At 70.8% G+C, this 57,671-nt stretch carries 45 protein-coding genes (2 of these 45 running past the window's edge); 26 read left to right on the plus strand and 19 right to left on the minus strand.

All coding sequences use genetic code 11. The annotated features are described in order from the left end of the window. Positions 1-441, plus strand: the 3' portion of a protein-coding gene (locus ACFYYJ_RS32070) for an MFS transporter (RefSeq protein WP_385359076.1). Its footprint begins 1,035 nt before the window's first position; the window shows 441 of its 1,476 coding nt (coding positions 1,036-1,476); its start codon lies beyond the left edge, outside the window; its stop codon occupies positions 439-441. A gap of 3 nt (positions 442-444) precedes the next feature. On the opposite strand, the gene ACFYYJ_RS32075 is transcribed toward ACFYYJ_RS32070, so the two are convergent. From ACFYYJ_RS32075 to ACFYYJ_RS32090, 4 genes are all read right to left on the minus strand, one after another. After that, positions 445-969 carry a hypothetical protein gene (locus tag ACFYYJ_RS32075; protein ID WP_389137588.1) on the minus strand — a complete coding sequence of 175 codons (525 nt, stop codon included), beginning with the start codon at positions 967-969 and terminating at the stop codon, positions 445-447. 48 nt (positions 970-1,017) lie between these two features. Then, entirely contained in the window at positions 1,018-2,409 is a 1,392-nt protein-coding gene (locus tag ACFYYJ_RS32080; protein WP_389137590.1) for a cytochrome P450, read from the minus strand. A gap of 98 nt (positions 2,410-2,507) precedes the next feature. Continuing rightward, complete coding sequence (locus ACFYYJ_RS32085) at positions 2,508-2,903, minus strand: hypothetical protein (RefSeq protein ID WP_385359045.1); 396 nt, start codon at positions 2,901-2,903, stop codon at positions 2,508-2,510. Between the two features lie 141 nt (positions 2,904-3,044). Next, complete coding sequence (locus ACFYYJ_RS32090) at positions 3,045-3,536, minus strand: hypothetical protein (RefSeq protein WP_389137592.1); 492 nt, start codon at positions 3,534-3,536, stop codon at positions 3,045-3,047. 331 nt (positions 3,537-3,867) lie between these two features. Between ACFYYJ_RS32090 and ACFYYJ_RS32095 the strand changes: the two genes are divergently transcribed. Further along, complete coding sequence (locus tag ACFYYJ_RS32095) at positions 3,868-4,788, plus strand: tyrosine-protein phosphatase (RefSeq protein ID WP_389137594.1); 921 nt, start codon at positions 3,868-3,870, stop codon at positions 4,786-4,788. Between the two features lie 89 nt (positions 4,789-4,877). Here ACFYYJ_RS32095 and ACFYYJ_RS32100 read toward each other — a convergent pair whose 3' ends face one another. From ACFYYJ_RS32100 to ACFYYJ_RS32110, 3 genes are all read right to left on the minus strand, one after another. Then, entirely contained in the window at positions 4,878-5,126 is a 249-nt protein-coding gene (locus ACFYYJ_RS32100) for a hypothetical protein (protein ID WP_385359054.1), read from the minus strand. 204 nt (positions 5,127-5,330) lie between these two features. Then, entirely contained in the window at positions 5,331-6,860 is a 1,530-nt protein-coding gene (locus ACFYYJ_RS32105) for a helix-turn-helix domain-containing protein (RefSeq protein ID WP_385359056.1), read from the minus strand. 57 nt (positions 6,861-6,917) lie between these two features. Beyond that, positions 6,918-7,400 (minus strand): MarR family winged helix-turn-helix transcriptional regulator, encoded by a 483-nt coding sequence (locus tag ACFYYJ_RS32110; protein WP_389137597.1) that lies wholly within the window; start codon positions 7,398-7,400, stop codon positions 6,918-6,920. 97 nt (positions 7,401-7,497) lie between these two features. On the opposite strand from ACFYYJ_RS32110, the gene ACFYYJ_RS32115 reads away from it, so the two are divergent. The 7 genes from ACFYYJ_RS32115 to ACFYYJ_RS32145 all read left to right on the plus strand — a co-directional run bounded on the left by ACFYYJ_RS32115 (position 7,498) and on the right by ACFYYJ_RS32145 (position 15,402). Next, positions 7,498-8,367 (plus strand): haloalkane dehalogenase, encoded by an 870-nt coding sequence (locus tag ACFYYJ_RS32115; protein WP_389137599.1) that lies wholly within the window; start codon positions 7,498-7,500, stop codon positions 8,365-8,367. A gap of 154 nt (positions 8,368-8,521) precedes the next feature. After that, the gene (locus ACFYYJ_RS32120; RefSeq protein WP_389137601.1) at positions 8,522-8,722 is read left to right on the plus strand and encodes a hypothetical protein; all 201 of its coding nucleotides are present in this window, start codon (positions 8,522-8,524) and stop codon (positions 8,720-8,722) included. 18 nt (positions 8,723-8,740) lie between these two features. After that, complete coding sequence (locus tag ACFYYJ_RS32125; RefSeq protein WP_389137603.1) at positions 8,741-8,899, plus strand: hypothetical protein; 159 nt, start codon at positions 8,741-8,743, stop codon at positions 8,897-8,899. A 140-nt stretch (positions 8,900-9,039) separates the two neighbouring features. Continuing rightward, positions 9,040-11,769, plus strand: coding sequence for an aconitate hydratase AcnA (gene acnA, locus ACFYYJ_RS32130; RefSeq protein ID WP_389137605.1), 2,730 nt, complete (start codon positions 9,040-9,042; stop codon positions 11,767-11,769). A gap of 303 nt (positions 11,770-12,072) precedes the next feature. Beyond that, positions 12,073-13,497 (plus strand): N-acetylglucosamine/diacetylchitobiose ABC transporter substrate-binding protein, encoded by a 1,425-nt coding sequence (gene ngcE, locus ACFYYJ_RS32135; protein WP_385125578.1) that lies wholly within the window; start codon positions 12,073-12,075, stop codon positions 13,495-13,497. Between the two features lie 20 nt (positions 13,498-13,517). Continuing rightward, on the plus strand, positions 13,518-14,462 hold the full coding sequence (locus tag ACFYYJ_RS32140; RefSeq protein ID WP_385125471.1) for a carbohydrate ABC transporter permease: 945 nt from the start codon (positions 13,518-13,520) through the stop codon (positions 14,460-14,462). A gap of 13 nt (positions 14,463-14,475) precedes the next feature. Continuing rightward, positions 14,476-15,402, plus strand: coding sequence for a carbohydrate ABC transporter permease (locus tag ACFYYJ_RS32145; RefSeq protein ID WP_385359069.1), 927 nt, complete (start codon positions 14,476-14,478; stop codon positions 15,400-15,402). A 59-nt stretch (positions 15,403-15,461) separates the two neighbouring features. Here the strand turns inward: ACFYYJ_RS32145 and mgtA are convergent, their stop codons facing one another. Further along, a complete protein-coding gene (gene mgtA / locus ACFYYJ_RS32150) occupies positions 15,462-18,182 on the minus strand; it encodes a magnesium-translocating P-type ATPase (protein ID WP_389137607.1) in 2,721 nt (906 codons plus the stop codon). 563 nt (positions 18,183-18,745) lie between these two features. Between mgtA and ACFYYJ_RS32155 the strand changes: the two genes are divergently transcribed. The 6 genes from ACFYYJ_RS32155 (at position 18,746) to ACFYYJ_RS32180 (ending at position 27,224) form a co-directional block, all read left to right on the plus strand. Further along, positions 18,746-19,960, plus strand: coding sequence for an ROK family protein (locus ACFYYJ_RS32155; protein ID WP_385125463.1), 1,215 nt, complete (start codon positions 18,746-18,748; stop codon positions 19,958-19,960). 129 nt (positions 19,961-20,089) lie between these two features. Then, positions 20,090-21,190 (plus strand): sugar ABC transporter substrate-binding protein, encoded by a 1,101-nt coding sequence (locus ACFYYJ_RS32160; protein WP_385125461.1) that lies wholly within the window; start codon positions 20,090-20,092, stop codon positions 21,188-21,190. A 160-nt stretch (positions 21,191-21,350) separates the two neighbouring features. Beyond that, a complete protein-coding gene (locus ACFYYJ_RS32165; RefSeq protein WP_385125459.1) occupies positions 21,351-22,139 on the plus strand; it encodes an ATP-binding cassette domain-containing protein in 789 nt (262 codons plus the stop codon). Between the two features lie 26 nt (positions 22,140-22,165). Then, on the plus strand, positions 22,166-23,452 hold the full coding sequence (locus ACFYYJ_RS32170) for a sugar ABC transporter permease (RefSeq protein WP_385365788.1): 1,287 nt from the start codon (positions 22,166-22,168) through the stop codon (positions 23,450-23,452). A gap of 240 nt (positions 23,453-23,692) precedes the next feature. After that, positions 23,693-25,609 carry a 1-deoxy-D-xylulose-5-phosphate synthase gene (gene dxs, locus ACFYYJ_RS32175; RefSeq protein WP_389137610.1) on the plus strand — a complete coding sequence of 639 codons (1,917 nt, stop codon included), beginning with the start codon at positions 23,693-23,695 and terminating at the stop codon, positions 25,607-25,609. A 130-nt stretch (positions 25,610-25,739) separates the two neighbouring features. Next, positions 25,740-27,224, plus strand: coding sequence for an amino acid permease (locus tag ACFYYJ_RS32180; RefSeq protein WP_385365789.1), 1,485 nt, complete (start codon positions 25,740-25,742; stop codon positions 27,222-27,224). 91 nt (positions 27,225-27,315) lie between these two features. Here ACFYYJ_RS32180 and ACFYYJ_RS32185 read toward each other — a convergent pair whose 3' ends face one another. Continuing rightward, the gene (locus ACFYYJ_RS32185) at positions 27,316-28,398 is read right to left on the minus strand and encodes an LCP family protein (protein ID WP_385125981.1); all 1,083 of its coding nucleotides are present in this window, start codon (positions 28,396-28,398) and stop codon (positions 27,316-27,318) included. Between the two features lie 240 nt (positions 28,399-28,638). Between ACFYYJ_RS32185 and ACFYYJ_RS32190 the strand changes: the two genes are divergently transcribed. From ACFYYJ_RS32190 to ACFYYJ_RS32220, 7 genes are all read left to right on the plus strand, one after another. Continuing rightward, the gene (locus ACFYYJ_RS32190) at positions 28,639-30,345 is read left to right on the plus strand and encodes a hypothetical protein (RefSeq protein ID WP_385364522.1); all 1,707 of its coding nucleotides are present in this window, start codon (positions 28,639-28,641) and stop codon (positions 30,343-30,345) included. 155 nt (positions 30,346-30,500) lie between these two features. Further along, positions 30,501-32,132 carry a stealth family protein gene (locus ACFYYJ_RS32195; RefSeq protein WP_385364526.1) on the plus strand — a complete coding sequence of 544 codons (1,632 nt, stop codon included), beginning with the start codon at positions 30,501-30,503 and terminating at the stop codon, positions 32,130-32,132. Further along, complete coding sequence (locus ACFYYJ_RS32200) at positions 32,125-33,771, plus strand: sugar phosphotransferase (RefSeq protein ID WP_389137613.1); 1,647 nt, start codon at positions 32,125-32,127, stop codon at positions 33,769-33,771. The genes ACFYYJ_RS32195 and ACFYYJ_RS32200 overlap by 8 nt, the downstream gene beginning before the upstream one ends. Next, positions 33,762-35,522, plus strand: a complete 1,761-nt coding sequence (locus ACFYYJ_RS32205; protein WP_385364519.1) for a stealth family protein — start codon at positions 33,762-33,764, stop codon at positions 35,520-35,522. The genes ACFYYJ_RS32200 and ACFYYJ_RS32205 overlap by 10 nt, the downstream gene beginning before the upstream one ends. After that, positions 35,519-37,615: a glycosyltransferase gene (locus ACFYYJ_RS32210; protein ID WP_389137615.1), complete on the plus strand. Its 2,097-nt coding sequence runs from the start codon at positions 35,519-35,521 to the stop codon at positions 37,613-37,615. Before ACFYYJ_RS32205 ends, ACFYYJ_RS32210 begins: the two co-directional genes overlap by 4 nt. Positions 37,616-37,653: 38 nt before the next feature. Continuing rightward, positions 37,654-39,051, plus strand: coding sequence for a GDSL-type esterase/lipase family protein (locus ACFYYJ_RS32215; protein ID WP_389137617.1), 1,398 nt, complete (start codon positions 37,654-37,656; stop codon positions 39,049-39,051). After that, on the plus strand, positions 39,048-40,049 hold the full coding sequence (locus ACFYYJ_RS32220; protein WP_385364513.1) for an endonuclease/exonuclease/phosphatase family protein: 1,002 nt from the start codon (positions 39,048-39,050) through the stop codon (positions 40,047-40,049). Before ACFYYJ_RS32215 ends, ACFYYJ_RS32220 begins: the two co-directional genes overlap by 4 nt. 84 nt (positions 40,050-40,133) lie before the next feature. Here the strand turns inward: ACFYYJ_RS32220 and ACFYYJ_RS32225 are convergent, their stop codons facing one another. Together ACFYYJ_RS32225 and ACFYYJ_RS32230 are read right to left on the minus strand one after the other, a co-directional pair. Next, positions 40,134-42,272, minus strand: coding sequence for a 3-hydroxyacyl-CoA dehydrogenase NAD-binding domain-containing protein (locus ACFYYJ_RS32225; protein WP_385125970.1), 2,139 nt, complete (start codon positions 42,270-42,272; stop codon positions 40,134-40,136). Next, on the minus strand, positions 42,269-43,495 hold the full coding sequence (locus tag ACFYYJ_RS32230; protein WP_030234769.1) for an acetyl-CoA C-acyltransferase: 1,227 nt from the start codon (positions 43,493-43,495) through the stop codon (positions 42,269-42,271). The genes ACFYYJ_RS32225 and ACFYYJ_RS32230 overlap by 4 nt, the downstream gene beginning before the upstream one ends. Before the next feature lie 334 nt (positions 43,496-43,829). On the opposite strand from ACFYYJ_RS32230, the gene ACFYYJ_RS32235 reads away from it, so the two are divergent. Beyond that, positions 43,830-45,020, plus strand: coding sequence for an alpha/beta fold hydrolase (locus ACFYYJ_RS32235; RefSeq protein ID WP_389137620.1), 1,191 nt, complete (start codon positions 43,830-43,832; stop codon positions 45,018-45,020). 49 nt (positions 45,021-45,069) lie between these two features. On the opposite strand, the gene ACFYYJ_RS32240 is transcribed toward ACFYYJ_RS32235, so the two are convergent. The 3 genes from ACFYYJ_RS32240 to ACFYYJ_RS32250 form a co-directional block, all read right to left on the minus strand. Next, positions 45,070-46,353, minus strand: a complete 1,284-nt coding sequence (locus tag ACFYYJ_RS32240) for an HRDC domain-containing protein (protein ID WP_389137622.1) — start codon at positions 46,351-46,353, stop codon at positions 45,070-45,072. 149 nt (positions 46,354-46,502) lie between these two features. Beyond that, positions 46,503-47,165 (minus strand): response regulator transcription factor, encoded by a 663-nt coding sequence (locus tag ACFYYJ_RS32245; protein ID WP_007267191.1) that lies wholly within the window; start codon positions 47,163-47,165, stop codon positions 46,503-46,505. Between the two features lie 288 nt (positions 47,166-47,453). Continuing rightward, the gene (locus ACFYYJ_RS32250; RefSeq protein ID WP_389137624.1) at positions 47,454-48,110 is read right to left on the minus strand and encodes a DUF3000 domain-containing protein; all 657 of its coding nucleotides are present in this window, start codon (positions 48,108-48,110) and stop codon (positions 47,454-47,456) included. A 91-nt stretch (positions 48,111-48,201) separates the two neighbouring features. On the opposite strand from ACFYYJ_RS32250, the gene hemE reads away from it, so the two are divergent. Continuing rightward, positions 48,202-49,266 carry a uroporphyrinogen decarboxylase gene (hemE, locus tag ACFYYJ_RS32255; protein WP_385125962.1) on the plus strand — a complete coding sequence of 355 codons (1,065 nt, stop codon included), beginning with the start codon at positions 48,202-48,204 and terminating at the stop codon, positions 49,264-49,266. Between the two features lie 141 nt (positions 49,267-49,407). Here hemE and ACFYYJ_RS32260 read toward each other — a convergent pair whose 3' ends face one another. Beyond that, a complete protein-coding gene (locus ACFYYJ_RS32260) occupies positions 49,408-50,790 on the minus strand; it encodes an FAD-dependent oxidoreductase (RefSeq protein ID WP_389137626.1) in 1,383 nt (460 codons plus the stop codon). A gap of 63 nt (positions 50,791-50,853) precedes the next feature. After that, positions 50,854-51,849 carry a DUF4349 domain-containing protein gene (locus ACFYYJ_RS32265; protein WP_389137628.1) on the minus strand — a complete coding sequence of 332 codons (996 nt, stop codon included), beginning with the start codon at positions 51,847-51,849 and terminating at the stop codon, positions 50,854-50,856. A gap of 138 nt (positions 51,850-51,987) precedes the next feature. Here ACFYYJ_RS32265 and hemG point away from each other — a divergent pair, with 138 nt between their 5' ends. Continuing rightward, the gene (gene hemG, locus ACFYYJ_RS32270) at positions 51,988-53,496 is read left to right on the plus strand and encodes a protoporphyrinogen oxidase (RefSeq protein WP_389137630.1); all 1,509 of its coding nucleotides are present in this window, start codon (positions 51,988-51,990) and stop codon (positions 53,494-53,496) included. A gap of 4 nt (positions 53,497-53,500) precedes the next feature. Beyond that, positions 53,501-54,214: a hydrogen peroxide-dependent heme synthase gene (gene hemQ, locus ACFYYJ_RS32275; protein ID WP_384578331.1), complete on the plus strand. Its 714-nt coding sequence runs from the start codon at positions 53,501-53,503 to the stop codon at positions 54,212-54,214. Positions 54,215-54,327: 113 nt separating this feature from the next. On the opposite strand, the gene ACFYYJ_RS32280 is transcribed toward hemQ, so the two are convergent. The 3 genes from ACFYYJ_RS32280 to ACFYYJ_RS32290 form a co-directional block, all read right to left on the minus strand. Then, positions 54,328-56,175 (minus strand): alpha/beta fold hydrolase, encoded by a 1,848-nt coding sequence (locus tag ACFYYJ_RS32280; RefSeq protein ID WP_389137632.1) that lies wholly within the window; start codon positions 56,173-56,175, stop codon positions 54,328-54,330. An 85-nt stretch (positions 56,176-56,260) separates the two neighbouring features. Next, complete coding sequence (locus ACFYYJ_RS32285; RefSeq protein ID WP_385125953.1) at positions 56,261-57,046, minus strand: TIGR04222 domain-containing membrane protein; 786 nt, start codon at positions 57,044-57,046, stop codon at positions 56,261-56,263. A 74-nt stretch (positions 57,047-57,120) separates the two neighbouring features. Beyond that, positions 57,121-57,671 carry the 3' portion of a TIGR04222 domain-containing membrane protein gene (locus tag ACFYYJ_RS32290; protein ID WP_389137634.1) on the minus strand. Its footprint extends 532 nt past the window's final position, so 551 of the gene's 1,083 nt are visible here — the last part of the coding sequence; its start codon lies beyond the right edge, outside the window — the gene reads right to left on this strand; the stop codon is at positions 57,121-57,123.

A 57,671-nucleotide genomic window follows, 5' to 3' on the forward strand; every position in this document is an offset into this window, starting at 1 on the left:
AGCATCCTCGGGCCGTTGCTCATCTTCGGTCTCGGCATGGGCCTGCAGTTCGTCTCGCTGACCCTCATGGCCCTGTCCAACGTCCCCGAACGGGAGTCGGGCGCGGCGTCCGGCCTGCTCAACTCGATGCAGCAGATCGGCGGTTCGCTCGGCCTGTCGATCCTGGTCACGGTCTTCGGTACGGCCAGTCGCAACGAGGCGCGGGAGCAGGCGCCGGCCTTCCTGCGCAGCGCCACCCCCGGACAGCTGCTCCAGTTCAAGCGCACGGGGCAGTACCCGAAACCGTGGAGCGACCAGGTGCTCACCTCGGGCATCGGCACGGCCTTCGTGGTGGCGGCCGTGTTCACCCTGGTCGGCGCACTGATCGCGCTGCTCGTCATCCAGGTCCGCCCCTCGGACCTGGCGCGGCTCCAGGGCAACCACACGCCGACGAGCGCATAAGCCCTAGGGTTGCAGGAGCGCCCGGAGTCGGACCGCGTCCGCCCGGGTGTTCATCCGCAGCGACAGCCAGGACCCGTCCGCGAAGAGCAGGTCCACCCGGGCCGGACGGCGCAGCAGCGGGGGCAGCGGACGCAGGGCGCAGGCGGCGGACCGGCTCTCCCGGGCCGGGTCGCCGCGACCCCAGGGCGGCCGGACGGTGATCTTGCCCGGGGTCGCGGTGAACGTGCCGCGCGGGCCCCGGGTCTCGGCATGCCAGCGCGTCCAGTGGAAGCAGTGCAGGGCCAGCGCGAGCCGGCCGGCCTCGCTGCCCCAGCCGCCGTGCAGGGCCGGACCGTGGAAGAGCCGCCCGATCAACCGGGCGGCCCGTTCGAAGGGATCGAGGAGGGCGGCCACCGCGTCGGCGAGGTCGTCGGGCAGCGCCTTCAGGAACCGGATGAGGAAGAAGTCGCCGATCCGGCGCGGCAGCGGTGCCGGGGCCGGCGACCCGGGCAGCAGTGCACACGCGGGCCGCCGTACATAAGTGGACAAACGCCCTGGAATCTCCTCGTCCATCCGGCCATGATGGCCGGGCGCCCCTCAGCCTTCCAAGCTCCTGACCCGGCAGCGCGTCGGGCCCTGCGTGATCAGGGTGATGCCCGCGCTGACCGGGACGTCGGTGTCCACGGCCTCGAACTCGTACGCCCGCAGGATCATGGCCAGCGCGATCACCGACTCCAGCATCGAGAAGTGCTGCCCGATGCAGGCGCGCGGACCGCCCCCGAAGGGGAACCAGGCGTAGCGCGGACGCTCCGCCTCCGCCTCCGGGGTGAAGCGCTCGGGGTCGAAACGCTCCGGATCCGGCCAGTAGTCGGGGTGGCGGTGCGTCACCCACGGCGCGAGGATCACGTTCGCGCCGGCGGGGATGGTGTGCTCCCCGATCTCGGTGGCGGCGACGGCGTTGCGGCCGATGACCGGAGCGGCCGGATAGAGCCGCATGGCCTCCTTGAGCACCTGGGTGAGGTACGGGAGCCGGTCCAGGTCGGCCGCCTCCGGCGTACGGTCGCCGAGGACCCGGGTGATCTCCTCGCGGGCCCGCCGCTGCTGCTCGGGGTGCCGGGCCAGCAGGTGGAGGGTGAAGGCGAGGGAGGTCGCGGTGGTCTCGTGCCCGGCCAGCAGGAAGATCAGCACCTGGTCGCGCAGCTCGGAGGCGTCGAACTCCCCGTCGTCCGAACTCTTGGCGGCGGCGAGCAGACTCAGCAGGTCCTTGGCCCCGCCCTCCTCCGCGTCCGCGCCGCCCCGCCGTCCGGAGATGATCTCGTCGCAGACCCCGTACAACTCGTCCATCGCCGCGGCCGCCCGCCGGTTGCCCGGGCTGGGCCAGGCGCGCGGGATGTTGACGGGGGAGTAGCCGCGGCGCAGCACGTAGTCGGTGATGACCGGAAAACACCGGTCGACGACGTCGACGGTGGCCTCGACGTCGGTGCCGAAGAGGATCCTCGCGACCGCGCGCAGGGCGAGGTGCATCATCTCCTCCGACACGTCGACGACCCCGTCGGCGACTTCCTTCCACGCGTCGATCACCGACGCGGTCTCGGCGGCGACGGCGCCGGCGTAACCGTCCACCCGCCGCTTGGTGAAGAGCGGTTGGACCAGTCGGCGCTGGCGCAGGTAGTCCTCGTCCTGGCTGGTCAGCAGCCCGTTGCCGAAGGACTCGCGGATCTCCTGGTAGAAGGGGTTGTCCTTGCGGAAGTTGGCCGACTGCGCGGCGAGCACCTGCTGGGCGCCCTCCGCCGAGAACACGCAGTGCAACTCGGCGCGCAGCCCGGGTGGGCCGACGCTGACCCGTACGACGTCACCGTGCTCGCGCTGCGCCCGCAGGTAGGTGCCCAACGCATCCGTCTTCAGATCGAAGAGCGACCCGACCACGGGCACCCCCGCGAGCAGCGGGATCTCCCGCCCCGCCGCCGCCTCCGTCGTACTCACTGCCATGGCCGCCCCCTCGTCCTTGATGACGCCCCGATTCTGCCGTTCCCCCACCGCGCATGGCGAGTGCCGCCTTCCGTGTGGCCGAATACCGGCCAAGGCCCTTACTTCCCACCAAGCGCACCGCGCGCGATCTCCCCGATCTCGGCCTCCACGGCGGTGAGTTCGTCCTCCCGCCCCATGAGCTCCAACTGCTCCCGGTAGCGCCGCAGCGCGCCGACGAGCACGTCCTCCCAGCCCGCCTCCAGCCCGCACATCCGCCGCGCGGCGGCGACGCCTTCGGCCCGCAGGGCCAGCGCCGTCTCCGGCTGGTGGGCGAACTCCAAACGGCTGTACTCGTACAGGGCCGGCGCCAGCAGGGGCAGGTACGCGAGCGGACTGACCTCGGCGAGGGTTCGGTAGGCGGCGATCTGGTGCCGGATCGGCAGCGTCCCGGACCCGAGGAGGGCGACGCGGGCTCGAAGGACCTCGTGGTGGTTGATGTTCCCCGTGTGATTCATGACGCCGATTCTGAAAGCCGCAAGGGGGGTCGCACCAGGGCAAACGACTATGCCGTTCGTCCTACGAAAAACCCCTCTGACCTGTCATGATTGATACGTCATCACCCCTCGGCCCGGCAGAGGTTCACCCGGCCACGCGGATCAGTAGCCCCAGCGCTGGCCCACGCTGCTGTCGTGACGGCAGTAGATCGTGCGGCCGTTGGCATCGCGGCCGGACGTACCGACATCGGCCTTCCGGCATATCTGGCCCGCCTTGTAGCAGTTCCCGGCGTTGGAACGGGGATAGCAGTCGGAGGACGCCTGGGTGGGCTCGGGCGGGGGCGCCTGGGTACGGGTTCGGGTGGGGGCCGCGGGCGCGGGGGCCGGGGCGGCCTTGGTGGCGGCCGGGGCCTCGGTGGTGGGCGGCGGGGGCGGCGGCGTCGTGGTGGGAGCGGCGCTCGGGGTGGCGCTCGGACTCGGACTCGGACTCGACGTCGGGGTGGGGCTGCTGTTCGCGGTAGCGGTGGCGCTGGTGCTCGGGGTGCTCGCGGGGGTGGCCGGGTCGCAGGCGGTGAGCGACAGGACGGCGGCGAGGACGGTGAGGGCGCCGATGCAACGCTTCTTCACGGTCGTCATCTGACGGGTACTGGTCAATGAAGGTCCCTGGGTGTGACGGTGCCACGGAGCTGAACCTGGTGGGGGAGGCCGTGCTAGGCGCCGGGAAATGACGCCCTTCGTGCACATTCTGAGACGTCAACGGCATTTAGTCATAAGAATGTTGAAACTCCGTCAATCTTTTGAGGGCCCCCGTTGCGTGCGGGGCGACTCGGGCGAGCCTCGGCAGCCGGCGCCGCAAGCCGGTGTGGCATGGATTGCCATATCCGATATGCTGACTGTTCGTCAGTTGATCACCGGAGCAACATCTTCAGATCTGAGGATCCACGGGCTACCGTCCCCGCCCTCAGCTCCAGGAAGGAACATCCGAGTGAGATCCATTTCCCGTGCCGTCGGCGCGTCCGCCGTCGCCCTGGCCCTCGCCGCCACCGTCGCGCCGGTGGCCGCCCACGCCGCGATCACCGCACCCGCGCGGGCCGTGTCGGGCGCCGGTGTCGGCGCCCCCGGCCGCGTCCTGTCCGTCCCCGGGCTCGTCAACGCCCGTGACCTCGGCGGCTACACCACGTACGACGGCAAGACCACCAAGTGGGGCACCGTCTACCGCACCGAGACCCTTTCCAAGCTCACCTCCGACGGGGTCAACGCCGTCGGCGCGCTCGGTCTCGGGAAGGTCGTCGACCTGCGCACCGCCACGGAGATCTCCGTCGACGGTACCGACAGGCTCCCGGCCGGCGCGACCTCGGTGGCCCGCCCCGTCGACGACACCTCGCTCTTCGCCTTCATCGGCGGTGTGGTCCGCTCCAAGGACCCCGCCTACCAGCAGGCGCAGCTCGGCAACGGAGCCGCGGAGGAGCGGATGCGCACCCTCTACAAGGGCTTCGTCACCAACCCCGCCAACCGGGCCGCGCTCGGCGCCGCGATCAAGGACGTCGCCGACTCGACGAAGCCGATCGCGTTCCACTGCTCGGCGGGCAAGGACCGCACCGGCGTCCTCGCGGACACGATCCTGCGCGCCGTCGGCGTCCCCGCGTCCACCTCGGAACAGGACTACCTCCTCTCCAACAGCCTGCGGGCCGCGTCCGACAAGGCCCTGCGCGACCAGGTGAAGGCGGCCGGGTACATGCAGAACCCGGACCTGCTGATCCCGCTCCAGGAGGTCCGCGGCGACTACCTCGCCGCGTTCCGGGACCAGGCCGTGGCCGACTACGGCAGCTTCGGCGCCTTCCTGACCGACGGCCTCGGCCTGAGCGCGTCGGACCTCCTCAAGCTGCGCTCGCGCACCGTCTCCTGACCCGCGCGACGACGAAGCCCCCGCCCCGGCTGCGCGCCGGGGCGGGGGCCTCGCTCTCTTCTACCCGTACCCCTCGTGCCGGAGGCCGGTCAGTTGCCGCCGGCGCCCGAGTGGTCGATGACGTTGCCGTTGGAGCAGTTGTTCTTGTGGTTCCCGGTCCAGTCGCTCAGGGCGGGGACCACGGCGAGTTCCTGGATGCAGACGTCGGCGGCCGTGAAGTTCCAGTTGTTGGCGGCGTTGACCCCACTGCCGAAGTTGGAGTCGTTGTCCGCGTGGGCGGGGGCCGCGAGGCCGACGCCGGCGAGGGTGAGCGCGGTGATGGCGATGATCTTCTTCATGGTCTGAGGAACGATCCTGCCGGTTCCCGGACACGCGGGACCGGTCGCGAGGCGACCCGGCCCGGCAGCGGGCGCCGGCTCCCGAGCCATCGTGCCGGGACACCGCGGTCGTCGAGCACGCCGAAGGACCCGCCCCCGTTGTGGTGGGGTGGCGGGTCCTCGAACGAGCCTGTGCCCCGGTCGGGTTCCGGGGCGTCGGGCTTCCTAGATGTCGCGGAAGATCTCGATCTGGGCGCCCACCGAGTTGAGGCGTTCCGCCAGTTCCTCGTAGCCGCGGTTGATCACGTAGACGTTGCGGAGCACCGAGGTGCCCTCGGCCGCCATCATCGCCAGGAGGACGACCACCGCCGGGCGCAGGGCCGGGGGGCACATCATCTCGGCCGCGCGCCAGCGGGTCGGGCCCTCGACCAGGACGCGGTGGGGGTCCAGGAGTTGGAGGCGGCCGCCCAGGCGGTTCAGGTCCGTGAGGTAGATGGCGCGGTTGTCGTACACCCAGTCGTGGATGAGGGTCTGGCCCTGCGCCACGGCGGCGATGGCCGCGAAGAACGGGACGTTGTCGATGTTCAGCCCGGGGAACGGCATCGGGTGGATCTTGTCGATCGGGGCTTCGAGCTTCGACGGGCGGACCGTGAGGTCGACCAGGCGGGTGCGGCCGTTGTCCGCCGTGTACTCCGCCGAGCGGTCGTGGTCCAGGCCCATCTCCTCCAGGACCGCGAGCTCGATCTCCATGAACTCGATCGGGACCCGGCGGATGGTGAGTTCGGACTCGGTGACGACGGCCGCGGCCAGCAGGCTCATCGCCTCGACCGGGTCCTCGGAGGGGGAGTAGTCCACGTCCACGTCGATGTTCGGGACGCCGTGGACCGTGAGGGTGGTCGTGCCGATGCCCTCGACCTCGACGCCCAGCGCCTCCAGGAAGAAGCACAGGTCCTGGACCATGTAGTTGGACGAGGCGTTGCGGATGACGGTGACGCCGTCGTGGCGGGCCGCGGCCAGCAGCGCGTTCTCGGTGACCGTGTCCCCGCGCTCGGTCAGGACGATCGGGCGGTCGGGGCTGACGCCGGGCTCGACCTTGGCGTGGTAGATGCCCTCGGTCGCGGTGATGTCCAGGCCGAAGCGGCGCAGGGCGATCATGTGGGGCTCGATGGTGCGGGTGCCGAGGTCGCAGCCGCCGGCGTACGGCAGGCGGAAGCTGTCCAGCCGGTGGAGCAGGGGGCCGAGGAACATGATGATGCTGCGGGTGCGGACGGCCGCGTCGGCGTCGATGGCGTCCATGTCGAGGCGGACCGGCGGGACGATCTCCAGGTCCACGCCGTCGTTGATCCAGCGGGTGCGGACTCCGATGGAGTTCAGGACCTCCAGGAGGCGGTAGACCTCCTCGATGCGGGCCACGCGACGCAGCACCGTACGGCCCTTGTTGAGCAGCGAGGCGCACAGCAGGGCGACGCACGCGTTCTTGCTCGTCTTGACGTCGATGGCGCCGGACAGGCGGCGCCCGCCGACGACCCTCAGGTGCATCGGGCCGGCGTAACCGAGGGACACGATCTCGCTGTCGAGGGCCTCGCCGATCCGGGCGATCATCTCAAGGCTGATGTTCTGGTTGCCGCGCTCGATCCGGTTCACGGCGCTCTGGCTGGTGCCCAGGGCGTCTGCGAGTTGACTCTGCGTCCAGCCACGGTGTTGCCGGGCGTCACGGATGAGCTTGCCGATGCGTACGAGGTAATCGTCTGCCATGGGTGCACCGTATCTCAGATATGAGATGTTGATCGCGACGGGTGTGGCATTTGGGTGTTATTGACTGTCAGGTCCCATAGTGGGGCCGCTCGTGGCGTGATGCTCGACGAGGCGGCCGAGCAGTCGGACGAGCTGTTCCCGGTCGTGGGCGGACAGGGGGGAGAGGAACTCCTCCTGGGTGGCGTCGAGCACGTGCTCCAGCTTGCGGAGCCGGCGCCGGCCGAGCGGCGTGAGGGTGATGACGTTGCGCCGCCGGTCCGCCGGGTCGGGGGTCCGTTCCACCAGTTCGCGCCCGGCCAGCTCGTTGAGGACGCCGACGAGGTCGCTGGTGTGGATGCCGGTGCGGGCGCTCAGCGCCGCCTGGCTCACCGGCCCGGAATCCTCCAGTGCGACCAGTGCCGCGTAATGCCATTTGTGCGCGTCCGCCTTGCCGAGGCCTTCCGTCACCAGGCGCTGCGCGTGGGTCGAGGCCTGGGCGAGCAGTCGACTGGGGAGCTCCCGCAGGCGTGCCGGGACGGCCTCGTTCTCGTGCGTGGTCATGGGGCGATGGTAGCCCTTGCGTTGGTGGCACCAACGGTTTACATTCGTTCGTGTCACCAACGTTAGTCGCCCGAACGAATAGTGGAAGGGGCCTCCCATGCCCACGATCGACGTGCTCGACTCGACGATGTACTACGAGGAAGCGGGCCACACCGAAGGCGTTCCGTTCGTCTTCCTGCACGGCAACCCCACCTCCTCCCACCTGTGGCGCGGCGTGCTGCCCCGGATCGAGGGGCCGGTCCGCGTCCTCGCTCCGGACCTCATCGGCATGGGCCGCTCCGGCAAGCCCGGCGGGGAGTACCGCTTCGAGGACCACGCCCGTTACCTGGACGCCTGGTTCGAGGCCCTCGGACTGGACCGGGTCGTCCTGATCGGCCAGGACTGGGGCGGGGCGCTCGCCTTCGATTGGGCCACCCGGCATCCCGACCGGGTCCTCGGGGTCGCCTTCATGGAGACGATCCTGCGGCCGATGGGCTGGGACGAGTACTCGCCCGAGGGGCGCGCCCGGTTCGAGGCGATACGTACCCCGGGCGTGGGGGAGGAGATGGTGCTGGAGCGCAACCTCTTCATCGAGGACAGCATCGGCAGGACGATGATGCACGCCCTGAGCGAGGCCGACCACGCCGTCTACGCCGCCCCCTACCCGACCCCCGAGAGCCGGATCCCGATGCTCCGCTGGGCCCGCTCCCTGCCGATCGACGGCGATCCGGCGGACGTGGTCGCCGTGGTCGAGCGGTACGACGCCTGGCTGGCCGCCAGTCCGGAGGTGCCCAAGCTGCTCCTCACCTTCGACGGCGGGCCCGTGCTGATGGTCGGCCCCGAACACATCGCGTGGTGCGAGGAGAACATCTCGGCGCTGGAGACCGAGTACTGCGGGCGGGCCGCCCACCTCTGCCCGGAGGACCGGCCCGAGGAGATCGCCGCCGCGGTCAACTCCTGGGCGAAGCGGCACGACCTCCTCGGCTGAGGGGTACACGGGGCCGACGGGGCCCGCTACCGGGCCGGGCCCCGCGCCACGCCCCCGCCCCACCGGCGCCCGGCAGAGCTCCCGTTCGTGCCGCCCGGCCGGGGCGTCCGCCATGGCCGTGACCCCGGACGACGAAATCCGTACGATGACCCGCGTGCCAGGACCCACCATCGCCGACATCGCTCGCGCCGCGGAGGTCTCCCCGCGGGGCGGCCCGGCGCTGCGGTCCCTGCGGGATGCCGTCTGTGCCCCGTGCGATCCGGGCGGCGGCCAGGTGCGGGCCGCCGTCGCGCGCCACGGGATCCGCATACCCGCGGACCTCCTGCCGGTCCGCGCGAGCGAGGATCCGGCGTAGGCGGAGGGCGATCCGCCCGTGATCGCCGTCACCCTCGACCCGGACCGGACCGGCGCACTCGCGATGTCGGCGCTGGTCGCACTGGTGGAGTCCGGGCAAGCGGAAGCGACCGGTCGGCTGACCGTCCCGGCGGGCCTGAGGGTGCGCGCCTCGTCCCTGCCCCCGGACATGTACTAGAGTTATCTCGACATCGAGATATCTGCCGAAGGCGAACCGCAGCCGCCCCCGCTGGTAAGGGTTACCTAACTTAGCCTTACCTTAGCGGATTGGCCAAGGGGCGTGGCGGCAGGATGCGGTAATTACGCGCGAATTCATGCATGAAGGAGACTGTCGTGTCGGCGAACAGCTTCGACGCCCGCAGCACGCTGCAGGTGGGCGACGAGTCGTACGAGATCTTCCGGCTGGACAAGGTCGAGGGCGCCGCGCGCCTTCCCTACAGCCTGAAGGTCCTTCTGGAGAACCTGCTCCGCACCGAGGACGGCGCGAACATCACCGCCGACCACATCCGGGCGCTCGGCGGCTGGGACTCCCAGGCCCAGCCCAGCCAGGAGATCCAGTTCACGCCGGCCCGCGTGATCATGCAGGACTTCACCGGCGTTCCCTGCGTCGTGGACCTCGCCACCATGCGTGAGGCCGTGAAGGCCCTCGGCGGCGACCCGGCGAAGATCAACCCGCTCTCGCCCGCCGAGATGGTCATCGACCACTCGGTCATCGCCGACAAGTTCGGCACGGCCGACGCGTTCGCCCAGAACGTGGAGCTGGAGTACGGCCGCAACAAGGAGCGCTACCAGTTCCTGCGCTGGGGCCAGACCGCCTTCGACGACTTCAAGGTCGTCCCCCCGGGCACCGGCATCGTCCACCAGGTCAACATCGAGCACCTGGCCCGCACGGTCATGGTCCGCAACGGCCAGGCGTACCCCGACACCCTCGTCGGCACCGACTCGCACACCACCATGGTCAACGGCCTCGGCGTGCTGGGCTGGGGCGTCGGCGGCATCGAGGCCGAGGCCGCGATGCTCGGCCAGCCGGTCTCCATGCTGATCCCGCGCGTCGTCGGCTTCAAGCTGACCGGCGAGCTGCCGACCGGCACCACCGCCACCGACCTGGTGCTCACGATCACCGAGATGCTGCGCAAGCACGGCGTCGTCGGCAAGTTCGTCGAGTTCTACGGTGAGGGCGTCGCCGCCACCTCCCTCGCGAACCGCGCCACCATCGGCAACATGTCGCCGGAGTTCGGCTCCACCGCCGCGATCTTCCCGATCGACGACGAGACGCTGAAGTACCTGCGCCTGACGGGCCGCGACGCCCAGCAGGTCGCGCTGGTCGAGGCGTACGCCAAGGAGCAGGGCCTGTGGCTGGACCCGGCCGCCGAGCCGGACTTCTCCGAGAAGCTGGAGCTCGACCTCTCCACGGTCGTCCCCTCCATCGCCGGCCCGAAGCGCCCGCAGGACCGCATCGTCCTGGCCAACGCCTCGCAGCAGTTCGCGCTCGACGTGCGCAACTACGTCGAGGACGACGACGAGGCGGGCAAGGAGTCCTTCCCGGCCTCCGACGCCCCGGCCGCCTCCAACGGCGTCCCGAGCCGCCCGACCCGGGTCACCCTGGCCGACGGCACCTCCTTCGAGATCGATCACGGCGCCGTCACCGTCGCCGCGATCACCTCCTGCACCAACACCTCGAACCCCTACGTCATGGTCGCCGCGGCGCTCGTGGCCAAGAAGGCGGTCGAGAAGGGCCTGTCCCGCAAGCCGTGGGTCAAGACCACCCTGGCCCCGGGCTCGAAGGTCGTCACCGACTACTTCGACAAGGCCGGCCTGACCCCGTACCTCGACAAGATGGGCTTCAACCTCGTCGGGTACGGCTGCACCACCTGCATCGGCAACTCCGGTCCGCTGGACGAGGAGATCTCGAAGGCGATCAACGAGCACGACCTCGCGGTCACCTCGGTCCTGTCGGGCAACCGCAACTTCGAGGGTCGCATCAACCCCGACGTCAAGATGAACTACCTGGCCTCCCCGCCGCTGGTCGTCGCGTACGCCATCGCGGGCTCCATGAAGGTGGACATCACCACGGACGCCATCGGCACCGACGCCGAGGGCAACCCGGTCTTCCTCAAGGACATCTGGCCCTCCGAGGCCGAGGTCAACGACGTCGTGGCGAACGCCATCGGCGAGGACATGTTCTCCAAGTCCTACCAGGACGTCTTCGCGGGCGACGCCCAGTGGCAGGCGCTGTCGATCCCGACCGGCAACACCTTCGAGTGGGACCCGCAGTCCACCTACGTCCGCAAGCCCCCTTACTTCGAGGGCATGACGATGGAGACCACCCCGGTCTCCGACATCGCCGGCGCGCGCGTGCTGGCGAAGCTGGGCGACTCGGTCACCACCGACCACATCTCCCCGGCCGGTGCGATCAAGGCCGACACCCCGGCCGGCAAGTACCTCACGGAGCACGGCGTCGAGCGCCGCGACTTCAACTCGTACGGTTCCCGCCGAGGCAACCACGAGGTCATGATCCGCGGTACCTTCGCCAACATCCGCCTGCGCAACCAGATCGCGCCGGGCACCGAGGGCGGCTTCACCCGCGACTTCACCGTCGAGGGCGCGCCGGTCTCCTTCATCTACGACGCCTCGCAGAACTACCAGGCCGCCGGCATCCCGCTGGTCATCCTGGCGGGCAAGGAGTACGGCTCCGGCTCGTCCCGCGACTGGGCGGCCAAGGGCACCGCGCTGCTCGGCGTCAAGGCCGTCATCGCCGAGTCCTACGAGCGCATCCACCGCTCCAACCTGATCGGCATGGGCGTGCTGCCCCTGCAGTTCCCCGAGGGCGCCACCGCGGCCTCCCTGGGCCTCACCGGCGAGGAGACCTTCTCCTTCACCGGTGTGGAGGAGCTGAACAACGGCACCACCCCGCGCACGGTCAAGGTGACCACCGACACCGGTGTCTCCTTCGACGCGGTCGTCCGCATCGACACCCCCGGTGAGGCGGACTACTACCGCAACGGCGGCATCATGCAGTACGTGCTCCGCAACCTCATCCGCGGCTAGTCACCACGGAGCAGAGCGGCACGCCAGGGCCGTATCCCCGTCAAGGGGGTACGGCCCTTCCGCTTGTGCGCGGCCGGGTCCAGATGACGGACAGGTCTCAACTCGGAAAAGCCGGCCGCCATCCGTGTGCATGATCTTGCTCACACGAGCAGAAGTGGACTATACCTGTGCGCGTCCGGATCACCGCGGAACAAGCGGCCCGGACCCGGGGGATGGGCGGGGACCTGCGGCGATGTCGCATTCACGGCAACCGCCGTGACTTCCGGCCTCCTTCACACTTCTGACGAAGGCGAGGACATGAGCATGGGATCCACGGGTGAAGGCCTCGGACGCCGCGATCTGATCAAGCGCTCCGCAGCACTCGGACTTATCACGGTGCCGACGATGAGCTTCCTGTCCGCCTGCGCCTCCGGCGGAGACGCGTCGACCAAGGGCCCGGACAAGGGCGTCGTCTCCAAGGAGAACCCCTTCGGCCTGGCCAAGGGCAGCAAGGTGGACGTGGTCGTCTTCAAGGGCGGTTTCGGAGACGACTACGCGAAGGCCTGGGAGGCCGCCTTCGACAAGAAGTGGGGCACCACCAGCTCCCACCTCGGCACCCAGGAGATCACCTCCAAGCTCCAGCCCCGCTTCAACGGCGGCACCCCGCCGGACGTCGTCGACGACTCCGGCGCCCAGCAGATCAAGCTCGACGTGCTCGCCAAGAGCAACCAGCTCGCCGACCTCACCGCGGTCCTCGACGCGCCCTCGCTCGACGACCCCACCAAGAAGGTCCGCGACACCCTGGTCGAAGGCGCGTACGAACAGGGTCTGCTCGGCGGCAAGTTCGTCGCCCTGAAGTACGTGTACGCCGTGTTCGGCTTCTGGTACTCCGGCAAGCTCTTCAAGGAGAAGGGCTGGGCCCCGCCCACGACCTGGGACGAGTTCCTCGCCGTCTGCACCAAGGCCAAGGAAGCGGGCATCGGCGGCCTCGCCCACCAGGGCAAGTACCCGTACTACATCAACGTGGTCATCATGGACCTCATCGCCAAGAAGGGCGGCCTGGACGCCGTCAAGGCGATCGACAACCTCGAACCCAACGCCTTCGAGGGCAACCCGGCCGCCCTCGCCGCCGTCGAGGCCGTCTACGAGGTGGTCGAGAAGGGCCTGCTGATGCCGGGCACCAACGGCCTCACCCACACGGAGTCCCAGACCGCCTGGAACCAGTACAAGGCGGCCTTCATCCCCTCCGGTTCCTGGCTGGAGAACGAGCAGCTCAAGCAGACCCCCGAGGACTTCGACATGAAGTTCCTGCCGGTCCCGCTGCTCGCCGACAGCAAGCTGCCGCTGGCCGCCATCCGGGCCGGTGTGGACGAGCCCTTCATCGTCCCGGAGAAGGCCGCCAACAAGGCCGCCGGCCTGGAGTTCCTCCGCTCGATGCTGTCCCGCGAGTGGTCTACGATCTTCGCCCAGCAGGCCAACTCCCTCACCGTCGTCAAGGACGGAGTGGACCCGGGCGTCAAGCTCCGCCCGGGCACCCAGTCCGCGGTGGAGGCGCTCAAGGCCGCCGGCACCAACACCTTCGCCTACCGATACACCGACTGGTACAGCGAGATGGACACCGATCTCCAGAACGCGTCCAATGAGCTGATGGCCCAGCGGATCCAGCCCAAGGAATGGATCAAGCGGGCCCAGGCTGCGGTAGACAAGGCGGCCAAGGACCCGAACGCCAAGAACAACAAGCGCAGCTGACCACCCAGGGGACGGACACCATGAGCCACGTAGCCCAGGGGAGAAGGAAGGGCGGTTTCATCGCCGCCTTCCTCTTCGCACCCCTCGCGCTGTACCTGACCTTCGTGATCTGGCCGTACGTACAGACGTTCGGCTACTCCTTCACCAACTGGACCGGGCAGTCACCGACGTTCGACTTCGTCGGCCTGGACAACTACTCGGCCCTGCTGGACGACGAGGTCTTCCGCGGCGCCCTCTGGCACAACCTGCTGCTCGTGGTGTTCGTCCCCGTGGTCACCATCCTGCTCGCCCTCTTCTTCGCCTTCATGGTGAACGCGGGAGGGCGCGGCGGGGCCGGCGGGGTCCAGGGAGTCGCCGGATCGCGCCTCTACAAGGTCGTCTACTTCTTCCCGCAGGTCCTCTCCCTCGCCATCCTCGCCGTCCTGTTCGGGGCGATCTACCGCAGCGACGAGGGCGGCCTGCTCAACGGCTTCCTCATCAAGCTCGGCCTGATCTCCCCGCAACACCCCGTCGAATGGCTCAACGAGCCCGACTTCGTCCTCTGGTGCCTGCTGCTCGTCGTCGTCTGGCACGGCGTCGGCTTCTACCTCGTCCTGTTCTCCGCGGCCATGCAGACCGTGCCCAAGGACATCTACGAGGCGGCGCTGCTCGACGGCGCCGGACGCGCCCAGACCTTCTTCAAGGTCACCCTGCCCCTGCTGTGGGACTCTGTGCAGACCTCCGCGGTCTATCTGGGCATCGCCGCGATGGACATGTTCGTCCTGGTGTCGACCATGACCTCGGGCCAGTTCGGCGGCGGACCCGACCACCACAGCGAGGTCATGTCGACGGTGCTGATGCGCAACTTCCTGTTCTTCGGCAAGAGCGGCTACGCCTGCGCCATGGGCGTGGTCATGCTGCTCCTGACCATGATCCTGTCCATCACCACGCTGCGCGCCACCCGCCGCGAGCGCATCGAGTTCTGAGCGGGAGACCCTCATGACCACAGTGATCAAGGCTCCGGGGGAATCGGCCGCGGAGCGGTCCGGCGGAGCCGGGCCGGCGAAGGAGCGGGTCGGACGCCGCTCCGAGGGCGTGGTCCTCAACGTCTTCTCGCACGGCTTCCTCGTCCTCTGGGCGATAATGATCGTGCTCCCGCTGATCTGGCTCGCCCTCGGCGCCTTCAAGACCGACGCGCAGATCGGCGGCTCGGCCCTCAGCTGGCCCTCGAACTGGCACTTCGACGCCTTCGGCCGGGCCTGGACCAAGGGCATCGGCGGCTACTTCGCGCACACCCTCATCGTGCTGGTGTTCTCGGTCCCGCTGACCATGCTGTTCGGGTCGATGGCCGCGTACGTACTGGCCCGCTACCCCTTCCCGGGCAACCGGGTCGTCTACTACTTCTTCGTCAGCGGGGCGATGTTCCCCGTGTTCCTGGCGCTCGTACCGCTCTTCTTCATGGTCAAGCGCTTCGACATGCTGAACACCTACCAGGGCCTGGTCCTGGTGTACGTCGCCTACTCGATGCCCTTCACCGTCTTCTTCATGCACACGTTCTTCCGGACGCTGCCGACGGCGATCCACGAGGCGGCCGTCATCGACGGGGCCTCCGACACCCGGATCTTCTTCCAGGTGATGCTGCCGATGGCCAAGCCCGGCCTGATCAGCGTCGGGATATTCAACGTCCTGGGCCAGTGGAACCAGTACATCCTGCCCGCCGTGCTGATGCAGCCGCAGAGCAGTGCGGACCCCGAGCGCTACATGCTCACCCAGGGCCTGATCCAGCTCCAGTACCAGATGGGCTACGAGACGGACCTGCCGGTGCTGTTCGCCGGCGCCACGATCGCCATCATCCCGATGCTGGCGGTCTACCTCTCCTTCCAGCGCCAGATCCAGGCGGGCCTCACCTCGGCGACCCTGAAGTAGCGTTTCGCCGCGGGCCCGGCCGGTGCGTACCGGCCGGGCCCGCGGCATTCCGTCCCGTCTCAGAGCCAGGTGTCGAACCGGCGGACGTACCAGGTCTTCACGAGCTGGGTCAGCGTGCAGTACGCGAGGAGCACGCCGATCAGCCACGGGAAGTAGCTCGCCGGCAGGGCGACGAAGCCCAACGAGGAGGCCAGCGGCGAGAACGGCAACCAGAGCCCGGTCAGCACCGCGAGGACCGTCATCACCATCACCGGCCAGGAGGCGCGGGACTGGATGAAGGGGATCTTCCGGGTGCGGATCATGTGGACGATCAGGGTCTGCGAGAGCAGGCCCTCGATGAACCAGCCGGACTGGAACAGGGACTGGCTCGCCTCGCTGTTGGCGGCGAAGACGTTCCACATGATCACGAACATCGCGATGTCGAAGATCGAGCTGATGGGGCCGATGGTGACCATGAAGCGGAAGATGCCCTTGGCGTCCCAGTTGCGGGGCTTGCGGAGGTACTCCTCGTCCATCCGGTCCCACGGGGTCGCCAGCTGCGCGATGTCGTAGACCAGGTTCTGGACCAGGAGCATGATCGCGAGCATCGGCTGGAACGGGATGAAGGCACTCGCCACCAGCACCGAGAAGACGTTGCCGAAGTTCGACGAGGCCGTCATCTTGATGTACTTGATCGTGTTGCCGAAGGTGGTGCGGCCCTGGAGGACGCCCTGCTCCAGGACGGTGAGGTCCTTCTCCAGCAGGATGATGTCCGCCGACTCCTTGGCGATGTCGACGGCCGTGTCCACCGAGATGCCGACGTCGGCGTCGCGCAGCGCCGCCGCGTCGTTGATGCCGTCCCCGAGGAAGCCGACCGTGTGTCCGTCGGCCTGGAGGGCCCTTACGATCCGGGCCTTCTGGACCGGGTTGACCTTGGCGAAGACCGTCGTACGGGCGGCCAGTTCGCGCAGTTCCGTCTCGTCGAGGCCGTCGGTCTCGGTGCCGAGCACCACGTGTCCGACCTCGATGCCGACGTCGGCGCAGACCCGGGCGGCCACGAGCTCGTTGTCGCCGGTGACCACCTTCACCGCGATGCCCTTGTCGGCGAGCCCCCGCAGGGCCCGGGCGGCGTCGGCCTTCGGCGGGTCGAGGAAGGCGAGGAAGCCGACCAGGGTCAGCCCGTCCTCGTCGGCGACCGTGTAGGTGTCGCGCGGGCTGTCGACCGTACGGGTGGCGACGGCGAGGACGCGCAGGCCGCGGCGGTTGTTGTCCTCGGCGGTCCGGGTGACGTGCCACCGCAGCTGCTCGGTCAGTTCGACCCTCCGGCCGCGGTCCCGCACGTGGGTGCAGAGCTCCAGGACCTCTTCGACCGCACCCTTGGTGATCATGACGTGCTCGGGGCGGCCGCGGTCGCCCACCAGGGAGCTGCGGTCCAGGACGACGGACATCCGGCGCCGGGCGAAGTCGAAGGGGATCTCGTCGACCATCGAGAACCGTGCGTCGACGACAACCTCCTCGGCCTCGCCCACGCGGTCGATGACGGCCCGGTCCATCAGGTTCCGCAGGCCCGTCTGGAAGTGCGCGTTGAGGTAGCCGTACTGCAGGACCTCGTCGTCCTCGTCGCCGTGCACGTCCAGGTAGCGGTCCAGGACGATCCGGTCCTCGGTCAGCGTTCCGGTCTTGTCCGTGCAGAGCACGTCCATCGCGCCCAGGTTCTGGATGGCGCCCAGCCGCTTGACGACCACCTTGCGCTTGGACATGGCCACCGCGCCGCGCGCCAGGTTGGCGGAGACGACCATCGGCAGCATCTCGGGGGTCAGCCCGACGGCGACGGCGATGCCGAAGAGGAAGGCCTCGTCCCAGTCGCCCTTGGTCAGGCCGTTGACCATGAAGACCACCGGGACCATGACCAGCATGAAGCGGATCAGCAGGAAGCTGACCTTGCGCACGCCGTTGTCGAAGTTGGTCTGCGGGCGCTCTCCGACGAGCGAGCCGGCCATCGAGCCGAACCAGGTGTCGGAGCCGGTGGCGACGACGACTCCGGTGGCGGTGCCGGAGGTGACCGAGGTCCCCATCAGGCAGAGGTTGTCGGCCTCGACCGGGTCCCTGGTGTCCTGCTGGCCGAGGTCGTCCGCGCGGGTGTCGGCCTTGGGGACGGGCAGGGACTCGCCGGACAGGGCGGCCTGTCCGACCATCAGGTCCTTGGAGGCGATCAGCCTCAGGTCTGCCGGGATCAGGTCCCCGGCGGCCAGCTTGACCACGTCGCCCGGGACGACCTGGTCCATCGGCACCTCGAAGGTGGCGGGCGCGGATCCGCTGCCGGCCCGGCGCTGTACCGCGCAGGTGGTGGTGACGAGCTTCTTGAGCGCGTCGGCGGCCCGGCCCGAGCGGTACTCCTGCCAGAAGCGCAGCAGCCCGCTGATCCCCACCATCACGGAGAGGATGACGACGCCCGGATCCGCCGGGTCCTGCCAGTACATGACGGCGGCCAGGAAGACCAGGACGCCGATGAAGGGGTTCCAGTACGCCTTCCCCAACTGGACGAACCAGGCGGGGGTGCGCTCCTGGGCGACGGTGTTGGCTCCGTGGCGCTCCAGGCGCAGCGCGGCCTCGGCGTGGGTGAGGCCGTCCAGGGAGGAATCCACGTCCTGGAGGACCAGGGCGCGCGGGCGGGCGCTGGTCGCGGCGAGGCGCTCGCCGACGAGCCGGGTACGGGACTCCAGCTCGACGGCCTTGCGCTCGCGACGGGTCCGGCCCGGCGGAGCGAGCTTCGTGGGGGTACGGGGGGTGAGCATGGTCATGACGAATACCTCCCTCCACGGTGTCCGGGCAGCACGGAGCCGAGCGGTCACGTGGAGTGATCATGGGTCGGCGCGGGGCGGTACGGAGGCCGCCGGGCGCCGGTGGGCATGGACGACACATGCCTGACAGGACAGTCAGGGCATGCGGAGGGAATACTGAAGAGCACGGAAGCGCGGCGTACCGCGGCCGTGCGCAGCTCGACGAAGGGTCAGCCGATCACAAGGGGTCAGCGGACGGGAGCGCAGCGAAGACTTCGATCGGGACTCATCCCGAACACCTCCTCGCGTAGTGCCGTCAACACATGGCGCCCGATCCGGCCGGAAAGGCCGCAGAGGACCGGCGCCTCGTCGACCGTAACACGCTCATGGCGACCGGTTCTCTCCCCCTTTTGGCCAGTAGTGGCCGTTTCGTGGTGCGTCACCCTCTTGACGTGCCGATGCGCAAAGGCTCGACTTAAGGTTCACAAGTTGGAGAGACGCCGGGGTCTCGGGGCGAGAAGCCGCGACGGTTCCCGGCCGGGGGGCGACGCTGGCCGTCGCTTATGGGCAGGAGTGGATGAGTCGTGCAGACTCCCGGATCGCAGTCCTCGCTGCATCGCGCGAATCTCGAACGGGTCGTGCGGGCGGTGCGGCTCTCGGGTTCGCTGACCCAGGCGGAGATCGCCCGCACCACCGGACTGTCGGCGGCCACGGTCTCCAACATCGTCCGGGAACTCAAGGACGGCGGGACCGTCGAGGTCACCGACACCTCGGCCGGTGGTCGCCGGGCGCGCAGCGTCTCGCTCAGCGGTGACGCGGGGATCGTCATCGGCGTCGACTTCGGCCACACCCACCTGCGGGTGGCGGTCGGCAACCTCGCCCACCAGGTGCTCGCCGAGAAGGCGGAGCCGCTGGACGTCGACGCCTCGTGGACGCAGGGCTTCGACCTGGCGGAATCGCTGGTCGGGCGGCTGGTCGCGGACATAGGCGTCGGCCTGGACAAGGTCATCGGCGTGGGGCTCGGCGTCCCCGGCCCCATCGACGTGGAGTCCGGAACCCTCGGCTCGACCGCGATCCTGCCGGGCTGGGCGGGCATCAACCCCCGCGAGGAGCTCGCGCGCCGGCTCGGGGTGCCGGTCTACGTGGACAACGACGCCAACCTCGGAGCCCTCGGTGAACTCGTATGGGGGAGCGGGCGCGGGGTGAAGGACCTGGCCTACATCAAGGTGGCCAGCGGCGTGGGCTCCGGCCTGGTGATCAACGGTCAGATCTACCGCGGACCGGGGGGCACCGCGGGCGAGATCGGGCACATCACGCTCGACGAATCGGGCCCGGTCTGCCGCTGCGGGAACCGCGGCTGCCTGGAGACGTTCGCCGCGGCCCGGTACGTGCTGCCGCTCCTCCAGGGCACGCACGGACCGGAGTTGACGATGGAGCGGGTGGTCGAGCTGGCCCGCGACGGGGACCCGGGCTGCCGCCGGGTGATCACGGACGTGGGCCGCCACATCGGCAGTGGCGTGGCCAGTCTGTGCAACCTCCTGAACCCGAGCCGGGTGGTGCTGGGCGGATCGCTGGCCGAGGCGGGTGAACTCGTGCTGGCCCCCATCCGTGAATCGGTGGGGAGGTACGCGATCCCGAGCGCCGCACGGCAGTTGTCCGTCCTCACGGGCTCCCTGGGCGGCCGCGCCGAGGTGCTGGGCGCGCTGGCCCTCGTGCTCAGCGAGATGGGCGATTCGACACTTTTGTCGGACCATGGAAGTGGAGTGCGAGCTCCCGCCGTCTTGTCTTCAGGTAGATAACGGATGGCACCGTTGTCATCTCGTTAAGGATTCACTCCTTGACGACAAAACGCGGCCGGGGTTGACTCACATCCACCTCGGCCGCAGTGCTGCGGCCTCGTCAGGGAGGTTCAAGTAATGAACACGCGTATGCGCAGAACCGCTGTTGCCGTCGCCGCTGGTGCCATGGCCGTCTCGCTCGCCGCCTGTGGCAGCGCCAAGGAGGCCGGTGGCGGTACCAAGTCCTCCTCCGCCCCCGCGGCGGGCGACGCGATCAAGGTCGGTCTGCTCCTGCCCGAGAACCAGACCGCGCGCTACGAGAAGTTCGACAAGCCGCTCATCGAGAAGCAGGTCAAGGCGCTGACCGGCGGCAAGGGCGAGGTCGTCTACGCCAACGCCAAGCAGGACGCGACCACGCAGAACTCCCAGGTCGACACGATGATCACCAACAAGGTGAACGTCCTGATCATCGACGCCGTGGACTCCAAGGCCATCGCCGGCTCGGTCAAGAAGGCCAAGGACGCCGGCATCCCGGTCGTCGCCTACGACCGCCTGGCCGAGGGCCCGATCGACGCGTACACCTCCTTCGACAACGAAGAGGTCGGCAAGGTCCAGGGCAAGGCGCTCCTGGAGGCGCTGGGCGACAAGGCCAAGTCCGGCGACATCGTCATGATGAACGGTTCCGTCACCGACCCGAACGCCGCGCTGTTCAAGAAGGGCGCGCACTCCGAGCTCGACGGCAAGGTGAACATCGGCAAGGAGTACGACACCGTCGAGTGGAAGCCGGAGAACGCCAACACCAACATGGCGGCCGCGCTCTCCGCGCTCGGCAAGGACAAGGTCATCGGCGTCTACTCCGCCAACGACGGCATGGCCGGCGGCATCATCACCGCCCTCAAGGCCGCCGGCGTCTCCCCCCTGCCGCCGGTCACCGGCCAGGACGCCGAACTCGCCGGCGTGCAGCGGATCGTCGCGGGCGAGCAGTTCATGAGCGTCTACAAGCCGTACGCCCCCGAGGCCGAGGCCGCCGCCAAGATGGCCGTCGCCCTCGCCAAGGGCGGGAAGGCCGACGGCAGCACCTCCACGGTGGACAGCCCCACCACCAAGGGCGTCGCGGCCGTCCTGATCCCGGTCGTGTCGCTGACCAAGGCCAACATCAAGGACACCGTCGTCAAGGACGGCGTCTACACGGTCGACGAGATCTGCACCGACAAGTACGCGGCCGCCTGCGCCGCCATCGGCCTGAAGTAGCGGCCCCCGCCGCCTCCGCACGAGGCGGCCCCACGTACCTGACCGGCGCCCCGCCCTCCTCATCCCCGCCACCCGGCGGGGCGCCGGGCAGAAACGTTCCCCCATTCGCCCCGCTCCTGCTCTTCTGCACGACATCCCCGCCGGTCAGGCGGCGAAGGAGATGGTTCATGTGTCCGCTGCGCCCGTGCTGGCGTTGCGAGGGGTCTCGAAGCGGTTCGGCGCCGTTCAGGCCCTGACCGACGTAGAACTCGAGATCCACTCCGGTGAAGTGGTCGCCCTGGTCGGCGACAACGGTGCCGGCAAGTCCACGCTGGTCAAGACGATCGCCGGCGTGCACCCCATCGATGACGGAGTCATCGAGTGGGAGGGGCGCCCGGTTTCCATCGGCAAGCCCCACGACGCCCAGAACCTGGGCATCGCCACGGTCTACCAGGACCTGGCGCTGTGCGACAACATCGACGTCGTCGGCAACCTGTTCCTCGGTCGGGAACTCAAGAGGTTCGGCGTCCTCGACGAGGTGGAGATGGAGCGGCGCGCCCGCGAGCTCCTGACCACGCTGTCCATCCGGATCCCCAGTGTCCGGATCCCCATCGCCTCGCTGTCGGGCGGTCAGCGCCAGACCGTGGCGATCGCCCGTTCCATGCTGGGCGAGCCCCAGCTCGTCATCCTCGACGAGCCCACCGCCGCCCTCGGCGTCGAGCAGACCGCACAGGTGCTCGACCTGGTGGAGCGGCTGCGCGAGCGCGGCCACGCCGTCATCCTCATCAGCCACAACATGGCCGATGTGAAGGCCGTCGCCGACAAGGTGGCGGTCCTGCGGCTGGGCCGCAACAACGGTGTCTTCAACGTCGCCGACACCTCGCAGGAAGAGATCATCTCCGCCATCACCGGTGCCACGGACAACGCCGTGACCCGCCGGGCGGCCCGCACCTCGGAGGCCGGCAAGTGAGCACCCAGAACCCCGCCACCGGTCCACTGGACAAGGGCGCCGTCGCGCAGGAGCACATCGACCCGGTCAACCCGGCGGCCGCGCACGACGCGATCCCGGCCGTGGACCCCCGCCTGCTCGTCAGGGAAGAGGGCCTCGCCGGGTACGTGGGCGAGTTCAAGCGCAAGATGAAGGCGGGCGACCTGGGTTCCCTCCCGGTCGTCATCGGCCTGGTCGTCATCTGGTCGATCTTCCAGGGGTTGAACTCGAACTTCCTCTCCCCGGAGAACCTCACCAACATCGCGATCACGATGACCGGCACCGGCATGATCGCCATCGGCATCATCTTCGTGCTGCTGCTCGGTGAGATCGACCTCTCGGTCGGCTCGGTCAGCGGTGTCTCGGGCGCGATCGTCGCCGTCCTCGCCGTCACCCACGGCGTGAACGAATGGCTGGCCATCCTGCTCGCCATCGTCGGAGGCGCCCTGATCGGCTGCATCCACGGCTTCTTCTTCGCCAAGGTCGGCGCCCCGGCCTTCGCCGTCACCCTGTCGGGCCTGCTCTTCTGGCTCGGCGCGATGCTGCAGATCCTCGGCAGCAACGGCACGATCAACATCGACTCGGACGGCGTGGTCGGCCAGCTGACCACGTACTTCTTCTCGGACGTGGCCGTCGCCTACGGGCTGGCCGCGCTCGCGGTGGTCGGCTACTTCGTCGCGGCCTTCCTCGACGCCAGGCGCCGAGAGGCCGCCGGGATGCCCTCCCGGCCGCTGACCGAGATCCTGCTGCGCACCGGCCTGCTCGCGGTGTGCGCGTTCGCTCCGGCCGTGCTGTTCAACCAGTACAAGGGCCTGCCGCTCGCGGTGGTGCTCTTCCTGCTGGCCCTGGTCGTCACGGACTTCCTGCTGCGCCGCACGACCTTCGGGCGAAACGTTTTCGCACTGGGTGGCAGCGTCGAGGCCTCCCGCCGTGCGGGCATCAACGTCACCCGCATCCGGATCACGGTCTTCGCGATCTCCAGCACCTTCGCCGCCATCGGCGGCCTGTTCTGGGCCTCCAAGATCGCGGCGGCCAACCAGAGCGCCGGCGCCGGCGACCTGCTGATGAACGTGATCGCGGCGGCCGTCATCGGCGGCACCAGCCTCTTCGGCGGCCGGGGCCGGACCTGGAACGCCCTCCTCGGCGTCATGGTCATCGTCTCGATCCAGTACGGTCTGGCCCTGGAGGGCATCGCCACTCCGATCCAGTACATGATCACCGGTGCGGTGCTGCTGGCGACCGTGGTCATCGACTCGGTCACCCGCAAGACCCAGAAGACGGCCGGACGCGCCTGACGGCCACCCCGCCGACGCGTCCGACAGCACGTGCCCGGTGCCACCTCGTGTGGCGCCGGGCATCCGTGCGTACATATGTGCGTACGCCTGTGCGGGTATACGCCCGTATGTGAGGTATGACTTCACGCAGGTGCGTCCATGTATGACAAAGGCGTGACTCGGGCGGGACGGCCCGATGACCGCATCCGCGAGCGGAACATTAGACTCGACAGACCAGCAAGCAACTGCAAGGAGGCACGGGTGCTGCTGACCCGCATCAAGGGACCGCGCGATCTGGACCGGCTCAGCCAGGAGGAGCTCGAACAGCTCGCCGCCGAGATCAGGTCCTTCCTCGTCGACGCCGTCTCCAAGACCGGCGGGCACCTCGGCCCCAACCTCGGGGTGGTCGAACTGACGATCGCCCTGCACCGGGTCTTCGACTCGCCCAAGGACAAGGTCCTCTTCGACACCGGTCACCAGGCCTACGTCCACAAGCTGCTCACGGGCCGCCAGGACTTCGGCGGCCTGCGCACCAAGAACGGCCTCTCCGGCTACCCCTCGCGCGCCGAGTCCGACCACGACGTGATCGAGAACTCGCACGCCTCCACCGTGCTGGGCTGGGCCGACGGCATCGCCAAGGCCAACGAGGTGCTCGGCCGCGAGGACCACCACGTCGCCGCCGTCATCGGCGACGGCGCGCTCACCGGTGGCATGGCCTGGGAGGCGCTGAACAACATCGCCGCCGCCAAGGACCGCCCCCTCGTCATCGTCGTCAACGACAACGAGCGCTCGTACGGCCCCACCATCGGCGGCCTCGCGAACCACCTGGCGACCCTGCGCACCACGGACGGCTACGAGCGCTTCCTCGCCCGCGGCAAGGACCTGCTGGAGCGCACCCCGGTCGTCGGCAAGCCCCTCTACGAGACCCTGCACGGCGCCAAGAAGGGCCTGAAGGACTTCATCGCCCCGCAGGGCATGTTCGAGGACCTGGGCCTGAAGTACATCGGCCCCATCGACGGCCACGACATCGAGGCCCTGGAGTCCGCCCTGCAGCGCGCCAAGCGCTTCAGCGGCCCGGTCATCGTGCACTGCCTCACCCAGAAGGGCCGGGGCTACGAACCGGCCGTCCAGGACGAGGCGGACCGTTTCCACGCGGTCGGCGTCATCCACCCGGACACCGGTCTGCCCGTCAGCACCGACGCCGCCAGCTGGACCTCCGTCTTCGCCGACGAGATGGTCAGGCTCGGCAAGGAGCGCAAGGACATCGTCGCCATCACCGCGGCCATGCTCCAGCCCGTCGGCCTGAAGAAGTTCGCGGACGCCTACCCGGACCGCATCTTCGACGTCGGCATCGCCGAGCAGCACGGCGCCACTTCGGCGGCGGGCCTGGCGACCGGCGGCGCCCACCCGGTCTTCGCGGTGTACGCCACCTTCCTCAACCGCGCCTTCGACCAGGTCCTGATGGACGTGGCCCTGCACAAGTGCGGCGTCACCTTCGTGCTGGACCGCGCCGGTGTCACCGGCACCGACGGCGCCTCCCACAACGGCATGTGGGACATGTCGATCCTCCAGGTCGTCCCGGGCCTGCGGCTCGCCGCCCCGCGCGACGCCGAACAGCTGCGCGCCCAGCTGAACGAGGCCGTCCTGGTGAAGGACGCGCCGACCGTGGTGCGCTTCTCCAAGGGCGTCGTCGGACCGGCCGTCCCGGCCGTCGGCCGGATCGGCGGCATGGACGTGCTGCGCGCCCCGTCGGCCGAGGTCACCCGTCCGGACGTACTCGTCGTCTCGGTCGGCGCGCTCGCCCCGATGTGCCTGGAGATCGCCGACCTGCTCGACAAGCAGGGCATCTCCTCCACCGTGGTCGACCCCCGTTGGGTCAAGCCGGTGGACGAGGCGCTCGCGCCCCTGGCGGACCGCCACCGCGTGGTCGTCACCGTCGAGGACAACGGCCGCGCCGGCGGTGTCGGCTCGGCCGTCGCGCAGGCCCTGCGGGACGCGGGGGTGGACGTGCCGCTGCGCGACTTCGGCATTCCGCAGCGCTTCCTCGACCACGCCACCCGCAAGGAGGTCATGGCCGAGATCGGGCTGACCGCTCCGGACATCGCGCGCCAGGTCACCGGCCTGGTCGCCAAGCTGGACGGCCGCTACGACAACGAGCCCGCCGCCGCCGTGGACTAGGACGGGCAGCGGCCACCCGATCGCCGCGCGGTTGCACGTCACGGGCCGGGAGATCACTCTTGAAGAGTGGGCCTCCCGGCCCGTTCGCGTGCGTCGACACCTGTTCGGAGGTGTGTCGGTGAGCAGGGATATGAACAGCCCCTTCCGCACCAAGACGGTGGAGCAGTCCATCCGTGACACGGAGGAGCCGGAACACGCGCTCCGCAAGTCGCTCTCCGCCTGGGACCTGACGGTGTTCGGTGTGGGTGTCATCATCGGCACCGGCATCTTCGTCCTCACGGGCATCGCGGCCCGCAACAACGCCGGCCCGGCCACGTCCCTCTCGTTCGTGGCGGCAGGCATCGTCTGCGCCCTCGCGGCGCTCTGCTACGCCGAGTTCGCGTCCACCGTGCCGGTCGCCGGTTCGGCGTACACCTTCTCGTACGCCTCCATCGGCGAGCTGCCCGCCTGGATCATCGGCTGGGACCTGGTGCTCGAATTCGCCCTGGGCACCGCCGTGGTGGCGGTCGGCTGGTCCGGGTACGTGCGCCACCTCATGCACACCAACCTGGGCTGGGACCTGCCCACCGCATTGTCCGGCCCGGACGCGGGAGGCCACTTCGACCTGTTGGCCTTCCTGCTGATCCTGGGGCTCACCGCGATCCTGGTCGTCGGGACGAAGCTCTCGGCCCGGATCACCGCGATCGTGGTCGCCATCAAGGTCGCGGTGGTGCTGCTCGTCATCATCGCGGGCCTGTTCTTCATCAAGGCCGACAACTACTCCCCGTTCATCCCGCCGGCCCAGCCGCAAGAGGCGGGCAGCGGCCTGCACACGCCGCTGGTCCAGCTGCTGTTCGGCTACGCGCCGACCAACTTCGGCGTCATGGGCATCTTCACCGCGGCCTCGCTCATCTTCTTCGCCTTCATCGGCTTCGACGTCGTGGCGACCGCCGCCGAGGAGACGAAGAACCCCCAGCGGGACATGCCGCGCGGCATCCTCGGCTCGCTGTTCATCTGCACCCTGCTCTACGTCGCCGTGACGATCGTGGTCACCGGCATGCAGAAGTACTCGGAGATGTCACCGACCGCACCGTTGGCCGAAGCCTTCAAATCGGTGAACCAGCCCTTCTTCTCCGGTGCGATCAGTCTCGGTGCGGCCGTCGGCCTGATCACCGTCAGCATGATCCTGCTGCTCGGTCAGACCCGCGTGTTCTTCGCGATGAGCCGTGACGGGCTGCTGCCGCGGACGTTCTCCGTCACGCACCCCAAGTACCGCACCCCGTACCGGGCGACCATCCTGCTCGGCGTGATCATCGCCGTGGTGGCGGGTTTCACCAGCCTGGAGAAGCTCGCGGAACTGGTGAACATCGGCACACTGTTCGCCTTCGTGCTCGTCGCCCTCGGCGTGATCATCCTGCGCCGGACCCGCCCCGACCTGCACCGGGCGTTCCGCTGCCCGTGGGTGCCGGTGATCCCGATCCTGTCGATCGCGGCCTCGTTCTGGCTGATGCTCAACCTGCCGGCCGAAACCTGGATCCGCTTCGGCGTCTGGATGGTCATCGGCATCGTCGTCTACTTCGCGTACGGACGCAGCCACAGCCGCCTCGGCAAGGCCGGCCAGGACGCGAAGTTCTAGACGCCGGAGAGCCGGGCGCCCACCACACGAAGGAGCCGGCCGTACGGGTCACCCGTGCGGCCGGCTCCTTCGTGTGCGCGTGCCGCGCCCGTCAGCCGGTGCCCTTGGCGGGGGAGTCCTTCGCGGCGGCCGGGATCTTCTCGTCCTTGCGGAGGGCGTCCCACAGCTGGGTGGCCTGCGGCTCGGCGACGACCACGCGGTTCTTGTCCACCTTGTCGTAGGCGACCGGCAGCATGATCGTCTCCATCGTGTCCGGGTCCACGCCCTTCATGCTCTTGGCGAAGTCGGCCAGAGCGGTGAGGGAGGCGAGGTCGGAGTCGGTGGTGAGGGACTTGGTGCCGGCGTCGGCGAGCTTGTAGAGGCGCGCCGGGTTGCCGAAGGCGTCCTGGTTCTTGATCTCCTTCAGCAGCCCCATCATGAAGGTCTGCTGGAGGCTGATGCGGCCGAGGTCGCTGCCGTCGGCGTAGCCGTGCCGGGTGCGGACGAACTTGAGCGAGTCGGTGCCGTTCAGCCGGTGCTCGCCCGCATCCAGGTTGAGCCCGCCCTTGATCGGCTTGTCCAGCTTGACGGTCACGCCGCCGAGGGCGTCCACCAGGCCCTTGAATCCGGCGAAGTCGACCACGACGAAGTGGTCCACGCGGACGCCGGACATCTGCTCCACGGTGTTCACCACACAGGCCGGACCGGCCACCGGGAAGATGCTGTTGAACATGACGCGCTTCTGGGACGGGACCGCCTTGCCGTCCTCGTCCTTGCACTCGGGCCGGGTCACCAGGGTGTCGCGGGGGATGCTTATCGCGGTCGCCTTGGAGCGGCCCTCGGGTATGTGGATCAGCATCGTGGTGTCCGAGCGGGCACCGCTGACGTCGCCGTGGTCGAGGTCGCCGTTGGCCCCGGCCCGGGAGTCGGAGCCGAGCACGAGGACGTTCTGCGCGCCGGCGACCACCTTCTCCGGGCGGTTGTCGCCGATCGCCTTGTCCAGGTCGACGCTGGAGATGTTGCCGTCGAGGTGGCTGTACGCCCACCAGCCCGCGCCGCCCGCCAGCAGGAGCAGGACCACCAGCGTCAGCCCGATGATGCGCAGCGGCCGGCGCCGGCGTCGTACGCGCCTGCCGGCGCTGTCGGAGCCCGTCTGCGCCTCGCGCGGGCCCGGGGTCATGACGTCATGGCTCATTGGGGCGGGTCCTCAAATCGGCTGGCCGGCAAGCGGTTTGCTGACCGTGCACTATAGACAAACTTTCGACCGGGTGTCCCCGATCGATGCAGCACGACGGGGCATATGTCCGCTTTTTTGGGCGAAATAGTGTCCTCGCCCTGTGGTGATTGTTCAAATGATCCAAGGTTGGATCACCCGTAAGTATGAAGTAAGTTTGCCGTTCGGGTGTATGGAGCTGAGCAACAGAGGAGCAGGCGAGTGGCAAGGGGCTCGGGTCGCAGCGAGCGGTCGGCGACCGGTCGACGCCGAACCGCCTCGGCCTCCCCGCAGCGGCCCGCCACCCGTGGCGCCGCCCTCCACCTCGTCGCCCACCCCGCCGACGCCCTCGTGATCACCGGCCCCGAGCTGCTGCGCACGGCGGGCGAGTCCGGCGGCGCCCTCACCGTCGTGAGCCTGGCGGCGCAGGACGCCCGCGGGCGCCGCGCCCTCCTGGACGCCCTCGGGCGGGGATCCTCCTGGGACGAGCACGTCGAACGGCTCCCCGCGGGCGACGAGACGCTCCAGTTGCGGATCCACACCCTGGCCGCGGCCCCCGACGTCCAGGTCTGCTTCGTCGACGGGCCCCTCCCGCTGGGGCCCGGCGCCCCCGACGACCTCGTCGACTGCGCCGACGCGCTGATCGACCGCTTCGAACCCACCCGGCTGTGCACCCTCGACCCCGACCCGGCGCACACCGCCTACGACGCCGCCACCGGAGCCGAACGCTCCGACCACCCGGAGCACACCGCCGTGGCGCAGGCCGTGCTGGAGGCCGTCGCCCGCCGGGCCGACGAGGACCGGCAGGGCCCGCTGGTCGTCCAGTCCTTCCGTACGGTCGCGTCCTGCGAGCAGACGACGCTCCCGCCGGCCGCCGTCGACCGCTACCCCGGCCGCAGGCTCTGGCTGACCCGGGGGTCCGACGGGCGGCTCACCGCGTACGCGGCCGTCGACGGCGGCGTCGTGCGGTGGACCGAGAAGACCGCGGGCGGCTCCGAGTGGACCCGGCTGCGGCTCGACACCCCGCCGCTGCTCCCGGTGCTCTCGGTTTCGCAGACCCCCGAGGGCTGGGTCCACCTGGTCTCCCTCTCCCGTACGCCCGAGGAGTCGGGCAGCGCCGTGGTCGAGGTCATGCACGCCGTGCAGTACCAGACGGGCCGGCCGCTGGCGGACTGGCGCTCGCTGGGCAACCCGCACGGCCGCCACACGGACCGCGGCCGTGAGCTCGGGGTTCCCGTGGTGACCGCCGACCTCCACGGCGGGGTCCACGTCTTCACCCGCAACTTCGGCCAGTACATGACCGGCCGCTCCCAGGACAGGAAGGGCGTCTGGGGCTCGTGGGCCGACCTCGTCGGCAGCAAGGTCCTCGACGGCTTCGGCGCCGTGCTCGGCGACGACGGCCTCCCGGAGGTCTTCGCACCCACGGCGAGCGGCGTCGGGCGCTGGAGCCGCGGCCCCGACAAGAAGATGCGCCAGACCCGCGACGCCCGGCTCCCGCTGATCGCGGCGGACGGCACCCCGCTGTCCGCCCTCGGCACCGGGCCGGGCCTGGCCACGGTGTACGGGTGCGACGCGCGGGACGGGGGCCTCTACGCCTTCCGGACCGACGGCATGGCCGCCTCCGTCGGCGGTACCGGCCGGCACGGGGTCACCGCGCTGCGGGCCTTCGTCGACGGCTACGACTGCACGGTGCTGCTCCAGCGTTCCGCGGAGGGCCCCACGGCGATCGGCGCGTGCGTCACCGGACACGAACAGTCGGGCCTGTGGTGGGAGTTGTCCGGGGAGCCGGGCATCGGCGAGCCGGCGGGGGCGCTCGACGCCTTCGGGAACCTCGTCGTCGCCTCGCTGGGTCCGGACGGACGGCTCGACGTCGCCCGGCAGGACCCGAACCAGCAGGGGCTGGCGCTCGGCGGGTGGCTGACTGTCTGACCCGTTCTCGCAGTGACGGGGATCATCCCGTTTCCGGTAAGGATCGCTTAAGTCCGAAGGTAGATTTTGTTTACCTGGATTTTGTAAAGCAGTGGTGCGTCGGGGGCCCTGCAGTCGGGCGACATGTACTACTGCACGGAGGCAGCATGACCGCGATGCCTGGATACGCCACTCAGGCCGGCTACGGGGGTGGTCGTCGCACCGAGACCGATCGCCGCCCGGCGGCCGGACCCCTGAAGATCCGGGTGGGGGACGCGGGGGACGAGGCGTACGTCCACCCCGCGGTGCGGCCGCTGGGTGCCCGCGAGGAGAACCGGAAGGTCATCGCCGGACTGCTCGACTACACCGGGGTCCCGTACTTCGCGGTCCGCGGGACCAACGACCACGGGACCGTCATCGGCGTCTGCGAGGACGACCGCGACCGGGTCCTCGAAGCCGTCTTCCGCTTCCTCTCCCAGCACCCGGGCTACGTGTCCGTCCTCAAGCCCGACGCCGTGCGCGCGCCCGCCGTCCGTCGCAGCGAGAGCCCCGAGGCCTGGAACGAGGTCCGCACCGCGATCGGCATCCAGGTCAGCTGGTACCAGACCGACCCCGGCGGCCACCTTGTCCTGGGCCACCAGTACGGCTGCGCCATCGAGTTCTGGTCCCGCAAGGGCGACCGGCTCGTCGCCCCCCGCGCGAACCGGGTGGCCTGGTCCATCGCGGCGGACGGCCCGAGCATCTTCGGCGCCGCCCGTCTCTTCAGCCGTTTCGTCTCCGGCGTGCGCTCCGACGAGGCCGCCCCGGCCCTGACGACGCGTCACGAGTTCATGGTTCCGGGAGTCGAGGACATCACCTTCCCCGTCGACGCCGTGTACACCTGGGTCGACGGGGAGGACCCGGCCTGGAAGGCCCGCAAGGCCTCCGCCAAGGGCGAGGTCTACCACGCGGAGTCCGCCAGCGACGCCCGCTTCATCAGCCGCGACGAACTGCGCTACTCGATCCGCTCGCTGTACCTGTTCGCCCCGTGGATCCGCAACATCTACATCGTCACCGACGACCAGGTGCCCGCCTGGCTGCGCCAGGACCTCCCCGGGATCCGCGTGGTCAGCCACCGCGAGATCTTCCGCAACCCGGCCGACCTGCCGACCTTCAACTCGCACTCCATCGAGAGCCAGCTCCACCGCATACCCGGGCTCGCCGAGCACTTCCTCTACTTCAACGACGACATGTTCATGGGCCGGCTCGTCGCACCGCACTCCTTCTTCACCCCGACCGGCACCGCGAAGTACTTCCCCTCCCGCAACCGCATCCCGCAGGGCCCGGTCGTGGAGACCGACACCCCCGTCGACGCGGCCTGCAAGAACAACCGGGCGCTGCTGCTGCGCCGGTTCGGACGCGTCATCACCCAGCCCATGGAGCACATCCCCTACGCCCTGCGCAGGAGCGCCATGGAGGAGGCCGAGGCCGACTTCCCCGAGGCGTGGGCCCGTACGTCCGCCAGCCGCTTCCGCGCCATGACGGACCTCTCGCCCACCTCGTCCTTCGCCCTCTACTACGCGGCACTGAGCGGACGGGCGCAGCCGGGCTCGATGCCCTTCACCTACCTCCAGCTCGCGGTGCCCGACCTCGCGGACCGGCTCCAACGGCTGCTGGACGGAAGGGACAAGGACTCCTTCTGCCTCAACGACGCCTTCTCCACCCCGGAGGACCTGGAGGCGCAGACCGAGGTCCTGGACGGATTCCTCAACGCGTACTTCCCCACCCCAAGCCCCTACGAACTGACAAGGAGCGATCGACATGGCTGAACCGGGCTCGGTCGGCTCCGCCGCGAACATCTACCAGAAGCTCGTGCCCCAGCCGGTGCGCGCCGTCGCCGCCAGCAAGGTCCCGCCGAGCGTGCGGGGCAAGGTCAAGCGCCGGCTCGCGCGGACGCTGGCCAACCGCGAGTCCCGCCACCACCAGCGGGCCCTCAAGCGCGTCCGGGAAGAGGACTTCAGCTACCTGCCGGAGGGCACCACCACCGCCCCCGACGGGCGCGTCGCCCACATCCACCCCGGGCTGACGCCCGAGCTCTCCCGCCGCACCGACCACTACCTGGTCTCCAGCGTGCTCGACAGCGAGGGCATCCCGTGGTTCGCAGTGCCCGCCCTCGACGACCGCCGCATCGCCATCGCCGTGCCCCAGGAGCACAAGGCCGCCGTGAGCCGCGTCATGCGCGCCCTGCTGGAGGTGCAGACCGGGTACGTCGTCGGCGTGTCCCCCTCGAACACCGACGGCGCCAAGGTCCCCGGCAGCCACGTCAAGGCCTGGGCGAACTACGGCAAGCAGCGCGTCATCCGCCTCACCTGGCTGCGCACCGACCCGACCCGCACCCTGTGGATCGGCGACGACCTCGGCATCGAGATCGAGTTCTGGACCGTCAACAACGCCCTGGAGACCCCCCGCCTGGTGGGCCCGCGCCCCAACCGCGTGCAGCGCGTGGTCCCCGCCGAGGACGGTGGCCGCACCGAGGTCACGCTGGACCGGCTGACCGGATACGCCGACATAGGCAGCGACGGCGAGATCACCGTCACCCACGAGGGCTTCGACATCCCCCGCGTCGAAGAGATCACCTTCGGCGTGGACGCGGTCCTGCTGTGGCAGCACGCCACCCCCTGGGCCGAGGAACTCCTGCGCGCCGCCCTGCGCTCCATCCACCAGAACGCCCCCTGGATCGACATGGTCCACGTGGTGGCGCTCGCGCCGCTCCCCGACTGGGTGCGCATCGACGACCGGCTGTCCGTCTGGTCGGCGGACTGGAACGCCGAGACCGGACTGCACCGGATCCCCGGCCTCTCCGACCAGTTCCTGCTGATGCGCCCCGGTGCCCTCTTCACCCGCCCCGTGCGCGCCTTCGACTTCTTCTCCCCGCTCGGCGGGACCCGGCCCCGGCGCGGTCCGTGGAACGCGGCCGAGGCCGAGGCTCCCTGGTCCCTGACCGCGTACTCGTACACCCACACCGTCGTCGGGCACGGCTACGCCTCGGGCCCGCAGCCCTACGCACGGGAGGTGCTGGCCGCGCTCGCCGACACGCTCGACCCGGCCGCGTACGTCGTGGACACCCAGATCGCCCCCGAACTGTCGGGCACCCACCCGCTGGACGGGCTGATCCACCACGCCGCCCACTCCTCGGGCTTCGCCGACCCCTCCGGGGAGCCCATCATGACGCTGCACGCCGCGTTGCCCGGCATCAAACGCCACCTGGAGCGGCTGCTCGTGCGCCGGGACACCCAGTGCCTGCAGCTGTCCGGCCTCGGCTCCGCCGAAGCCCGCACGGCCGGAGGGACCTCCCTGGTCGTGGACTTCCTGCAGAGGTACTTCCCCGTGCCCAGCCCGTTCGAGCAGTACCCCGACCAGTCACCCGACCAGTACGCCCCCACCGGCGGGAGCGACCCGTGGCAGTGATCAACCCGGAGGCCTCGGCCGCCGTCGGGCTCTACCGCACCCTGCTGTCCGCCTCCCTGCGCGGCAAGATCGCGGCGCGCGTCCCGATGCGGCTGCGCACCCTCGTCAAGCGGCTGCTGCGCCGCCTCCAGACGGGCCTCGGCATCCGCCGGGCGCTGCGCGCCGCACAGGCCCGACGGCGCTGGCCGCACCTGTTCAACGGCGACGAAAGGCTCGCGACCCTGCCGGACCAAGGAGCCCTGATCTCCCTGGTCCGCCCGACCGCCTCCCCGCTCGGGCTGCGCGAGGCCAACCTCGAACTGGCCGTCTGGATGCTCGAAGACGCCGGGATCGACTACTTCGCCGTCCGCGGGGCCAGCGACTTCAGGGCCTGCCTCGCCGTCTCCGCGCACGACCGCGCACGGGTGCGCGACGCCCTGGTCGCCAGCGAGCGGCTCTCCCCGCTGTACGTCAAGCGCGGCGACCGCGCCACCGGCGAGAGCCCCGTCCTCAGCGGCTCCCGCCGCGGCCGGCGCATCTACGACGGCGCCTCCGTGGTCCGTGTCGGCATGATCTGGCGCGACCCGGGCGGCTCGCTGGCCCTCGGCCTCGAATACGGCTGCGACATCGAGTTCTGGACCCCCGAGGACGGCCGGCTCGTCGCACCCCGCCCCAACCGGGTCACCGAGGAGGTCGCCGAGCGGGCCCCGCGCGTCTCGGTGCCCGTCAGCAGCCTCACCGGCTTCGCCTCCCGCCACACCCGCCGCACCCGCGCGGTGCGCACCATCGAGCCGTACGCCGCGGCCCTGCCCGAGGACGTCCGCTTCCCCATCGACGTGGTCTACACGTGGGTCGACGGCAACGACCTGGCCTGGCAGCGCCGCAAGCAGGAAGTCCAATTCGGCGGCTACCACGAGGAGTCGGCGAACGCCGCCCGCTTCATCAGCCGCGACGAGCTGCGCTACTCCCTGCGCGCGCTGGAGCAGCACGCGCCGTGGGTCCGGCACATCTACCTCGTCACCGACCGGCAGCGGCCCCACTGGCTCGACGAGAACAACCCGCGCATCACGGTCGTCGACCACTCCGAGATCTTCGACGACCCCCGGGCACTGCCCACCTTCAACTCGCACGCCATCGAGAGCCGGCTGCACCACATCGAGGGACTGTCCGAGCACTTCCTCTACTTCAACGACGACATGTTCCTCGGACGGCCCGTCACCCCCCAGGACTTCTTCCTGTCCAACGGCTCGACCCGGCTGTTCTGGTCCCCGTCCCAGGTCCCGCAGCGGGACGTCAACCACGCCGACCGCCCGGTCGACGCGGCGGGCAAGAACAACCGCACGCTCATCGAGCAGCGCTTCGGCCCCACCATCGTGCAGAAGCTGCGCCACGCCCCGTACCCGCTGCGCCGCAGCGTGCTCTACGAGATCGAGGCCGAGTTCGCCGACTGGCACCGGGCCACCACGATGAGCCGCTTCCGCAGCGCCACCGACATCTCCATACCGTCCTCGCTCTACCACTACTACGCGTACTTCACGGGCCGGGCGGTCCCCTCGGACATCCAGTTCGCCTACCTCGACCTGGCCCGGCCGGAGATCGAGCGGCGGCTCGGCATCCTGCTGGCCGCCCGCGACCGGCAGGCGTTCTGCATCAACGACACCGTCTCCGACGGCCGTGACACCGAACGCCAGGAGCGCATGGTCGGCCGGTTCCTCGACGCGTACTACCCGATACCCAGTTCTTTCGAGCGGAAGGAGTCCCGTACCCCGTGAAGATCTCCTTCCTGATCAACAACATCTACGGCATCGGCGGCACCAACCGGACCGTCATCAACCTCGCCGAAGCGCTCTCCGCCGACCACGAGGTCGAGATCGTCTCCGTCTTCCGGCGCGCCGGAGCGACGAAGTTCCAGATCTCCCCGCAGGTCACGGTCCGCGCCCTGCTCGACCTGAGGGCGGGCAAGGCGGGAGCCGACCAGGGGGACCCGGGCCTGAAGGAGCCCAGTACGGTCGTACCGCGCCAGGAGGAGTTCTTCGCGCAGTACAGCCGGCTCTCCGACGAGCGGATCATCGCCGACCTCGCCAAGACCAAGGCCGACGTGGTGATCGGCACCCGGCCCAGCCTCAACCTGTTCGTGGCCCAGTACACCCGCGACTCGGCGCTGCGCGTCGCCCAGGAGCACATGACGCACCTGGCCATCCCGGCGGCCGTACGCGCCGAGATGGCCCGGGTGTACCCCCGGCTCGACGCCGTGACCACCGTCACCGACGCCGACGCCAAGTCCTTCCGCGCCCACACGCCCATCCCCGGCCTGCCCGTCGTCGGCATCCCCAACAGCGTGCCCCGGCCGGTCGTCGCCCCCTCCCAGGGGCTCGGCAAGATCATCGTCAGCGCCGGCCGCATGCACCACGTCAAGCGGTACGACCTGCTGATCCGCGCCTTCGGCCGGCTCGCCGCCGAGTTCCCGGACTGGCAGCTGCGCATCTACGGCGACGGCGGCGAAGCCGCCAAGATGCGCGGGCTGGTCAACGAACTCGGCCTGGCGGGCCGCGCCCTGCTCATGGGTGGCTTCTCGCCGATCGAGTCGGAGTGGGCCAAGGGCTCCATCGCCGCCGTCACCTCCAGCGAGGAGTCCTTCGGCATGACGCTGGTGGAGGCGATGCGCTGCGGCCTGCCCGTGGTCTCCACCGACTGCCCCGTCGGCCCCCGCGAGATCCTGCGCCACGGCGAGGACGGCCTCCTCGTCGCCAACGGCGACGTCGACGCCATCGCCGAGGGCCTGCGCAGCCTCATGGTCGACGACGTGCTGCGGCACCGGATGAGCCAGGCCGCGCTGCGCAACTCCGCGCGCTACGACCCCTCCGCCGTCGCCGGCCGGTACGTCGAGCTGTTCGAGAAGGTCGCCGCCAAGCGGGCCGCGAACTCCAAGTACCGCGCCCCGTCGGCCAAGCCGCTCGGCCGCCCCTCCGGGGAGACCGCGCCCCCCTCCTCCCTGAAGACCGCCCTGTGCCACGTCACCGCCGAGCCGGGGGGCCGGCTGCGCTTCTCCACCGACGGACCCGACGAACGGCACGAGTGGACCTACGTGCTGCGCCACAGCGCCGGCGACGGCACGGCGCGGCCCGACCTGGAGCTGCGCACCACCGACAAGGACCTCCCGCAGGGCGGCGTCCGCTACGAGGCCGCGATCGGCCCCGAGGCCCTCGACCACCTGGGGGACGGCCGCTGGCGCGTCATGGTCCGCAACGAACGCGGCGAGGCCGTTCACCTGAAGGCGGGCATCCGCGACACCCGGGTCCTGATCGAGGCCCGCGAGCAGCTGCTCGCCGACCCGTTCGTGCCCGCCATCGGCTGGAACCTCCCGTACGCCCAACCCTCGGGCAAGCTGATGCTGCGTACCGTCCTGCGCGACGTCCACGTGGAGAGCACCGGCGTCCAGGTCCTCGACGAGTCGATCGGCGTCACGGGCGTGGTCTGCGGCGCACAGCCGCTGCTGTCCGGGGCGCGCTTCGTGATCGCGCGGCGCGGGGAGCACCGGGCCCAGTTCGACGTACCGGTGCACCTGCTCGGGAACCAGGCCTTCCACGCGGAGGTGCCGCTGCAGAGCGCGGTCGATTACCGTTTGGAGCGCTGGGAGGACTGGGACTGGTGGCTCCAGCCCGATCCCGACACCCCCGGCAAGGTCCGCGTCTGCCGCCTGCTGGAGGATTACCCGGACGTCAAGAGCTCCCTGGCGTACCCGACCGTTCCCCTGCCGGGGGACACGGCCTCGCCCTGGCTCGTGGTCCATCCGGCGCGCCCGGTACGGGTCCGGCCCTACACCTCGATGTCGGGCGCCATGGCCATGAACGTGGTCGACCGCTAGCCGGGGCGTGCCCGGACGCTCCTTCGGATTGGAACGGAATGAAACGCACCATATTCGTCCTCGGGGACTCCGTCCCCGCTCCTCGGACCGAGGAGGAGGCACCCATGGCCGGGTGGGGACAGAAGCTCGAGGAGCTCCTCGTCGGCCCCATCGAGGTGGCCAACTACGCGCGCAGCGCCATGACCACGCGCAAGTACTACACGGAGCGCTTCTACGCCCTGCTCAACCGCATGGTGCGCGGCGACGTGGTGATCATCGGCTTCGGTGGCGTCGACCACATGATCCACAACGGCATGCGGTACGTCCCGGTCCCCGAGTACCAGGAGCTGCTGCGGCTCTTCGTCCAGTACATCCGCGAGGAGGGCGGCATCCCGGTCTTCGCCAGCGCGATCTCCCGCTACGCCTTCGCCCCCAACGGCGAGGTGCTCAACACCCGCGGCGACTACCCCGCCGCCATGGCCGCGGTGGCCGCCGAGATCGGCGTGCCGTTCATCGACCTCTTCGGCCAGACCACCGAGCTGTGGGCCCAGATCGGCCCGAGCCGGCTGCGCCAGTACTTCTGCTGGGTCGACGCGGGCGAGCACCCCCTGCACCCCGACGGGAACATCGACTCCTCGCACCTGAACCACCCCGGCGCCTACGAGGTCGCCCGGATGGTCGTCACCGGGCTCGTGCACAACCAGGTCCTGGCCAAGGAGGACGTGGACGTACCGCGCCTCATGGAGCCGACCGCGATGCCCCCCGTGTCGCAGGAGTTCCTGATCCAGTCCCCGGAATCGGCCCTGCACTACGCCCAGCGCAGCGGAGTGGCCCCCGCCATCGCCAAGCCGGGCAACGGCTGGCTGGTCGGCCCGATGAGCAAGTTCTCCGGCATGGCCGCCCCCGGTACCGACTACCTGCTCTTCTTCGAGCACGGCCAGTACATCGGCGGCACCCGGGTCGGAGCCAACGGCCAGTGGATCTGGCGCCGGTCGGTCAACTGGACGGCCGGGGAGCACGCGGTCCAGGCCGTCGGCCTGCGCGGCGACGGCTGCACGCCGGTCGCCGAGGTCTCCTTCTCGGTGATGACCGACGTACCGGCGCCCACGATCACCGCGCCCAAGGCCGGCGGGTTCAGCGGCCCCAAGGTCCGGTTCGGCGGCAAGGCCGCCAAGGGCGTCAAGAAGATCGTCCTGATGGAGCGGGGCACCCTGATCGGCGCCACCGCCGTCGACGAGAACGGCGACTGGTCCTTCACCCACAACCACCAGTGGAAGGCCGGCCACTTCCAGGTCCAGGCCATCGCCCTGTTCGGCGCCCTGGAATCGCCCGCCGCCGTACGGGACTTCAAGGTCGTCGGCCTGCCCGACCACAGCCCCGTACGCGCCGCCGGCGCCTCCCGTCACGACTGCGCGGAGCCGGTGTGCCCGCACCGGCCGTTCCTCGGGGCCTGGTGAGCGCCGGAGCGGTCCCGAAGAGCTGGATCGGCTGGATCGCCGCGGCCATGGCGCTGTCCGCCGTACTGGTCGCGGCGATCCTCCTGGTTCCGCCCTCGGACGGCGTCGACGCCGCGGCCCTGCCCCGGCCGCGGCAGGAGACCCCGCGGGCGCAGGACCAGGAAGTACGGGTCATGCACTACAACATGTGCGGTGCCGCCGAGGGCTGCCCGTGGAACGCCGGCGGCAGCGGCAACGGCACCTCCGTCGAGCGGGTCCTGCGCGAGGCGGCGGACTTCTCGCCCGACGTGATCAGCCTGAACGAGATCTGCCAGAGCCAGTACCAGGCGCTGCGTCGCAAGCTCGACGCCATGGGCACCCCCATGGACGGGGGATTCGGCGAAGCCCAGAACAACGTCGACAAGTGCGGTGGCTCCGGGGCCTTCGGCGCCGCCCTCCTGGTCCGCAAGGCTGCCAAGAAGCCCGTCACGGAGAACCGGCGCTACGCCGACACCGGCGACGAGACCTACACCGGCCGCGGCCGCACCGTCGAGGTGCGCCGGGGACTGCTGTGCCTCACCACGACGCTCGCGGGCCGTCCCCTGAAGGCCTGCACCACCCACACCAACGCCAAGTCGCCCAACCAGATCGCGGAACTGCGGGAATGGCTCGACGACGAGGAGTCCTTCCCGCGCGGGGTGCCGACGCTGATCGCCGGGGACCTGAACCAGCAGCCCAACTCCTCGGCGCTGACCTACCTCTACGAGAGCCGCTTCTTCGAGGCGGACGACAACAACAAGGAGTGGTTCACCAAGGGGTCCACCGGCGGAGTGGTCTGCCGGCCGGAGACGAACGACCGCTGCCGCAACGGCGCGCCGACGGCCGAGGAACGCAAGATCGACTACATCTTCGCGGACGCCTGGCACCTCACCAGGGCGGAGCCCACCCAGGTGACGAACTTCCCCGAGTCCGACCACGCCATGATGAAGGCCCGGTTCAGCCTGCGCCCCGCCGTGTGACGGCAGCCCGAACGGGCGCACACGGAAGCGGCGCCCGCCCTCGCGTACGAGGACGGGCGCCGCTTGCGTGTGGTTCGGCCGTGGTTACGCGGGAACGCTCGCCACGCCCGGGGCCAGGAACTTCTTGCCGTTCACGCGCTCCGAGACGCCCTCACGGTCCAGGTACGGCGTGATGCCGCCCAGGTGGAAGGGCCAGCCGGCGCCCGTGATGAGGCAGAGGTCGATGTCCTGGGCCTCGGCCACGACACCCTCCTCCAGCATCAGGCCGATCTCCTGCGCCACCGCGTCCAGGACGCGGTCGCGGACCTGCTCCTCCGTCAGGACCGAGTCGCCCTGCACCAGGAGGGCGGCGACCTCGGGGTCGAGCTCCGGCTTGAAGCCGTTCTCCGCGTTGTAGACGTAGAAGCCGCGCTTGCCGGCCTTGACGACCGCCGCGAGGTTCGGGGAGACGGTGAAGCGCTCCGGGAAGGCGCGGTTCAGGGTCTCGGAGACGTGCAGACCGATCGCCGGGCCGACGAGCTCCAGGAGCACCAGCGGGGACATCGGCAGGCCGAGCGGCTCGATGGCCTTCTCCGCCGTGACGACCGGGGTGCCCTCGTCGATGACGTTCTGGATCTCGCCCATGAAGCGGGTCAGGATGCGGTTCACGACGAACGCCGGGGCGTCCTTCGTCAGAACGGCGGTCTTCTTCAGCTTCTTGGCGACACCGAAGGCCGTGGCCAGCGAGGCGTCGTCGGTCTGCTCACCGCGGACGATCTCCAGCAGCGGGAGGATCGCGACCGGGTTGAAGAAGTGGAAGCCGACCACGCGCTCCGGGTGCTGGAGCTTCGAGGCCATCTCCGACACCGACAGCGAGGAGGTGTTGGTGGCGAGGATCGCGTGCGCCGGGGCGACCGCCTCGACCTCCGCGAACACCTTCTGCTTGACGGACATCTCCTCGAACACGGCCTCGATGATGAAGTCCGCGTCCGCGAAGCCCTCGGCCTTGTCCAGGACGCCGGTCACCAGGGCGGTCAGGCGGTTGGCCTTGTCCTGGTTGATGCGGCCCTTGCCGAGCAGCTTCTGGATCTCGGCGTGGACGTAGCCCACGCCCTTGTCCACGCGCTCCTGGTCGATGTCGGTGAGGACCACCGGCACCTCCAGGCGGCGCAGGAAGAGCAGCGCCAGCTGCGAGGCCATCAGACCCGCGCCGACGACGCCGACCTTGGTGACCGGGCGCGCCAGGTTCTTGTCCGGGGCACCGGCCGGGCGCTTGCCGCGCTTCTGGACCAGGTTGAAGGCGTAGATGCCCGAGCGCAGCTCGCCGCCCATGATGAGGTCGGCCAGGGCCGTGTCCTCGGCGTCGAAGCCGGCCTGGAGGTCGCCGTCCTTGGCCGCGGCGATGATGTCCAGCGCGCGGTAGGCGGCCGGAGCGGCGCCGTGCACCTTGGAGTCCGCGATGGCGCGGCCCTTGGCGACGGCCGCGTCCCAGGCCTCGCCGCGGTCGATCTCCGCGCGGACGACCTCGGTGTCACCCTTCAGGACCTTCGCGGTCCAGATGAGGGACTGCTCCAGGAAGTCGGCGCCCTCGAAGATCGCGTCGGCGATGCCGAGCTCGAAGACCTGCTTGCCCTTGAGCTGGCGGTTCTGGTTCAGCGAGTTCTCGATGATGACCGAGACCGCGCGCTCCGCACCGATCAGGTTCGGGAGGATGGCGCAGCCGCCCCAGCCCGGGACCAGACCGAGGAAGACCTCGGGCAGCGAGAAGGCCGGGATGGCCTTCGAGACGGTGCGGTACGAGCAGTGCAGACCGACCTCGACACCGCCGCCCATCGCCGCGCCGTTGTAGTACGCGAAGGTGGGGACGGCCAGCGCGGCGAGGCGCTTGAAGACGTCGTGGCCGCCCTTGCCGATCGCGAGCGCCTCGTCGTGCTTCTTCAGCAGCTCGACGCCCTTGAGGTCGGCGCCGACCGCGAAGATGAACGGCTTGCCGGTGATGCCCGCGCCGATGATGGAGCCCGCGAGGGCCTCCTGCTCGACCTGGTCGATCGCCGCGTTCAGGTTGGCGAGCGACTGCGGGCCGAAGGTGGTCGGCTTGGTGTGGTCGAAGCCGTTGTCCAGCGTGATGAGCGCGAAGCGCCCGGCGCCGAACGGCAGGTCCAGGTGACGGACGTGCGCGGACGTGACGACCTCGTCCGGGAACAGCTCGGCCGCGCCCTTCAGGAGCTCAGCGGTGGTGCTCACTTGGAGTCTCCCTCGGCGTTGAAGTTCGGGTTCTCCCAGATGACCGTGGCGCCCATGCCGAAGCCGACGCACATGGTGGTCAGGCCGTAGCGGACGTGCGGCTGCTCCTCGAACTGGCGGGCCAGCTGCGTCATCAGGCGCACGCCCGAGGAGGCGAGCGGGTGACCGAAGGCGATGGCGCCGCCGTACTGGTTCACGCGGGCGTCGTCGTCGGCGATGCCGTAGTGCTCCAGGAACGCGAGGACCTGGACCGCGAAGGCCTCGTTGATCTCGAACAGGCCTATGTCCTCGATGGACAGGCCGGCCTGGGCGAGGGCCTTCTCGGTGGCCGGGATCGGGCCGTAGCCCATGACCTCCGGCTCGACACCCGCGAAGGAGTACGAGACGAGGCGCATCTTGACCGGGAGGTTGTTCTCGCGGGCGAAGTCCTCGGAGGCGATGATCGCGGCGGTGGCACCGTCGTTGAGACCGGCGGCGTTGCCCGCGGTGACCCGGCCGTGCGTACGGAACGGGGTCTTCAGGCCGGCCAGGTTCTCCAGCGTGGTGCCCGGGCGCATCGGCTCGTCGGTGGTGACCAGGCCCCAACCCGTCTCGCCGGCAGCCTCGTTGGTGTTGCGCACCGAGATCGGGACCAGGTCCTGCTGGATCTTGCCGTCGGCGTACGCCTTCGCGGCCTTCTCCTGCGAGCGCACGGCGTACTCGTCGGCGCGGAGCTTGGTGATCGTCGGGTACCGGTCGTGCAGGTTCTCGGCGGTCATGCCCATGAACAGGGCGGACTCGTCGACCAGCTTCTCGGAGACGAAGCGCGGGTTCGGGTCGACGCCCTCGCCCATGGGGTGGCGGCCCATGTGCTCGACACCGCCGGCGAGGGCGACGTCGTACGCACCGAAGGCCACACCGCCCGCGACGGCGGTCACGGCGGTCAGCGCGCCGGCGCACATGCGGTCGATGGAGTAGCCCGGGACGGACTGCGGGAGGCCCGCGAGGATGCCGGCGGTGCGGCCCAGCGTCAGGCCCTGGTCGCCGATCTGCGTGGTCGCGGCGATGGCGACCTCGTCGATCTTCTTGGGGTCCAGGTCCGGGTTGCGGCGCAGCAGCTCCCGGATCGCCTTCACGACGAGGTCGTCGGCGCGGGTCTCGTGGTAGATGCCCTTCGGGCCCGCCTTGCCGAACGGGGTGCGGACGCCGTCGACGAAGACGACGTCCCTGACGGTACGAGGCACGTTGGCTCTCCTCCAGGTACGGGATGGCGCTGCTGCGCGGGGGCATGCTCGGCGTACGTCACTGAGCGCCCGCTCACCCGGCCCATGCTACTTGCGGGTAACCCTTGTGCACACCCCCTCCCCGAACAGCGGCGAAGGTCACACCGGCGGACACCCCGTGAGCCCCCTCGCGCCCCCGTGGTGCGCCCGGCCGATCGGAGCGCCCCGGCGACTCGAACGGGTCGGTCATGTGTCCCGACGGCCACGTCGAGGACGTCGGGCGCACACCCTTCCGGATTCTGGGCCCGGTCCCGGGCGTCCGCCCCGGACCCGACCGACGGAAAGGAGCACGGCGATGGCGACACCCGGCTTCAAGGACCACTACGTGGAGCACAAATCGACCATCCCGGCGAACGCCGGCGACCTGGTCAAGCTCTTCGTGCGCAGGCGCAACGGCACGCCCACCGGCCAACCGAGCAGGCCCGTCCTGATGCTGCACGGCAGGAGCGTCCCGGCGTTGGCGGGCTTCGACCTGCAGTACAAGAAGTACAGCTGGGCCGAGGAGCTGGCGAAGGCGAAGTTCGACGTCTGGGTGATGGAACTCCAGGGTTCCGGGCTGTCGACCCGCCCGATGATGGACGACCACAAGAACGTCAGCCCCTCGCCCGCGCAGCGGGCCCTCCTGGTGCCCCACCCGAACGCGAGCGCCTACACGGGCCCGGTGAGCTACGCCGCCCAGCTGAACAACTCCCAGAGCGACTGGGACGAGGTCGACAGGGTGGTGGACTACATCCTCGACCAGACCGGCGCCGCCCAGGTCGACCTCATCGGCTGGTCGGCGGCCTCCCAGCAGCTCGGGCCCTACTCCATCCAGCACCCCGGGAAGGTCCGCAGCCTCTTCCTGCTGGCACCCATCTTCCCGCCGAACGGGAGGGCGAGCGCCCCCGGGACCGACTTCGGTGCTCCGGTGCCGCTGCCCGTGTCCAAGCCGGAGGCGGCCTTCGGATACCCGATGACGGTGGGCACGAAGGCAGGTGTCGACACTGCGTGGGGCAAGGACCTGAAGTGCCCCGACCAGCGTGATCCCAAGATCCTCGACGAGGTGTGGGACGCGATGATGGAAGCGGACCCGGTCGGCAAGGACTGGGGCCCCGTGAAGAGCCCCACGGACCCGTCCCCGATGGGCCTCAACCGCATCCGGAACTCGTACTGGTGGGGCTGGAACAAGACCACCGTGCCCCTGCACGGGGTCCTTGGCGGGACGGTGCCCGTGTGCATCGTGTACGGGGAGCACGACTCGATCGTGAACACCGCGCCCGACCTGGGCCTGCTGTACTTCTCGGTCCCCGAGCTGTACAAGGCCATCCCCGGGCCGAACAAGCTGATGTTCCGCATTGCCTGCGCGGGGCACCAGGCGCCCTGGGAGCGCGTGGCGAACGACCTGCACACCATGTCCGAGCACTGGCTCAAGCAGGGCAAGGTCGAGGGAGCGACCACCGGGAGCTACTACAGGGACGAGGACGGGGCCCTCACTCCGATGGACTGAGGACCCCGCGCACGCTCGCGGCGGGTCGGCGGGTCGGCGGCTCGGCCGGTCAGGCGGTCGCGGCCAGCGCCGTGACCAGGGCGGGGGTCACCTGCTCGATCTGCCACGGGCGGGCGCCGTAGCCCGCGAGGGCCGCGGCCACCGAGTCCGCCCCGACGCGCTGCGGCGGCTCCCAGCACAGCCGGCGGACCGTGTCCGGGGTGATCAGGTTCTCCTGCGGCAGGTTCAGTCCCTCCGCGAGCGCCGACACGGCCGTGCGCGCCGCCGCCAGCCGGGCGGCGGCCGCCGGGTCCTTGTCCGCCCACGAGCGCGGCGGCGGGGGTCCGGCCGGGCTCGCCCCCGGCTGCGGCAGTTCGTTCTCGGGCAGGGCCTTCGCCCGGTCCACGGCCGCCATCCACTGCTCCAGCTGACGCCGGCCCATCCGCTGGCCGTAGCCGGGCAGCGCCGACAGCGCCTGCGCGTTCACCGGCAGTGCCAGCGCGGCCTCGACGATCGCGGCGTCGCCCAGCACCTTGCCGGGCGACACGTCACGCCGCTGCGCGATCCGGTCCCGGGACTCCCACAGCTCCCGTACGACCGCCATCTGCCGGCGCCGGCGCACCTTGTGCATGCCCGAGGTGCGCCGCCACGGGTCCTTGCGCGGCGGGGCGGGCGGGGCCGAGGCGATGGCGTCGAACTCCTGGTGGGCCCATTCGAGCTTGCCCTGCCGGTCCAGCTCCTTCTCCAGCGCGTCCCGCAGGTCCACCAGCAGCTCCACGTCCAGCGCGGCGTAGCGCAGCCAGGGCTCCGGGAGCGGGCGGGTGGACCAGTCGACGGCGGAGTGGCCCTTCTCCAGCGCGTAGCCGAGCACGCTCTCGACCATCGCGCCCAGTCCGACCCGGGGGAAGCCGGCCAGACGGCCCGCCAGCTCCGTGTCGAAGAGCGAGGTAGGCCGCATGCCTATTTCCCGCAGGCACGGAAGGTCCTGGGTCGCGGCGTGCAGGATCCACTCGGTCCCGGTCAGGGCCTCGCCCAGCGCGGACAGGTCGGGGCAGCCCACCGGGTCGATCAGCGCGGAGCCCGCGCCCTCGCGGCGCAACTGCACCAGGTAGGCCCGCTGGCCGTAGCGGTATCCGGAGGCGCGCTCGGCGTCGACGGCCACGGGTCCGGTGCCCGCGGCGAAGGCCGCGACCACCGCGGCGAGGGCCTCGGCGTCGGCGACGACCGGAGGAATGCCCTCACGGGGTTCGAGCAACGGAATCGGCGGCCCATCGGACGAACTGACGACTTCGTCCGGGGGGCCGCCCCCGGTGGTGGTGCGCAGGTCTGCTGCGGTCTCTTGGGCGTCGGTCACCGCTCAAGGGTATCCGTGGATGCAACGCGCCCGTCGCCGGAACGTTCCGGCGACGGGCGCGATCGATATACGAGGAGTTCGCGGGGAGTCCGCGGGGAGTCTGGCGGGGGCTTCCCGGCCGTCTATCCGGGGGTTCCGGCCGCCCGGGCTCAGTGGATGATCCCGGTCCGCAGGGCGACGGCGACCATGCCGGCGCGGTCGCCGGTGCCCAGCTTGCGGGCGATCCGGGCCAGGTGGGACTTGACGGTCAGGGCGGACAGGCCCATCGAGACGCCGATGGCCTTGTTGGACTGGCCCTCCGCGACGAGGCGCAGGACCTCGACCTCGCGGCCGGAGAGCTCGCGGTAGCCGCCCGGGTGGCTCGGGGCACCCGGGGGGCGGCGGTGCATGCGGGCGGCGGCGGCACCGATGGGGGCGGCGCCGGGCCGGGTGGGGAGCCCGATGTTGGTCCGGGTGCCGGTGACGACGTAGCCCTTCACTCCGCCCGCGAGGGCGTTGCGCACGGCGCCGATGTCGTCGGCGGCGGACAGGGCCAGGCCGTTGGGCCAGCCGGCGGCGCGGGTCTCGGAGAGCAGGGTGAGACCGGAACCGTCGGGCAGGTGGACGTCGGCCACGCAGATGTCGCGCGGGCTGCCGACGCGGGGGCGGGCCTCCGCGATGGACGAAGCCTCGATCACATCACGAACTCCGAGCGCCCACAGATGGCGGGTCACGGTGGAACGGACGCGCGGGTCGGCCACGACGACCATGGCCGTCGGCTTGTTCGGGCGGTAGGCGACCAGGCTTGCGGGCTGCTCGAGAAGAACGGACACCTAGGCCTCCTGGGGGAGTGGCGGGACGGCCGGCTCGGGGAAGGAAGCCGGTGCGAACCGTGCGGATGGTCACTGACTCCTTCGGCACGTCACCCGCCCGGCTTTAGGGAATGATCACGATTTGGTGAGTAACAATTCGGGCAATTCGGACGCACGATCGATCATAGGGTGATCAGAAGCCCGCAACGGATGCCGCGTTCCGACACCTTGTTGCGGGCTTCGACCGGTTGTTCCCCGGCTCTCCGTACATCCGTACGGCGCGCCTCGCGCGTCCGTACGGCCCCGGGGCTACGGGTGGTGCGGACCCCGCCGCTGTGGCAGGGAGACCACTCCCGTCACCGTGTCCGTCGGACCCGCCGGCGGCAGCCCCGCGATCTGGCAGAGCAGCTCGCACCACGCCGACAGGTGGGCCGAGGTGTCCGGCACCCCGCCCACCCCCTCGCGGGGCGTCCACGAGGCCCTGATCTCGATCTGCGTCGCGGGACGCCGCTCCGCGAGCCCGCCGAAGTAGTGCGAGCCCGCCATGGTCACCGTCCCGCTGGCCTCCCCGTACGCCAGCCCGCGCGCCTCCAGCGCCCCCGTCAGCCAGGACCAGCACACCTCCGGGAGGAGCGGGTCCGCGGCCATCTCCGGCTCCAGTTCGGCCCGTACGAGCGTCACCAGCCGGAAGGTCCCCTGCCAGGCCTCGTGCCCGGACGGATCGTGGAGCAGGATGAGCCGGCCGTCGGCCAGATCGTCCTCCCCCTCCACGACCGCCGCCTCCAGCGCGTAGGCGTACGGCGCCAGCCTCTGCGGCGGCTTCGTGGGGTCGATCTCGATCCCCGTGCGCAGCCGCGCCTTCTTCAAGCCGTCGACCGCCCGCCGGAACGGGAGCGGGACCGAGCTCTCCTTCGCGCTGTCCGTACCGTCAGCGCCATCTGAAAATCGTCCCTGAGCCGCAGCCATGCCGGGAAGACTAGGCGGAACGGGAGCCCGTACGGCGCAGCCACACCCGCGCCGGGCCGGGCACTTCTTCATACGTGCGAAGATTTGGGTCGTGAGTGCCAACGAGACGCCCCAGGGCCAGCCGAGCAAGACGTACGATTCCGCCTTCCTGAAGGCGTGCCGGCGCGAGCCGGTGCCGCACACCCCGGTGTGGTTCATGAGGCAGGCCGGGCGCTCGCTCCCCGAGTACCGCAAGGTGCGCGAAGGCACGGCCATGCTGGAGTCCTGCATGCGCCCCGACCTGGTCACCGAGATCACCCTGCAGCCGGTGCGGCGGCACGACGTGGACGCGGCGATCTTCTTCTCCGACATCGTCGTGCCCCTCAAGGCCATCGGCGTCGACCTGGACATCAAGCCGGGCATCGGCCCCGTCGTCGCCCAGCCGATCCGCCGCCGCGAGGACCTCGCACAGCTGCGCGACCTCACCCCGGAGGACGTCACGTACGTCACCGAGGCGATCGGCATGCTCACGGGTGAACTGGGCTCCACGCCGTTGATCGGCTTCGCGGGCGCGCCCTTCACCCTCGCGAGCTACCTCGTCGAGGGCGGCCCGTCCAAGAACCACGAGCACACCAAGGCCCTGATGTACGGGGACCCGCAGCTGTGGGCCGACCTGCTGGACCGCCTCGCGGAGATCACCTCCGCCTTCCTGAAGGTCCAGATCGAGGCCGGCGCCTCCGCGATCCAGCTCTTCGACTCCTGGGTCGGCGCGCTGGCCCCGGCGGACTACCGCCGCTCGGTGATGCCGGCCTCCGCGAAGGTGCTGGAGTCCGTCGCCTCGTACGGCGTGCCGCGGATCCACTTCGGCGTGGGCACGGGCGAGCTGCTCGGCCTGATGGGCGAGGCGGGCGCCGACGTCATGGGCGTCGACTACCGGGTCGCGCTGGACGAGGCCGTCCGCCGGGTCGGCCCCGGCAAGGCGCTCCAGGGGAACCTGGACCCGGCGGTCCTCTTCTCCACCGAGGAGGCCGTGCGGGCGAAGACGGACGAGGTCCTGGCGGCCGCGGCCGGCCTGGAGGGCCACGTCTTCAACCTGGGCCACGGCGTCCTCCCGACGACGGACCCGGACGCCCTGACCCGCCTGGTCGACTACGTCCACACCAAGACGGCCCGCTAGCGGTTCGGGCCGCCGCTGCGCGGAGCCGTCCTCAAACGCCGGACGGGCCGGAAAATCCGGCCTCGCCGGCGTTTGAGGCGTGGGGTCTGAGCCCGGGGAACGGCGGAAGGGCGGGTAGGGGACCAGCCCCGCGGGGCCCGGCTACGCCCCCGCGGCCCGCACCGCGGCAACGGCCTTGCGGGCTGCCACCAGGACCGGGTCCCAGACCGGGGAGAACGGGGGCGCGTAGCCCAGGTCGAGGGAGACGACCTGTTCGACCGTCATGCCCGCCGTGAGGGCGACCGCCGCGATGTCCACCCGCTTGGCGGAACCGGCGCCGCCGACGATCTGTACGCCGAGGAGCCGGCCCGTGCGCCGCTCCGCCAGCATCTTCACCGTCATCTCCGCCGCGCCCGGGTAGTACCCCGCCGTGTTCGTCGAGCGGATCGTCGCCGTCACGAAGCGCAGGCCCGCCTCCCGGGCGTCCTTCTCGCGCAGCCCCGTACGGGCGATCTCCAGGTCGCAGACCTTGCTCACCGCCGTGCCGACGACCCCCGGGAAGGTCGCGTAGCCGCCGCCCACGTTCGAGCCGATCACCTGTCCGTGCTTGTTCGCGTGCGTGCCCAGCGGGATGTGCCGCGTGCGGCCCGCGATCAGGTCCAGGACCTCCACGCAGTCACCGCCCGACCAGATGTTCCCGTGGCCCCGGACCCGCATCGAGAGGTCGGTGAGGATGCCGCCCGAAGGGCCCAGCGGGAGCCCGGCCGCACGGGCGAGGGCCGTGCGCGGCTCGACGCCGATGCCGAGGACGACCACGTCCGCCGGGTACTCCTCGCCCGACGCCGTGGCCACCGCTCGGGCCCGACCCTCCTCGTCGGTGAGGATCTTCGTCACCTCGGCGCGCGAGACCGTGACGATCCCCATGTCGTTCATCGCGCCGTGCACCAGACTGCCCATGTCCGGGTCCAGGGTGGCCATCGGCTGCTCGCCGCGGTGCAGGACGGTGACCTCGTAGCCCCGCCCGACCAGGGCCTCCGCCATCTCCACGCCGATGTAGCCGGCGCCCACGACGACCGCCCGGCGGCCCTGCGTACGTTCCAGTGTGTCCATCAGGCGCTGCCCGTCGTCCAGGGTCTGGATGCCGTGGACCCCGTGCGCGCCGATGCCGGGGAGCGAGGGGCGGACGGGGCGGGCGCCCGTCGCCAGGACGAGCTTGTCGTAGCCCGTCCAGGATTCGGATCCGGTGTCCAGATCGCGGGCGCGCACCCGCGACCCGGCCAGGTCGAGCTCCACGACCTCGGTGCGGGTGCGCAGGTCGATGTCCCGGGCGCGGTGCTCCTCGGGGGTACGGGCGATCAGCTCGTCCCGCCCGGCCACCTGACCGCCGATCCAGTACGGGATCCCGCACGCGGAGTACGAGGTGAAGTGCCCGCGCTCGAAGGCGACGATCTCCAGCTCGGCCGGACCCTTGAGCCGGCGGGCCTGTGACGCGGCGGACATCCCCGCCGCGTCCCCGCCGACCACCACCAGTCGTTCCCTCGCCATGATCCCTACCGCCCCTTCGCAGCCGCCCGCCAGATGGTGGACACGCTACGTGCGAACGTGCGTTCAGTCCTGGACCTCGGCTCCCGTTTCCGAAGTACCCGCCGCGCGGGCCGCCGGCACCGGAAGCCTCGCCGGGGTCGGGGCGGCCTTCGGCGCCGCCGGGCGCAGCCGCCGGTACAGCCGGTACCCGAGGCCCGCCACCGCGGCGACCGCCGCGAACGGCAGCAGCGCGCCGATCGCCACCAGCAGGTAGCGCAGGAGCTTCGTGAAGACGTCCCAGCCGCCCCGCAGGGCCCCCAGGAAGGTGGGCTCCTTCTCCTTCTTCCCCGCCGCCGGCTTCGCGGCCGGCTCGGAGACCTCCAGGGTGATCGTGCCCATCGAGGTCTGGTCCTTCAGCGCCGTCTGCTGCGCCAGCAGCGACTCCAGATCGGACTGGCGCCGGCTCAACTCGCCCTCCAGCATCACCACGTCGCTCAGCGCCGAGGCCTTGCCCATCATCTCCCGCACCCGCGCCACACTGGCCTGCTGCGAGGCGACCCGGCTGCCGATGTCGGCCACCTTCTCGGTCACGTCCTGCGCCTCGACCTTGCGGTGCAGGAGCTTCCCGCTGCCCTCCATGGCGCCGAGCACCGCGTCGTAGCGCTCGCCGGGCACCCGCAGGGTCAGCGTGGAGGTCATCCGGCCGTCCCCGCCGCGCCGGGTGGACTCGCTGCCCACGAAGCCGCCTGCCCCGTCGGCCGCCGTGCGGGCCGCCGCGAGGGTCCTCTGCGGGTCCGTCGTCTCGATGCCGAGGGTCGCCGTGCGGATGACGTTCGGGCGGACCGCGGCCGGCTGCTGCTGCCCGTTCTTGTCCGCCGCCGGGGGCGCCGCCGCGCCCGCGCCCCCCGTGCCCTGGGACGCTGGAGCCGGGGCCTGGGCCGCGCCCTCCTGGGGCGCGACCGCCGCCTTGTCGGCGGAGGCGCCGCCCGAGCCGCCCGCGCAGCCGGTCAGGGCGAGCGCCCCGGTGAGCGAGAGGGCGGCCAGGGTGGCCGCGGAACGGTGTCCGAATGGTGCGCGCATCGTTGAAACCCCCGAGGATCGACCGGTGTTGCCGTTTCGACGTGCGCCGTCCCCTCCCGGGTTTCGCCTCCGCGGTTCCGGGCCGGTCCCGATGCGGTCACGTTCCGGCCTCGGAGATCGGTCTGAGACGATGTGTCCATGCACGAAGCGGACATGCGTACGGATCGCCCCGGCCGGAGCCGGCACGTCGTCGTCATCGGCGGCGGCATCGCGGGCCTCGCGGCGGCCCACCGGCTGCTCGCCGACGGCGTCCGCGTCACACTGCTGGAGGCCGGCGACCGGCTCGGCGGCAAGCTGTACGCCGGTGAGCTCGCCGGGGCCCCCGTCGACCTCGGCGCCGAGTCCCTGCTCGCCCGCCGCCCCGAAGCCCTCGAACTCGCCCGAGCCGTCAGCCTCGGCGAAGCCCTCCAGCCGCCCGCCACCGCCACCGCCCACCTGTGGACCCGGGGCGAACTGCGGCCGATGCCGCGCGGGCACGTCATGGGCGTCCCCGGCGACACGGCGCCCCTCGCCGCCTCCGGAGTGCTCTCCCCCGAGGGACTGGCCCGGATCGAGGCCGACCGGGAACTGCCGCCCACCGAGGTCGGCGAGGACGTCGCCGTCGGCGAGTACGTCGCCGCCCGCATGGGCCGCGAGGTCGTCGACCGGCTCGTCGAGCCCCTGCTCGGCGGGGTCTACGCCGGCGACGCGTACCGCATCTCCATGCGCGCCGCCGTCCCCGCCCTCTACGAGGCCGTCCGCAGCCACCCCACGCTGACCGAGAGCGTCCGCGCCCTTCAGGCCGGCGCCGCGAGCCGCGCGGCCGCGGAGCGGACCACCGTCACCGGCGCGGCCGCCACCGGCGCCTTCTTCGCCGGCATCGAGGGAGGCGTCGGACGGCTCCCGCTCGCCGTGGCCGAGGCCTGCCGGGCCGCCGGAGCCCGCCTGGTCACCGGCGCCCCCGTGCGCGAGGTCGTACGTACGTCGGAGGGCTGGCGGGTCGTCGCCGAGGGCGAGGTCATCGAGGCCGACGGCGTGGTCCTGGCCACCCCCGCAGGTCCCGCGGCCCGGCTGCTCGACGACCTCGCGCCGACCGCCGCGGCCGAGCTGCGCGGGGTCGAGTACGCCTCCATGGCCCTGGTCACGATGGCCTTCCGCCGCTCCGACCTGCCGGCCTCCGTCACCGGCGGCGGCGCCAGCGGGTTCCTCGTACCGCCCGTCGACGGGCGGACCATCAAGGCCTCCACCTTCTCCGGCAACAAGTGGGCCTGGTCCGGGGCCGTTCCGGAACTCTTCCTGCTGCGCACCTCGGTCGGCCGGTACGGCGACGAAGCCGATCTGAAACGCGAGGACGGGGAGCTCGTCGAGGTCTCCCTCGCCGACCTGGGCGAGGCCGTGGGCCTCGCCGCCCGGCCGGTGGCCTCCACCGTCACGCGCTGGGACGGAGGTCTGCCCCAGTACCCGGTCGGCCACCTCTCCCGCGTCGAGCGGATCCGGGGCGCGGTCGCGGCCCTGCCCGGCCTCGCGGTGTGCGGAGCGGCGTACGACGGAGTGGGCGTTCCGGCCTGCATCGCCAGTGCCGGCAAGGCGGCGGACGCGGTGATCGGCTCCTTCGGAGCGCGTTCGGCACCCCTGGGACAGACCACTGATCAGCACACGGGACAATAGGCACATGACTGCACCAGAGAAGATTCCCAACGCGGGGAAGAAGGCGAAGGACCTCAACGAGGTCATTCGCTACACCCTGTGGTCCGTCTTCAAGCTGAAGGACGTTCTTCCGGAGGACCGCAGCGGCTACGCCGACGAGGTCCAGGAGCTCTTCGACCAGCTGGCGGCCAAGGACATCACCGTCCGCGGTGCCTACGACGTCTCCGGCCTGCGCGCCGACGCGGACGTCATGATCTGGTGGCACGCCGAGACGGCGGACGAGCTGCAGACCGCCTACAACCTTTTCCGCCGCACCAAGCTGGGCCGCGCGCTGGAGCCGGTGTGGTCGAACATGGCCCTGCACCGCCCGGCCGAGTTCAACAAGTCCCACATCCCGGCCTTCCTGGCCGACGAGGTCGCGCGCGAGTACGTCAGCGTGTACCCCTTCGTGCGCAGCTACGACTGGTACCTGCTGCCCGACGAGGACCGCCGCCGCATGCTCGCCGACCACGGCAAGATGGCCCGCGGTTACCCGGACGTGCGCGCCAACACCGTCGCCTCCTTCTCGCTGGGCGACTACGAGTGGCTGCTGGCCTTCGAGGCCGACGAGCTGTACCGCATCGTCGACCTCATGCGTCACCTGCGCGCCTCCGAGGCCCGTATGCACGTCCGTGAAGAGGTGCCCTTCTACACCGGGCGCCGCAAGTCCGTCGCCGACCTGGTGGCCGGGCTCGCCTGATACCTCCCCTGGGGGGAAGGACCGGAGGACGACCACACCGTTCGGTGAGTTCCTCCGGTGGATCGGGAGGCCCTGCCCCCGAAACGACGCAGCCGGAGATCCCGCCCGGAAGTTCAGACGACTGGCGACAGCAGTGCCCCGGGGGTTGCCCCGCGGGTGCTCGCCGTCCGGTCGTCCAGCGACACCGGTGCGGGCTCCGGATGCGGCGCACACGTGACGCGCGCGCCGCCGTTTTCCGCCGGCGAGGTGTCACCCGTCAGCAGATACCGCTCCACGTGCCGGTCCACGCAGTCGTTGCGTCCGCCGACCACGCCGTGCGAGCCGGACCCCTTCTCCGTGACCAGCGCGGCCTCCCCGCCGAGCCGCCGCTGGAGCTCCAGCGCACCCCGGTACGGGGTGGCCCCGTCGCGTTCCGCCGCCACGATCAGGGTGCGGGGCAGCTTCGCCGCCCGCCCTTCGCCCACCGGCACCGGGCGCTGCCGCTCGCGCACCGGCCAGTGGGCGCACGGCAGGTTCAGGAAGGTGTTGGCCCAGGTCTCGAACGGGGCCGTACGCGCCAGCGCGGTGCCGTCCCGGTCCCAGACGGCCCACTCCCCGGGCCAGGGGGCGTCGTTGCACAGCACCGCCGTGTAGACGGCCGTCGCGTTCTCGGCCTCCGCGGCCCGCTCCGGGTCGGGGGCGGCCTGCCGTACGAGTTCCGTCGGATCGCCGCGCAGGAACGCGGCCAGCGCCGCCGCCCGGTCCGGCCACACGTCGTCGTAGTAAGCGGCCCGCAGATAGGCGGCCTGGAGCTCGCCGGTGCCGACCCCGCCGCCGGCCGGGGTACGGGCCAACGCCTCCCGGACGCGCTCGTAGGAGGCCTGCACGGCCGCCGGGGTGGCGCCGAGGCGGTAGGTGGAGTGGTGGCGGGCGACCCAGGAGCGGAAGTCGTGCCAGCGGCGCTCGAAGCCGGTGGCCTGGCCGAGCTGGGAGCGGTACCAGATGCCGGCCGGATCGGGATCGACCGCCGAGTCGAACACCATGCGGCGTACCCGGTCCGGGTGGAGGGTGGCGTAGACGGCGCCTAGGTAGGTGCCGTAGGAGCCGCCCATGAAGGTCAGGCGGGGCTCGCCGAGGGCGGCGCGCAGCACGTCCAGATCGCGGGCGTTGGTCAGCGTCGTGTAGTACGGCAGGGCCGCGCCGGCGCGCTGGGCGCAGCCCTCGGCGTACGCCCGGGCTTCGGCGACGCGCTGCCGCTTGTACGCGGCGGAGGGGACGGCCGGGACCTGGGTCGGGCCCGTGCGGGCGGCGGGGTCCCGGCAGGACAGCGGGGCGGAGCGGCCGACGCCGCGCGGGGCGTACCCGACGAAGTCGTAGGCGGCGGCCACCCGCCGCCACTCGGGGAGCCCGGCGGCGAGCGGGAACGCCATCCCGGAGGCCCCGGGCCCGCCGGGATTGTTCACGAGCGCCCCCTGCCGGCGCGCACCGCCCTCCCCGGTCGCCGGGACGCGGCTGACGGTGAGGACGATCTGCGGCCCGTCGGGGCGCGCGTAGTCGAGCGGTACGCGGAGCCCGGCGCACCGCACGCCGCCGGGCAGCCCCTCGACGGCGGGGCACGCCCCGAACTCCAGCGGTGCGCGTGCGCCTCCGGCGGGGTGGGCGGCGCCTCCGGCGGGGTGGGCGGCGGCTCCGGCACGGGCCGCGGCGGCGGCGCGGCGGGCCACGAACTCGGCCCCCGCTGCCTCCGACGCGAGTCGTTCGCCTCCGGCGGGCCGGTCGGAACGGGCTTCGGTGGAGGCTGCCAGGGCAGGGCCGGACGGGGAGGCGCGGCGGGAGGCGGGCTCTGCGTCGACGGCTGCGGCCTCGGGCCGGGCCGCGGCCGGGAGGCGTGCGGAGGCGGGGTCCGCGGCGGGCACGGCGGTGGCGGAGAGGGAGGCGAGGAGGGTCAGGGACAGGGCTGCCGTGACGGCGGTTGTGGGCATGGGGAGTCGGCCCTTCGGGTCGTCCGATGAGCCGACTAAAGGGTCGGGCGGTGCCCGTGTAAAGGATCGGCGGGCGGTGTCGGCCTCATTGGCCCCGTTGCCCCGGGATCCGCCCCCGGTTGCCGTACCCGAGGGCCGCCCGGAGCCCGGGGTCGCCGACCGCGCGTACGCCCCGTACGGCCACCGCGGTCAGCGATTCCTCCTCGCCCCGCTCCTCGTCCAGGGCGACGAGCAGCCGCTGCCCGGCCGGAGAGGCCCAGGACGAGTGCAGGTGTCCGTCGAAGCGGGCTATCCCGAGGCAGCTCAGGGAGAGGATCAGCGGCAGCAGGAACCACACCGCGACGATCGTGGCCGAGGTCCCCTCGAACGGTACGGCGAGCGCGGCCGCCGCCATCGCGAGCACCAGCAGGGTCGCCCCCTGGACGGCCCGGACCCCCTCGCCGATCCCGCCCCGTACGCCCTCGCTCAGCGCGAGCCCCGCCTCGCCCAGCCGGTCCGCGAGGTCCCGTACGGCATCGTCCTCCGCCACGGTGTACCGCAGCGCCGGCACGGGCGACTGCCCGTCGGGGCCGAACGCCCCCAGCACCGACCGCTCGTGCGGATCGCGCCCGACGGGATCGACGACGGTCGCCCAGCCCGTGTGCGCGAGCAGCAGCCGCCGCTCGCGCTGCATCGAGAGCAGGGTCAGGTCGGCGACCCGCAGGGGGCCGCCGGCGAGGTAGGCGGCCTCGTACAGGCTCAGCTCGGTGTGGTGGTGCGAGGAGGCGGAGCCCGACGCGGGCTCCGCCGCTCGGGTGGCGGCCACCAGGAGACGGGCGCACGACACCAGCACCCCGGCCCAAGCCGCCAGCAGGAACAGGACCCAGAACATTCCCGCTTTCTACAAGCTGATGATGTGCCTGGTCAGGGGGTGCGAACAGCTTGTAATGGGACCGTGATGGGCCGTCAGGAGCTACTGGAACAACTGGAGCCGGAAGAACTGCTGCAACTGGAGCCGCCACAGCTGGAACTCGAACTGCCACAGCTCGAACTCGAACCGCCGCAAGACGAACTCGAACTTCCGCAACCGGAGCCGCTGCCGCCGCAACCGCTGCCCGAGGAGCCGCAACTCGACCCCGAGCCACAGCTCGACCCGCTCCCGCCGCCGTCGCCGCCCGCGCACCAGACGATCGGGACGAGGGCATCGGAGGAGGAGTCGGAGCCGTGCGAGTGGTGGGAGCCGCGCGAACCCGGCGAACCGGGCATACGGTTGCCGGACTGGGCCGCGGCCAGCCGGGTGCCCCGCGCGGCCGGCACCAGCTGCTGCCGCAGGTGCGGGTCCCGCAGACCGCGCAGCCCGGACAGCGAGATCCGCACGCGCGGGCTCTGGTCGTTCTGGTGGGCCCGCCGCATCGCGGACAGCGCCCGCGCCCCCGCCGGGGTGAGCCGGCTCCTGCCCCGACGCGCGCCGACCACGCCCATGACGATCCCGCCCACCAGCGCGGGCAGTACCACCA

This window comes from Streptomyces sp. NPDC002467, from assembly GCF_042889825.1.
GTDB lineage: Bacteria > Actinomycetota > Actinomycetes > Streptomycetales > Streptomycetaceae > Streptomyces.

Excerpts from the sequence above, each read along its gene's own strand:
- ACFYYJ_RS32080 (WP_389137590.1), bottom strand. The coding sequence starts at position 2,409 with ATGGCAGTGAGTACGACGGAGGCGGCGGCGGGGCGGGAGATCCCGCTG.
- ACFYYJ_RS32085 (WP_385359045.1), bottom strand. The coding sequence starts at position 2,903 with ATGAATCACACGGGGAACATCAACCACCACGAGGTCCTTCGAGCCCGC.
- ACFYYJ_RS32100 (WP_385359054.1), bottom strand. The coding sequence starts at position 5,126 with ATGAAGAAGATCATCGCCATCACCGCGCTCACCCTCGCCGGCGTCGGC.
- ACFYYJ_RS32105 (WP_385359056.1), bottom strand. The coding sequence starts at position 6,860 with ATGGCAGACGATTACCTCGTACGCATCGGCAAGCTCATCCGTGACGCC.
- ACFYYJ_RS32110 (WP_389137597.1), bottom strand. The coding sequence starts at position 7,400 with ATGACCACGCACGAGAACGAGGCCGTCCCGGCACGCCTGCGGGAGCTC.
- ACFYYJ_RS32115 (WP_389137599.1), top strand. The coding sequence starts at position 7,498 with ATGCCCACGATCGACGTGCTCGACTCGACGATGTACTACGAGGAAGCG.
- acnA (WP_389137605.1), top strand. The coding sequence starts at position 9,040 with ATGAAGGAGACTGTCGTGTCGGCGAACAGCTTCGACGCCCGCAGCACG.
- ngcE (WP_385125578.1), top strand. The coding sequence starts at position 12,073 with ATGGGATCCACGGGTGAAGGCCTCGGACGCCGCGATCTGATCAAGCGC.
- ACFYYJ_RS32140 (WP_385125471.1), top strand. The coding sequence starts at position 13,518 with ATGAGCCACGTAGCCCAGGGGAGAAGGAAGGGCGGTTTCATCGCCGCC.
- ACFYYJ_RS32145 (WP_385359069.1), top strand. The coding sequence starts at position 14,476 with ATGACCACAGTGATCAAGGCTCCGGGGGAATCGGCCGCGGAGCGGTCC.
- mgtA (WP_389137607.1), bottom strand. The coding sequence starts at position 18,182 with ATGACCATGCTCACCCCCCGTACCCCCACGAAGCTCGCTCCGCCGGGC.
- ACFYYJ_RS32160 (WP_385125461.1), top strand. The coding sequence starts at position 20,090 with ATGCGCAGAACCGCTGTTGCCGTCGCCGCTGGTGCCATGGCCGTCTCG.
- ACFYYJ_RS32165 (WP_385125459.1), top strand. The coding sequence starts at position 21,351 with ATGGTTCATGTGTCCGCTGCGCCCGTGCTGGCGTTGCGAGGGGTCTCG.
- ACFYYJ_RS32180 (WP_385365789.1), top strand. The coding sequence starts at position 25,740 with ATGAACAGCCCCTTCCGCACCAAGACGGTGGAGCAGTCCATCCGTGAC.
- ACFYYJ_RS32185 (WP_385125981.1), bottom strand. The coding sequence starts at position 28,398 with ATGAGCCATGACGTCATGACCCCGGGCCCGCGCGAGGCGCAGACGGGC.
- ACFYYJ_RS32195 (WP_385364526.1), top strand. The coding sequence starts at position 30,501 with ATGCCTGGATACGCCACTCAGGCCGGCTACGGGGGTGGTCGTCGCACC.
- ACFYYJ_RS32200 (WP_389137613.1), top strand. The coding sequence starts at position 32,125 with ATGGCTGAACCGGGCTCGGTCGGCTCCGCCGCGAACATCTACCAGAAG.
- ACFYYJ_RS32215 (WP_389137617.1), top strand. The coding sequence starts at position 37,654 with ATGAAACGCACCATATTCGTCCTCGGGGACTCCGTCCCCGCTCCTCGG.
- ACFYYJ_RS32235 (WP_389137620.1), top strand. The coding sequence starts at position 43,830 with ATGGCGACACCCGGCTTCAAGGACCACTACGTGGAGCACAAATCGACC.
- ACFYYJ_RS32250 (WP_389137624.1), bottom strand. The coding sequence starts at position 48,110 with ATGGCTGCGGCTCAGGGACGATTTTCAGATGGCGCTGACGGTACGGAC.
- ACFYYJ_RS32260 (WP_389137626.1), bottom strand. The coding sequence starts at position 50,790 with ATGGCGAGGGAACGACTGGTGGTGGTCGGCGGGGACGCGGCGGGGATG.
- ACFYYJ_RS32265 (WP_389137628.1), bottom strand. The coding sequence starts at position 51,849 with ATGCGCGCACCATTCGGACACCGTTCCGCGGCCACCCTGGCCGCCCTC.
- hemG (WP_389137630.1), top strand. The coding sequence starts at position 51,988 with ATGCACGAAGCGGACATGCGTACGGATCGCCCCGGCCGGAGCCGGCAC.
- hemQ (WP_384578331.1), top strand. The coding sequence starts at position 53,501 with ATGACTGCACCAGAGAAGATTCCCAACGCGGGGAAGAAGGCGAAGGAC.
- ACFYYJ_RS32280 (WP_389137632.1), bottom strand. The coding sequence starts at position 56,175 with ATGCCCACAACCGCCGTCACGGCAGCCCTGTCCCTGACCCTCCTCGCC.
- ACFYYJ_RS32285 (WP_385125953.1), bottom strand. The coding sequence starts at position 57,046 with ATGTTCTGGGTCCTGTTCCTGCTGGCGGCTTGGGCCGGGGTGCTGGTG.